The sequence below is a fragment of the Streptomyces sp. NPDC050988 genome (assembly GCF_044456225.1).
Lineage (GTDB): Bacteria > Actinomycetota > Actinomycetes > Streptomycetales > Streptomycetaceae > Streptomyces.
The window spans coordinates 1-57671 of sequence record NZ_JBITFQ010000002.1; the positions used below are offsets into that span (position 1 = coordinate 1).

The window sequence follows — 57671 nt, forward strand, 5'->3', positions numbered from 1 at the left end:
GACTAATGGTCAGCTCCGAATGCGCCCTGCTCCCCCAACTGAGCAATCCACAGGTCAGCGCTCAAGGATCTGCTCACCAAAAGAGGACCGGGACAGTTGGTGACGCTCATGGGCACGTTCGCCGGAGCCGACGACCCTGCGACGGCGGTCGGTACAGCGTTCGACAACGCCGTCTCCGAGTTCGCCACGAAACTGCGGCGATTCGACGCGATCCGGCTCATCGAAGTAGCTCGTCAGCGGTTCCTGCCGATGGCGCCTGAGGGAGAAGTGCCCGTCGCCGCTGAGGCCGGCGCCGCGTACCTCGAACTGCTGGCACTGGTTGCTCTCGCTGTCCAGGGGACGGCAACGGATGGCGCCCCCGTGGCCGAGGATCAGGAAATGAGCCACTTCGTCTCCGAGGCGAAGGGTGAACTCGACGGGATTCTCCATCTTGCACAGCTGCGGTCCTTTGCCGCCGTTGACCCGACCGACAAGCTCGCTCTGGTGTCCATCCTCATCCGGGGAGCCGAGGTGTGGATCCGCAACCCGTCCTACCCGGAGATGGTCAAGAGCACCAACCTGGCACTCCTCGACGGCAATCCGAAAGTCCGCGCGGCCCTGAACACCCAGCTCGGCTTCGACGCGACCGATGCCCTGACTGTTCTCGACGCATGCCACCACCTGCAAGAGGCCAGCCTGAACGACCGCATCCACGCGATGGGGGGCGCGGTGTTGGATGCGATGGAGTCGGCAGAAGGAGGCCAGGGCGACGACGGGCTGGCGGAGCTCGCCAGGTCCAGCTTCATGTCGATGTTCGAGCCCGACGCCGCCGAGGCCACGGTCGCGATCGACGACATCATCGCGCACACAGGGATTGCCGAGGAACGCGTCAGAGCCGTTGTCGAACGGTTCCGCCTCGACCTCGAGACGGACACTCCGGCAGACGTCATCGACGCGTTCACCTCCGGCAAGAACCCGATGCGCATCCGGCCGCTCATCGTCGGCAACAACGGGCGCGCCATGCTGGCGCACCCGGCGCTGAACGTGTTTGCCGTCCGGGAGAACCTCGAAGAGCACCTGAAGACGTCGACGCCGGTATGGAGCGAGTACGCGAAGCACCGCGGCGGCCTTCTCGAGTCCCGCACTCGCGCCGCGCTCTGCCGCGTACTTCCGGGAGCCCACTTCCGGGACGTATTCGAGTACTACGTGCCCGCGAACGACGGCGAAGCGAAGGCCGCTGATCCGGCGAAGTACACCAAGCGCGTCGAGGGTGACCACTTCGTCGTCCTCGACGAGGTCGCGATCATCGTGGAGGACAAAGCCGTCGCCTTGAGCGCCCTGTCCCGCGGCGGGAAGACGACACGCATCCGTACTGATCTGACCGGCATCATCACGAAAGCGGCCGAGCAGGCAGGCCGCATCCGGGATGGAATCGAACGGGACGGAGGCCTGCGCATCAAAGGCGAAGGCTGGGTGGACCTCAGCCACATCCGAGAGATCCACACCATCGCCGTCAGCCTCGACGACCTCTCGACCGTCCTGACCGCCACCGCGGAACTGGTGCAGGCCGGACTGCTCGCCGCCGACAACATCCCCTGGACGGTGTCCCTGCACGACCTCGAGCTGATCACCGAACTCGTCGCACGCCCAGCCGAGTTCCTTCTCTACCTTCGCCGGCGTCGCGACCCTGACGTCACCGTCATGTTCCGCGCACCGGACGAACTGGACCTGTTCCTCTACTTCTTCGAGGCGGGCCTTTGGGTCGAGCCCGACCCGGCACAGGTACGCGCCGCGTTCCCGTTCCTTCCCGAACCGACCACAGCCCAGCTGAGCCGCTACCGCGCGCAGGAGCCGTCCTTCCTGACCAGCCGGACGGACCCGCTCGACCAGTGGTTTCACACCAAGGAACGCGCTGACGCGAGTCCCGGACCCGCACCCAAGCCAGCCATGGCGCACTCTCCAATAGCGCCCCTACTCGACGAACTTCAGTCACGGAACGTCACCGGATGGCTCAGTATCGGCGCGACGCTGCTGTCCCTGGCAACACCCGCCCAGCACAAGTTCGCGCGCCATGCTGACGAACTCCTGAACAATCCGCACCCCAATGGCCACGGCCGCAGCCTGACCGTGCCTATCACGCACAGCGTCGACCCGGCCGAAGGATGGCTGTTCGTCTGGGCCACCCGCCCAACGGGACAGGACCCTGCCAGCACCGAGAAGAACCTCCGCGACTATCTGCGAGCCAAGAAGCACCAGCTCGGCCTGCCGCGGGGCGTCGTCTTCCTGTACGACGAACCGACCCGCGATCTCGTCGGAGCCTTCTACGACGGACACATCGGGCCACTCGACAGCGCTCAGACAGCCACCCTGCGGTCCTTGCGGCCCGCATCGGACCTCCAGCGCTCGATCCATCCGAACGCCAAGCGACCATCGCGCGGCACGAGGAACACTCCGAAGCGAAAGCAAAAGCCGAGACGCTAGCAAGCATCTCCGCCGCACCACCGACTCTGAGGCGATGACAGCAGCCAGCAGTTCCGGGCAGAGCACGCACAACCCTCGAAAGCAGCGCCGCACTCGATGGCGTCAATGCCACCTGCCGGTCCGTCAGCGCCCGCTTCGGCCAGCTCCGCCCTGACCACGAGGGCGAGGGTCGCCCCTTCCCGGCGACAGTAGGCCAGCGGCCGGCCCGGTTCATTCGTCCGTCTCGGCCAGCAGGTCGGTGAGCTGATCCACCGCCCAGTCGAGGAAGGCCATGGCGGTGGGTACGCACTGCCCGTCACCGCGGCGGATCTCCTCGCCACAGACGGCCCTGACGGCCCAGCACAGCGTGTCGTCGTCCTGCGGACCGCAGGCCAACCCTCGACGTCGCACCCACCAACTAGACCCACCTGACCAGCAAAAACAGCCATCCCGCCATACCAGTCTGCACGAAATTGACCTAGACATTCGTCATTGGCGTCACCGTGAATCAGTAGAAACTGTCCGCTCATCAGACCTGCTCAGGCACAACATCCCACTGACATCGCGATGACGCGCAGACACTGACACTCGCATGCAGACCATCAACTTCTGCTCAACGGATTGCAGATTGACAACCCGTCACATCCTCCACCCCCGTTGCACCTGTGCACGGCGCCTGCAACCAGACGGGGGACGTGCGCTTCGTGTCTACCTGCTTCTGTCGGTAGTTGGTGACGTCAGTTGTTCGTGAAAGCTGACGGCACCAGGTGATGGCCCAGAAAGATGTTCGCGAATTCTGACGTCACCCTCGGGGTTGCGGTGTCAAGCTGGATGCGCTCAGTAAAGGAGCACCCCCGATGCTGCCTGGCCAGTCGAAGGTCGAGTTGTACGCCGCGCTGCGGCGCAACTCCCGCGATGGCATGTCGAACCGGGCGTTGCAATGCAAGTACGGCGTCACCTGGAGCACGGTCAACAAGGCCCTGACCTCGGCTTGGCCGCAGCCACGCACGACAACCGCTTCGGCGCGGCCGTCGAAGCTGGATCCGTTCACGCCGCTGATCGACGAGATCCTGCTCATTGATCTGGATGCGACCAGGAAACAGCGCCACACCGTCACCCCGGATCTACCGCCGTCTGAACGACGAGCACTCCTCGTCCGAGGCGTTGCGTTGACCACTTGAACCGGCACCGATGAGAGGGCGCAAGCGTCCTGCGAGCAACCGCGCGGTCCGGCCAGGGACTGAGAGTCCGGTGTTCATACCTTGCTCGCGACCACCATGTAGTTCTCGGCCTCAAGATCGAACGTGCTCAGTTCCGTCTGGAGTCCGACCCGGTGCAGCTCGACTGCGAGTTCCTCGTACCGGTAGGGCCAGCAGGACAGCAGTTCCGAGCGGACAAGAACCAACCCGGTCGCATCAACTTGTGCGATCGCAATCTCGATGTGGTGCTCCTCCTCCCAATGCGGCGCAATCTCCCAGCGGTAGACCACGACGGCATCGCGACCGTTCCGGCGGACGAGTCGGTCACTGATCTCCAGCCGGGAACCTCTGGCCCTCACGAGTTCCCAAGTGCGGGATGTGAGTACCAAGCGCCCGCCGGGGCGCAGAAGCCGTGACATCGACTCCAGAGCAGCACCCCTGCCTGTCGCGCCCGCGGCATGGTGAAGCGAGTTACCAACGCAGAACACCATGTCGAACGTGTTGTCCTGGAAATGGTCGGGCAACTCTTCCCAGTTCGCCCGTACGGCCCGGACGGATGCCCCGAACTCCTCAGACAACTCTGCAGTCCGACGAACCATCGCCTCGCTGGCGTCAGTTGCGACAACCTGCATGCCACGACCGGCGAGGCCAACCGCCAACTGTCCGGTTCCGCACGAACAGTCGAGGACGTGAGCGTTCGACGGCAGGAGATTGAGGACGTCGTCGAACGACTCAGCGAACTCGGCTGGAGGCAACTTTGCATCCGAGATGAGCCATTCGTACACCTCGGCAAGCACGTCATAACCTGTCACAACCACTACCTCCGTCACGCGGCAGACTCACGGTAGGACGTCAGTCCATCAGCGGAGCAAGCCGGGCACCAATGGTTTTCGCAAGGATGGCTCTGACGGAGTTGTGGATTGTCAGTTGTCCATCTGAGTGGATGTCACCGGCTGGTTAGCTGGGAAGTTGTTCGTGAGAAGTAGTGTCACTCGCGGCGTTGCGGTGGCAAGGTGAATGTGCTCATTGAGCTTCTTCAGCGTTGGCGCTCCAGAGTGAGGATGGCTTTGGCGAATGACGTCACGCGATTCGGGCCGCACCGGGATCTGCGGAAGATCCGCCAGGACTTCAGGCATGCGACGCCGCGCTCGACCGGTGTCCGTGCCGCGGGCCAGGGCCCGGATGAGGGTCTTCTCGGTGAGGGTGAGTTCCTGCAAGAGTTTGCGTTTGATGCCGGTACTCACCCAAGGGCCGCCGCCCTGGTAGGCGAGGTCGGCCAGAATGGGGACGCCCTCACGCTCACAGATACGGATGATCCGGTGGGTGCCGGCCGCGGTCAGGTCGTGCGTTCGGCCCGGCAGTGCGGGTGAGAGCCACAGCAGCCGGCCGCCTGGATCGGTGACCACCTGCACGTTGACCCCGTGCCGGCGGTGCTTGGCCGAATAGTCGGCCCGCTCGTCGCCGACCTGGTCGCACTCGGCGAGAGTGCCGTCCAGCAGCATCGGCTTCGCGCAGGACCTTCAGCAGACCCGGCGCGCGGTCGGCGAGTAGGTGGATGACGGCGCTGGTGTAGGCGTGGACGGTGGACTCGCTGATCCCGAACCCGGCAGCGGTCTTCGCCAGGGTGGTGTGTTCGCGTAGGTACACCAGTGCCACCATCGCACGCTGGAACGGGCGGAGCTTGCATCGCCGGTCACCCTCGCGGGTGACGACGAGCATGGTCACCCATTCCACGAGCGCATGGGGCAGGTCGAGTGCGGCAGGATAGACGACCAACGAGGCCCCCGAGCAGCGTGGTTGAGACGTCAGACATCTCGATCAACAGCCCGGGGGCCTCGCTCGTTGCGGTTCGTAGGCCGTCACCTGATCGGTGGCCAGCCCGAAGAAGCTCACCGGTCCCCAGTGAATCGTGGGGTACACGGCCGCGAGCCGGGTCAACATCTGCACCTCGCCGGCAACGGTGACGGCCTCGTCGACTCCATCAGGCAACGGCTGGTGGACTTCGGCGTCGATGCCGGCCGAGGCGATGCCCAGTGAGCTCGTGACCGCCGCGGCGCGATTCCCGTCGCAAATGCATGAGACTGCCCACCACTCGGTCGGGCCAGACGGGTTCGCGGTTCTTCCCCGCCAGGATCGGCACGGACGGATGTTCGAGCCGGAACAACACCTGCCGTGCGCAACAGCGAACCGTCGTGAATTCCGCGCGTGGTGTTGGTACGGCGCGCGCGATCATCGCGCATTCCTGCGGCATCAGCGTATCGAGGGGTATGTCGCTGGTCCCCTCGTCGACCTCGATGTCTTCGGGTAGCAGCGCCGCGATCCCGGTTCCGCCGGTCACGTGATTGACCGACACTGTGCGCGTCCCCTGGCGGACCGGATTCAGCACCGCTGATCATGGAAATGTTAGGATAGCCTACCCTCATCCGGGCTGGGAGGCAGCTCCTCGAAGGGAAACCAATTGAGCATCGAACCGCTGGCCCTTGACGGGGTCGTTCCGTTTCCGTCGGAGACGGCAGCCAAGTACGTCGCCGAGGGATACTGGCGCGATCAGACGCTGCCGGAGCTGCTGTTCGCCACCGCGGAGCGCTCTCCCGACAAACTCGCCGTCATCGACCGCAAAGCCGAGTTGAGCTATGCACAGCTCACGGACGAGGTCCTACGCCTCGCTGCCGGCTTGCAGGATCTGGGGCTGAGCCGTGGCGACCGGGTGGTGGTACACCTGCCCAACATCTATGAGTACATTGCCCTCGTCTTCGCCTTGTGGGAGCTCGGGGCGGTTCCCGTCGTCGCTCCCATCGCGCACCGCCGTGCCGAGATCGAGCACTTCATCGAGATCGCCGAGGCGCGTGCCTACATCACAGTCGCCTCGGACAGCGGCACCGATCTCGCTGCGATGGCTGCCGACCTGAAGCAGCGTTGGCTCCATCTGGAGCACACCGTAGTACTCGAACGTGATGGCGGCGGCGCTGAGTACAAGGCGTTGCAGTCGAAGGGATCGCTCGAGCACGCGCGACGGTGCAGCCCGCAGGACGTCGCTCTGTTGCAGATGTCAGGCGGCACGACGGGTGTTCCGAAGCTGATGCCGCATACTCACCAGACGTACGGCTACGCACTACGGCGAAGCGTTGGGGAACGCGGCATCACCGAGCGCACTGTGCATCTGCTGGTCATCCCAATCTGCCACAGCATGTCGACGCGTTCGCCTGGATTCCTCGGCGCGTTCAGCGTGGGCGCCACCATCGTGATCGCGCTGAACGGCAGCCCCGACACGGCGTTCCCGCTGATCGAGAAGCACGGGGTGACCCGCGCTTCGCTGGTGCCCCCGATCCTGCTGGCCTGGCTGAACTCCTCGCTCCGCAAGCGCTACGACCTCTCCAGCCTGAAGACGCTCATGTGCGGCGGCGCGAAGCTGACCGAATCTGTGGCGAGCCGGGTCGAACCGGAGTTCGGCGTGCAGCTGTCGCAGAGCTTCGGGATGGGCGAGGGCCTCGTCGTCAGCAATCCCGCCGACGTCGATCGGGCCACCAGCGTGCGCTACCAGGGCCGGCCGGCCTCGGCGGCCGACGAGTGCATCGTCATCGACGACGAGGGCAACGACGTGCCACCCGGTGCACCCGGCCACTTGCTGACGCGAGGACCGTCGGTGATCCGCGGGTACTACCGCAACCCCGAGCAGAACGCGCTGGCGTTCACCAGCGATGGTTTCTACCGCACCGGTGACATCGTCGAGCGGGACGAGCGCGGCTTCATCAGGGTCGTGGGAAGGTCGAAGGACCAGATCAACCGGGGCGGCGAGAAGATCGCGCCAGAGGAGCTGGAGAACGCGCTGCTCACTCATACCGGCGTCCACAACGTCTCCGTCGTCGGTGTCGACGACGAGGTTCTCGGCGAACGCATCAAGGCGTACCTGATTCCCCGGACGCCGGAAAGCGCGGCCGAACTCACCTTGGGCAAGCTGCGCCAGTTCCTGCGCGAGAAGGGTCTCGCCACGTTCAAGCTCCCCGATGTCGTGGAGGTCGTCGACGAGTTCCCGTACACCGCGGTCGGCAAGGTCAGCAAGCGCCTTCAGCGCGAGCTGAGCTAGACGCATGTCGAACGAGACCACACGTGTCCTCGTCGTGGGCGCGGGCCCTGTCGGAATGGTCTGCGCGCTGGCGTTGAATCGGCGCGGTATCCCGGTGACCGTTCTCGAGTCCGAGCCGGCGCCGGTGCAGGATCAGCGCGCGGCGACCATCCATCCGAGCACACTGGAGATGCTCGACGACCTGGGCATCACCGAGAAGATCCGGGCGCACAGTCTGCTCTCGAGCACCTATCGCTTCCACGACCGGCCTACCGGAGAGGTCGTCGCGGAGTTCGATCTCGGGCGGCTCAAGGACGAGGTCCGGTTCCCGTACGTACTGCAGTACGAGCAGTACAAGCTGACCGCTGCCATCGCCGAGGAATACGCGAACGAATCCGACTTCGACGTGCGGTTCTCCCACACGCTGACCGGTCTGACCGAAACCGCGAGCGGCATCGAGGTGGAGTACACCTCACCGGCCGGCACAGAACGCATGGCGGCGGCCTACGTCGTCGGCTGTGACGGTGGCCGATCGACGGTGCGCAAGTTCGCCGGCATCGAATTCGAAGGATTCACCTATCCGGAGCGGTTCATCAAGATCGCGACCAGCTTCGACCTCAAGACCGTCAAGCCGGATCTGGCGTTTCGCAACTACTTCTCCGACCCCAATGAGTGGGCCAACGTGTTCAAGGTGCGGGGAGAAACGCCCGACGGGCTCTGGCGAGTGATTCTGCCGATCGGCCACGACGAGGACGACGCCACCGCGTTGTCGCCGGCGCGCGTCGAGCAGCGGCTGCAGAAGTTCCTCCCGAAGACCGGCTCGTACGACGTCGAGTACCGCAACGTCTACCCGGTCAATCAGCGCGTGGCCGCGACCTTCCGTCAGGGGCGCATCCTGCTCGCCGGCGACAGCGCGCACGTCAACAACCCGATCGGCGGCATGGGCATGAACGGCGGCATCCATGACGCCATCAACCTGACGGAGAAGCTCGCGAAGGTGATCGCCGGCGAGGGCGGCGACGACCTGCTCGACCTTTACAGCCGCCAGCGCCGCCATGCCGCGGTGAACTACGTACAGGCCCAGACGATCGCCAACAAACGGCTGTTGGAAGAACGCGACCCCGAGGTGCGTCGACACAACTTCGACGAACTGCGCCGCACCGCCGAGAAGTTCGATACCGCCCGCGCCTACATGCGCCGCGCGGCCCTGTTCGACAGCCTGCAAGACGCTGCCGCCATCACCTGAGCCATCGGCTCCGAGTCTGGTGCAGTACGGCTCGGCTCGCCGTACTGCACCAGACAACGAAATCCACTCAGTCGACCAACAAGTTCGTCAGCAGTGGGCCCCATTTCAGTAGACCGGAATCGGGCTCCAGGATGGACTGGTGGTCTTCGTCTTCAGCGACGAAGAACGAATAGTTGGTCAAGTGGCTTTCCCATCCCAGCGCATCCTCGCGGCCCAGCTCCGCCACTCGGGGCGCGTGAGTCGCGGATGACGCGATCACTAGCGTCTCGATGTCGAGACTGCCCCGCGTCGGCGCAGACGTCAGGACGTCACAACGACGGCCGGCCGTCTCGACAGCCTTGAGTTGCTTCGCGTCGGCGAGCAACTCGTTGAACGCTTCCTCGCCGAAGGCTTTCAGCATTTCGTCACGCATCGACTCGGCAGATCCCGGTCGTACGAGGCGCTCCGTCGAGTTTTCTGAACCGGCGGGCATGGCATCCACGATCACCAGGGGGCCGACGCGTTCCCCTCGGGAGAGAAGCTGGCGCGCCACGGCATACATGATGTGTGCGCCGTACGACCACCCCAGCAGTTCGTACGGTCCGGTCGGCTGCAGCCCCTGGATGACGTCGGCATAGGTCGAGGCGAGGTCGTCGAGGTCATCGAACTCGATCTCCAGGCCGATGATCGCCGGATCATCGATCCCGACCAGCCCGACCCCGTCCGGGAGGTATCCCGCCAATTCCGAGTACATGGATGAGGCGCCGAACTTCGGGTGCGCGCAGAACAGAGTGCGGCCGTTCAGGGACTGAGTGAATCGGGTCGCGATCGCGGTGATGTCGACCTCGGCATCGGCGTCCGGCTGCATCTTCTTGTCGACCACCGCACTCAGTTCGCCGATCGTTGAAGCGGAGATGACGTCCCGCATCGCTATGTTCACGGGGAACGCGCGATTCATCTGCGACGCAAGCCGCATTGCCGCGAGCGAATGCCCGCCCAACCGGAAGAAGTCGCTTGCGGCGCCCAGGACCAGTCCCTCGTCGAGGTCGAGCACAGCACGGAAGACCGCGGCCACCGCCAGTTCCGTCTCCGACTCGAGTGCCCGGCCCACGCCGGCTCCGGACGCGGCCACGTCAGCCGCAGGCAACGCTCGGCGATCCAGCTTCCCGGTCGGGGTGAGGGGGAAGGACTCCACCGGGACGAGGGCTGCCGGGACCATGTAGTCAGGCAGGTACCTGGCCAGATGGCCGCGCAACGACTCACTGATGTCGAGGTCCGCGGTCGTGCTGTAGTAGGCGGCCAGTTGTAGCCCCGTGGCATGCTCGAAGGCGACCACTTCGGCGCGCGTCACGTCGGGGAACTTTTGCACCACGTCCCGGATCTCGTCCGGTTCGATGCGATAACCGCGAATCTTGATCTGCTCGTCGGCGCGACCGAGGTAGTCGATCATCCCGGCTTCGTTCCACCGGGCGAGATCTCCGGTGCGATACATGCGTTCCGCGGGTTCCCACGGGCAGGCGACGAAACGATCGGCGGTCAGCGCGGACTGGCCCCAGTATCCGCGCGCGGTTCCTTCGCCGGCCAGGTAGAGCTCGCCGGCGACACCGGGAAGGGCAGGTTGCAGGTTCTCGTCGAGGATGTAGGCCCGGGTGTTGAAGATCGGCGTCCCGACACTTGAGTTGGTGCTGTCGGCCAGGTCGGCGCCGAGGGCGTTGATGGTGTACTCGGTAGGTCCGTAGAGGTTGTACGACTCGACTCCGGGGGCGCCGCGCAGCTGTTGCCAGAGCCGGTCGGGGACGGCCTCGCCACCAAGGGAGACGAAGACGACACCGGGCGCATCGGAGGACACGGACCGGCCGGCCGGCCGGTCTCGCTCGAGCAGCCCTTCTTCGACCAGCAGTTGCCCGTAGGACGGGGTCACATCGAACCCGTCCATGCAGACCTCGTCGTAGTGCGCCAGCAGCCGCTGATGGTCGCGTCGCATCTCCTCGTCGATGACGTGCACCTCGTGGCCGTTCAGCAGCCAGAACAGCTGCTCCCACGAGGCGTCGAAGGAGAAGGACGTCGTGTGCGCGATCTTCATCCGGCGCCCGCGCTGGTGGTCCACCACCCGATCGAAGATCTTCTCGACGTGGTTGACGTACATATTTGTCAGTCCGCGGTAGCCGACGGCAACTCCCTTGGGCCGTCCGGTGGTTCCCGAGGTGAAGATGATGTACGCGAGGTTGTCGAGCGAGACCTGCCCGCCTCGTTCCGCTGCCGTGACCGGAGTTGCAGCAATCTGCGCGAGGCGATCCACCGTCGTTGCGGAATCCAGGTTGATCACCTTGCCGACGGTGCCGGCGAGCCGATCCACGTCGCGGTCGGTCACCAGAGTGACGGTCGGTTCGGCGACCTCGAGCATGTAGCCGATCCGTTCGTCCGGCAATTCGCTGTCCACCGGGACGTAGGCGGCTCCAATGGCGAACACGGCGAACATCGCGATGACCGTGCGCTCGTCGCGCGGCAGCAGCAATGCGACCCGATGCTCTGGGCACACTCCCTCTTCAAGGAGCAGGCGGGCGTAGCGGTTCACCTCAGCGAAGAACTCCGTAAAGGTGAACCGACGATCGCCGGCGACAAGCGCCGTCTCCGATCCGGACAGCCGCACCTGCCGGTGCAGCAACTCGGCGACCGTGACCGGTTCGATGTCGCGGATGAGATCAGCGGCGATCCCCGTATGCGGGGCAGTCTCGTCCGGCAACAGGGCGGACAACATACCAACGGGCTCGTCAAGCCGGCGAGTAAGGGAAACGAGCACCTGGACGTAGCGCTTGAGCAACAGCTCCGCGGCCGGGGCATCGAAAACGTCCCGGCGGTAGGACAGGCGCACGTGCACGGTCGCCGCTCCGTCGCGTTCTTCTGGGTCGACCGCGAACGTCACTGGGTAGTGTGTCGCGTCATCGACCTTCGCGTCGACGACCTGCAACCCGGCTGTGTCTTGCCCCGCAGCATTGCCGAGCGGCACGTTCTGCACCACGAACAGCGTGTCGAACAGAACTGGAACGCCTGCATTGGTCTGGATCTGTGTCAGAGCGGCTTGCGGATAGTCGATGACGAGCAGTTGCTCGGACTGGACCTGGGCGAGCAGCTGCCGATTCGTTTTGAACGGGGGCAGACTCACCCGCATCGGGACCGTGTTGAACAGCAGCCCGATGATTCGGTCGGCGTCGGGCAACGACGGCGGCCGACCGGAAACCGTGTTGCCGAATACAACGTCGTTGCTGCCGGTGAGCCGGCTGAGCGCGATCCCCCAGGCGGTCTGCAGCAAGGTACCCACCGTGACCTTGGCGTCTCGTGCGGCACCGAACACCATCGCGGCCTCTGCCGGGCTGAGATCGAGGTGAAGTTCACCGGTCTCGCTCTGTGCATCACCGAGGTCGACGAAGTCAGGGCACAGCAACGTCGGGCCGGCCAGTTCCGCGAGGTAGCCGTCCCAGGCGCGATAGGCGGCAGCGGGATCCTGGTCGTCGACCCAGTCCAGGTAGGAGCGGAAAGACGCCGGTCGCACGCGATCGACGTATCCGTCATCGGCGTAGATGCTGAGGATTTCGGCGAGCAGCGCGTTGATGGACCAGCCATCCAGCAGGATGTGTTCAAAACTCATGACCAACGTCCACGCTTGGTGGCCGTGTTCGAGCAGGGTGAACCGGATCAGAGGCGGGACCTCGAAGTCGAACGGCTCACCTCGCTCGGCCGCCAGGAACTGCTCCACATCGACCCCGCGGCCACCCCACTCTTCCAATCGGATGACCCGCACCGGGACTTCGACACCGGCCGGGATCACCTGTACGTCCCCGGGAGGGACGAACGCCGCCTGGAGGTTGGGGTACCTCTCCATCGCACTGGCGATGGAGGTCGTCATCCGCTCGGGGTCGAGATCTCCCGCGATCTGTCGGGTGATCTGCGAGACGTAGGTGTTGTGGTCGTCGGATTCCTGGGACCGCAGCAGGTGATAGAACAATCCGCGCTGCAAGGGGGCAAGCGGAAGGATCTGGGCGTCGTGCCCGTAGCGGGCTCGGATGGATTCCTCTTCGCCGGGCGTCAACGTGACCCGGTCGGCGCGACGCAGAGTGAATGCCTCTCGACGCTCGCGGCCGGGGGCAGGGACGCCGGCTCCGGCAATCTCTTCGGTGATGGCGGCGGCCAGTGCCTCGGTGTCGACATCAACGGTGTCCGCCGACTCCACCCGGACGCGGACGACGCAATCGTCGGGCCCACGACCCGCGATGAGGACATGGATGTCGAGTCCATCCTCTGGTACGCCGACACCCGCAGCAGGCTCGGTGATCAGCTCCGCGTGGCTGCGGAACACACCTACGCGGATCCGTGGGATCGGAAGATCATCGAAGAAGCGGCTGAACCGGGGGTGTCCGGCCAGCGAGGCATATTCGGCCGCTCGCTCCGGGCTCAGCCCGATGACATCGCCATCGTCGAGCAGCACGGGGAATCTACGCGTCATCAGGGGACCGTCGGACTCATGGAGTTCCACGAGCAGATCACCTTCAGCGATCTCGGCCAAGGCCTTGGCCACGGCCGCCAGGACAACGGACCGCAGAGAGGTTTCGTCTGCGGCGGGAGCCGCTCGTCCGGCCGTGACACTTGATGCTTCCGAGGCCACCGAGTCGCCTCGCTGCGGCAGCACAGTGGCGGTCGCATCAGCGAGCTGATCTACCCAGTCCTCCCAGAACGGATCGTCAAGGACAGCCGCCAGTTCGTCGTCCTTGTATCCAGACGCGGCCCGAGCGGACGTGGCGACGACCATCGGAATTTTTGCCTGATACGCAGTGACCAGCTCGGTGAGCTTCTCCCTGACCGCATCCAGCATCTCAGGATTGCCGGTCTCGGCGACCAGTTCACCGGCGCCGCTGTCGCGGATCGCCAAGCGCAAGGCGAGGCTTGTTCCCGACAGGGCGTGACTGACGTGGTCGATCGCCGCCCGCCAGAGCGGAGCCGCGCTGATGTCGAAATCTTCAAGCGGCAGATGGAAGCGGCGAATGTCACCGACGTTGTTGTCAGCTTTGGTCCGGGCCTCGTCGCCGGCACGAACGATCTGGGCGAGTTGCTTGACCGTCAGATCCGGGTGCTGGGATCCAAGCACAAGGAAGCGCGCTGTTTTCCGCAACAATCGTGACGTGGTTTCCGCCGAGAACAATTCGCGGGCCGCGTTCAGATTCATTCCGAATGCGCCGCTGTCGAGTCTTTCGATACTCGACACGAGATCGAACAGCGCGGGCTGAGCTGCCAGCGGGCCATCCGCAGTGTTCGAGGCGTAGTTGGTGAGCGTCGACGCCGCACCCGAATCTCCACCGCGATCCACGTAGGCGGCCATCACCTGGAAAAGCGGACTGATCCCGACCTGCCGAGGCGGGTTCACCGCCTCGACGACGTGCTCGAACGGAACGAGCTTGTGGTCAGCGGCTTCGAGCATGCGATCGCGGCAACGGAGCAGCGTCTGCGCGAACCCGGTTGCAGCGTCGACGTCGGCGCGCACCACGACGGTGTTCACGAAGTACCCGATGAGGTCCTGCAATTCGGGCTGGTCGCGCAAACTGGCCGGGGTGCCGATAGGTACCGTATCTCCGGCACCTTCATCCCAGAGCGCCAACGAAAATGCCGCGATCAACGCCTGCAGCGGTGTTGCCTTGTGCTCGACCAGGAATTCGTCGACCGTTGCTGTCTCATTGCTGGTGAGGGACGTGGTGGCAGGTCGTATGGTTCGTTCTTCGGATCCGTCGCGTGGCTGGTCGAGGGGTAGGACGGTTTCCGTCGGGAGATCTGACAGCGTGTCCTGCCAGTACCGCAGGTCCGATTGATAGCGAGACTCCGGATCTCTCCGGCTGCCCAGCACATGTCGCTGCCAGACCGTGAAGTCGGCATACTGGATCGACAAGGGCGCGGCCTCGGTGGAATTACCGGAAGCCGCTTCGAGATAGAACCTGTTCAGCTCGTGAACAAGGATCCCGAAGGAATCCGCATCGGTGACTATGTGATGCCCGTAAGCTACCAGCACATCGCCATCGGAATGGCGCAACAAATGAAACTTCAGCCCGAACTCGGAGGTGAAGTCAAGTGGCAGTGCGGCAACCTGAGCGATCTTGTCGCTGAGCGACTCAGGACCGACGTGTTCGACCTCCAGGACCGTGGTGTCGTCGTCGGGTTCCGCGCAGATGACCTGGCGGAGCGATGAGGTCTCCTCGTCCGGCACGAGGATCGTACGCAAGATCTCGTGACGAGCGACTACCCGGCGTACCGCCGTTGCCAAAGCATCCAGATCGAGCCGCACGCCTGCTTGCAGCACGATTTCAGTCCGATAGATCGGACGCCCTGCGATCTGCTCTGTGAACCAGAGTGCCTGCTGTCCGTATGAGACGGGTAGTGGGGTTGGGCGTGGTAGTTCGCCGATTCGTGTGCTGGATGTCTCGGTGGTAGCGGTGGTGGTGTCGGCGATGCGGGCGAGTTCGCTGATGCGGGGGTGGTCGAAGACATCGCGCAACGTGAGTGCGGCGCCGAGCAGCGCGTTGGCGCGTGCGACGACTCGTGCGGCCAGCAGCGAGTGCCCGCCCAAGCGGAAGAAGTCGCTGTCCACGCCGAGATCGGTGTTGTCGTCGAGGTGCAGTACGTCGCGGAAGATGCCGGCGAGGGCGATCTCGGTGGCGGTCTGCGGGTGCCGGCCATCGGCTGCACCCGCGGTCAGGTCTGGTTGCGGCAACGCGTGGCGATCCAGCTTCCCGTTGGCGGTGACGGGGAATCGGTCCAGGCGTGTGAACGTTGCGGGGACCATGTAGTCCGGCAGCGATCGTGCCAGGTGCTCACGGAGTACGTCGAACGGCACCGCATCCACGGTGCTGGCCGTGGTGCTGGCCGTGGTGCTGGCCGTGGTGCTGGTCGTGGTGATGTATGCGGCGAGGTACTTTCCGCCGGCGGGATGGTCCAAGGCCGTGACGGCCGCACCCGACACTGCTGGGTGCTGTTCGAGGACGGCACGGATTTCACCGGGCTCGATCCGGTACCCGCGTATCTTCACCTGGTCATCACTGCGGCCGAGGTACTCCAACTGTCCCTGGGAGTTCCATCGCACGACATCGCCGGTGCGATACAGCCGCGCGCCGTCGTCACTGAACGGATCAGCCACGAATCGGTCAGCGGTCAGGCCCGGGCGTGCGACGTATCCGTCCGCGAGTTGCACTCCACCCAGGTACAGCTCTCCCGCGACACCGGCCGGTACGGGACGCAGCCACGCGTCAAGAACGTGCGCTTTCGTGTTCGCGACCGGTGCACCGATCGGGGTGTTCTCGGTGTCGGTGAAGATGGCCGCTGTGCCGTCGCCGGTGACCTCGGTTGAACCGTAGAAGTTGTGCACTATTGCTTGTGGTGCGGTCGTTCGCATGAGGGCCGCAGTGCCCGGGGTGAGCGCTTCACCGGAGGAAACCCAAGACCGGACCGTGGTCAGCGCTGCGCGTGCGCCGTCGTGACGGACGAGGACATCGGCCAGACTGGGCACGGTCAGCAAATGTGTGACGCGGTGTCGGACGATGGTGCCGAGCAGGCCGGCGGGATCCTGCGCCGTTTCCGCGGGCACGACCACGATTCGGGCACCGGCGATCATCGGCCCGAACAACTCGGTCACAGCATCGACAAATCCCTCACCGCTCTTCGAGAGCGCCACATCATCTGAGTTGTAGTCCAGCACTCGCTGACCCCATACGAGGCGGTTCACCAGACCACGGTGCGAAACGGCAACGCCTTTCGGGTTGCCTGTCGTCCCTGATGTGAAGATCACGACAGCTGCGTCGAGGTCATTCAGCGGCCGCGTCAGAGCAGGGGCGGTTTTCTGGCCGGTGGCCAGATGCTCCTGTATGTCGCGGTCATCGATGCGGAGTAGTGGTGCGGGATGTTCGCCCAGTGCGTTTTTGTGTGCTTCGGCGGTGTGTTGGTCGGTGATCACGACGCTGGGTGCGGCGTCGTCGAGGATGTGCCTGACGCGTTCCGCGGGGTATCCCGAATCGATCGGCACGTAGGCCGCTCCCGCGCGGATCACTCCGGTAAGCGCCACGACCAGGTCGACCGAGCGCGACATGGCGATCGCGACGCGGTCCCCAACCCGCACGCCCTCATCCATCAGAAGGTGAGCGAAAGCGTTGACCCGTGCATCGAACTGGCTGTAAGTGAGTTCGATGCCGTCGTCGGCGACGACCGCAACCGCGTCCGGATCAGCCACGCCCCGGCGACGCACCAGCGCGTCCACCGTCCCCGACGCGTCCACCGTAGCCGGCGCGATATCAAGCGTCTCGCCTTGCGCCCACGACGGATCCAGACCATCAACACCGGGTGTGAATCCGGTACTCAGTTCGTGCAGGGTCTGGGCCGGAGACCCGTCGAGGACGCCGTTGAGGAAACGGCTGAATTGTTCGGCGTGCAAGAGCGGATCGCTCGTGGCCGATCCCGTGGACAGCTCCAGCCGGATTCCGGAGTCCGGGTTGCGGTAGATCGCGAGGTCGAGTGATCCGACCGGGCCGGTGCTGATCGTTTCGGAGACCGCGGCAATGTCACCCAGGCCCGGCGTTGAATCGAAGAGTCTGATGTTGATCGTCGGGAGCGTGAGGTACGAGGCTTGGCCGCTTGGCCATAGACGGGCGATCTGGTGATCTTCGACAGTCGTGTGACGCCGGGAAGTCTTCAGTTGGTTTGCGACGATCTCAAGGACGTTTTCGAAGGTGTGGTACGGGCTGATCTCGGTGACGACCGGGATTGCCCTTGAGATCGCGCTTGGTGTTCTCAGTGATTCGCGATCGTCGCGCAACATCAAGGGAACCCGGACCGCTACACAGTCACGACCGTCGACCAGAGCGGTGTAGACGCCCCACAGCGCGATCAGGGAATCGGTCCAGGAGACCCGTGCCGTGCGGGCGAACTGCTGAACCTTCGAGTAGGTGTCGTCGGGTATCGGGACGACAACTGGTTGGCTCGAGGATACGAAGACCTCGGACAGGTCTTCCACGTTCTCGTGGCCAGCGAACTCGATTCCGAGGATGCTACTCCAATACGCGGCACCTTCTTCGATCTTGGAATCGCCGGAATTCTTGGCGCCTATGACGCTCTTCATGCTGCCGAACCAGCGGCCCGGGACCAGATCGCCGGCTTGCATCGCGGAGTAGACCTCGAAGACGCGGCGGATGAACAGAGAAATGCTGTAGCCATCAACGAGCAGGATGTTGGTGATCAGGATCCATGCCCAGGTGCCGTTATCACGACGGACAAGGGTCGACTTCGTCGTCGGTTCCCCGGCGGCAGTGGCTGGTGCTGCGGCGAGTTGCCCGCGGGCCAGAACCCGGATCTCGTCGTCGCCGTGGCCCGCATCCACGATCTCTGTCGAGAGTGCCATGGCGGCGTCGACGTACTGAAAAGGGACACCGTCCTCGTCGCCGAAACGTACCCGCAACGCGTCGGTCTCTGCGAAAACAACACTGACCGAGGACGCGAACAGGGCCGGATCCACCGGGCCGTTCAGCCAGATCAGCTGACCCGCACAGAACACCGAGGACTCAGGGGCAAGCCTCCGAGCCACCCAGTTGCCACGCTGACTCGCAGTCAACTCCACACGATCAAAAGCCGTCAACGGAAGCACACCCACTTCTCTTGAGACCAGATCGAGCCGACCGAGGCAACGATCACTACAACCTCAATGAAGGGTAGGCTAACCTTGCCCCGTGCCACCACCCATCCCCCCACCCGACCGAGGAGAAGCCTCCATCAGGTACGACAACCGCCCCGCGACGACGGCCTGTTGGTGTTCGATCCCGGACAGGTCGTTCCAGGAAGACGGACTCTCCCGAGCCCGGCAGCAGCGAGTGTGGGTGGCTGCGGCGCTCACTCAGCACACCGACATCCTGCTGCTGGGCACGGACCGGGGGCGGCCATGAGGAACGCCTCGCACTCCGACCCGTTGGGGCTGGGGCGGGGACCTTTGACCCGTCGGTTGCCCGTGCTTTGGCAGGCGCCCACCGATCCGCCCGAGGTCCAGCCGTTCGAGGCCGGCTCGGGGACAACGGCCGGTCGATTCCTGTTGCGCGTGATCCTCTCGGTGCGGCGGGTCTCCGTTCCCGCGGCGCTGGCCGCGATCGTGTGGCAGGTGGGCGAGGCTGCGGTCCCAGTGGTGATGGGCCTTGCGATCGACCGGGCGTTGGCAACCGGGAACGCGGGGCAGTTGGTGCTGTGGCTCGGCGTACTGGTGGCCTTGTACATCGGGTTGACGGTGGCGGCGAAGTTCGCTGTCCAACTGACCGCGTATGCGATCCAGTTGCTGCAGCACCGCCTCCGGAGCACCCTCTCGACCGGCGTACTTCATCCGGTCGGCGGCAGCGTCCACGCGCCGGGCGGCGGCGTCGTCTCGCTGATGACCAACGACGTCGCCCGCCTGGCGAACGGGGTTCAGCTCGTGATCATGCCGATCGCGAGGATCACGACCATCGGATTCATCGCCGTATCGCTGTTGACGACGCACTGGCTACTCGGGCTTGCGGTGCTGGTGGGGGCGCCGGTGGCCGTGTGGTTGATGGGCATCCTCAGCGAGCGGCTGTCCCGGGACACCCGCGAGTACCAGGGGCTGCTGGCCACCACAGTCGGACTGGCCACGGATGTCGTGGCCGGCTATCGGGTGGTCAAGGGGATACGCGCCGAGGCCGAGGCGACCAGAAGGTACCGGCAGGCAAGCCAGGAGACGCTGGTCGGCGCCAAGCGCAATGCGGGACTGCTGGGTGGGTTTCTGATGGGCTCCGGTGTGGTCACCGGCACCTTCGTTGCAGCGGTGATGGGGCTGGCGGGCTGGTTCGCCGTGGACGGGCAGCTGAGCATCGGCGAGCTGATCGCCGCCGTCGGTCTTGCTCAGGCGCTGCTGCCGCAGATCCAGTCGATCGCGAACGATTCCATACCCAACCTCGCCGGAGCCCGCGCCTCGTCCGCGCGCATCCTCGACGTGCTGAAGACCGACGTCGCCGTGACGCCCGAGCCTGACGACGCGGCGCGGCCGGTGGTTCAGCAGCTGCCGGTGCTGGAGGTGTCCACGCCCAGCGCGATGATCCGGGTGGAGCCCGGCGAACTCGTGGGAGTGCGCACCGACGACCTGACCGCTGCCCGCGTCGCCGAGGCGCTGCTGGATCCGCGCGGGCCTGGCAGCGAGGTGACGGTGCGCCTGGACGGGATCGCCGCGCGGGAGTTGACTGCGCAGGAGTACCGCTCCTGGGTCACGTTCACGCCGCACCGGGTCACGCTGTTCAGCGGAACGATCCGTGACAATCTCACCGCCACCGGGGCCGCACCCGAGCTGGTGACAGCTGCGGTGCGAGCTGCGGCTTGCGGTGATTTCGCCACCGATCTCGACCTCCCGGTCGGCGAGGACGGCAATCGCTTCTCCGGCGGCCAGCTCCAGCGACTCGCGCTCGCCCGCGCTCTGGCGAGCGACGCGCCGGTGCTCGTGCTGCACGACCCGACCACGGCGGTCGACTCGGTCACCGAGCACACGATCGCGAAGCGGCTGCGGGACGTCCGCGTGGGCCGCTCGACCCTGCTGATCACCTCCTCCCCCGCGTTGCTGGGCAGTTGCGACCGCGTCGTCGACCTGCTCGAGGACGCACCGGTACACGCAAGGACAACGTCATGAGCGGGACATCCGCGGCAACCGGGCACGCGCTGCCGGTCGCGGGCAGCAGGGAGACAGCCAGGGAGGTGTGGCGGCTCAGCCGCGGGCACCGGCTCCGGCTCGCCGCTGTCGGAGTGCTGGGGATAGCCAGCACCGGCGTCAACGTGATCCCGCCCGTGATCATCGGGTTCCTCGTCGACCGGGTGCAGGCTGGTACCGCCGACCTCGGCACCGTGCTGACGGTCACGGCCGTCATGGCGCTCTCGGCAGTTCTCGGCGCGGTCGGCACCGCGGTGACGATCGTGCTCGCCACCCGCATGTACCACACCATCCTCGCCGCGCTGCGCGAACAGCTCGTGGGCCGCGCCATGACACTCCCTCAGCACATCGTCGAACGCGCCGGGACCGGGGACCTGATCTCCCGGACCAGCGACGACGTCACCGCCATAGCCGATGCCGCACCCGCCGTGATCCCCGCGCTCACCGTCAGCGCGTTCACCATCGTCGCGTCGCTGGGCGGGCTTGCGGCACTGGAATGGCCGTACGCCGTCGCGTTCGCCGTCGTACTGCCCGTCTACGTACTCGTCATGCGCTGGTATCTCCGCATCGGCCCGCGGGTATACGGCGCCGAACGCGCAGCGATGAGCGCGCGGGCACAACAGATCCTCGAGTCCCAGCGCGGCTACGCCACCGTGCTCGGGCTCGGGCTCACCGAGCAGCGGCACCACACCGTGATGGCCGCGTCCTGGGTCGTCGCGGTGCGCACACTCCGCGCGCGCACCGTGATGGCCATGCTCAGCCTCCGCCTGAACCTCGGCGAATGTCTGAGCCTGGCCACCGTCCTCGTCGTCGGCTTCGTCCTGATCGAGGCGGACGCATCCACCGTCGGCGGCGCCACCGCCGCGACGCTGATCGTCCTGCGCCTGCTCGGGCCGATCAACGAGCTGCTGTACGTCGTCGACGACATCCAGTCGGCCCTCGCATCGCTCAGCCGCATCATCGGGGTCGCCACCATCCCGGAGGAAGCGGGCGAGCCGACAGCGACAGCGGACACGGGCATCGCCGTGCGGCTTCACGAGGTCGCATTCAGCTACGGCGACGGCCCCCGCGTGTTCGACAACCTCACCCTCGACGTCCCCACCGGTCAGCGCATCGCTGTGGTCGGCGCCTCCGGGGCCGGCAAGACGACGCTTGCCGCCGTCATCGCCGGCATCCATCTACCCGACGCCGGGACGGTGGCCCAGCCCGGCCGAACCACGTTGATCACCCAAGAGACGCACGTGTTCGCCGGCACCCTGCGGGACAATCTCACGCTCGGCGCCCCCAAAGCCACCGACCACGACATCCACACAGCGCTGGACGCCACCGGGGCAGCCGGTCTGCTCGACCTGCTGCCGGACGATCTCAACACGATGATTGGGACCGGCGGGCATCCGCTCACCGACGCACAGGCTCAACAGCTCGCCCTCGCCCGGCTGCTGCTCGCCGACCCGGAACTGGCGATCCTCGACGAGGCGACCGCCGAGGCCGGCTCCACCCATGCGGGGTTGTTGGACCGTGCCGCCGAGGCGGCTCTGCGTGGTCGCACCGGGTTGGTGATCGCGCATCGCCTCTCCCAAGCCGCGACCTGTGACCGGATCGTCGTCATGGAACACGGCCGGATCATAGAGACCGGAACACATGACGAGCTGGTCGCCGCTGGTGGCGTGTACGGCGGGCTGTGGAGCGCGTGGGAGGCCGGACGGAGCATGAACAACAAGTCGGGAAGGACTGACTCATGACGGGAAATGCTGTCGGCACGCCGGACAACACAGCGGTACGGACCGCGTTGTGGCGCGCCTTGCACACACAGGTGGACGAGCCGCCGCACGTCCTTGAGGACGTGCTGGGTGCCCGGCTGGCGCAGGACGACGACGGATGGCGCGAGCGCGGAGACATGGTCCCCGACGACTCGCGAGGAAAGCGCGCCACGGTCGTCGGGCGGGCGCGGCTGACCGAGGACCTGGTGGCGCAGGCCGCGAGCCGCGGCGTGGATCAGTACGTGATCCTCGGCGCAGGCTTGGACACCTACGCTCAGCGTCATTCCGATGCGGGCTCGACCATGACCGTCTTCGAGATCGACCAGCCGGAGACGCAGAGATGGAAGCGGAGCCGGTTGATCGAACTCGGATATGACATCCCGGATTGGTTGCGCCTGGTTCCGGTCGATTTCGAAGCGAATGACGACTGGTGGGATCGGCTGCAGGCGGCGGGATTCGATGCCTCACGTCCCGCGGTGGTGTCCTGGCTGGGGGTCACCATGTATCTGACCGAACAGGCCACGACGGCGACCCTCAAGCGGGTGGCGAGTCTGCCGTCCGGCTCCTCGCTGATCCTCACGTTCTTCCGCCATCTCGAAGATCTCGCGCCCGAGGACGTACAGATTCGGCGAGCCTCCAGGGAGGGTGCGCGGCGGGCCGGTACGCCGTTCATCGGCTTCTACACTCCCGGCCAGATCATCGAACTGGCACGGAAAGCAGGTTTCGCCCACGCCGAACACGTCTCGGCAACCGACCTGGCCGATCGCTACTTCGCGGGCCGGACCGACGGCCTGCGACCGTACAGCGGCGAGGAAGCGCTGATCGCCACCGTGTGACACAGCCGGCTGGAACTGTCAGAAGAGGTTGGGCAAGCAATGAACGAGGAGTCCTGATGAGCCTGAGCACCGAGCAGTTGATCGCCGATGTCGCCGACGTGTTGTACCTCGAACCCGCGGAGATCGACTACGAGTTGAGCCTCCGCGACCAGGGGATGGACTCGGTGCGCCTCATGGATCTGGTGGAGCGGTGGCGCACCGCGGGAGTGGACCGGATCGACTTCATCACCCTGGCCGAGGACTCCCGACTGGGTCACTGGATCGAGGTCATGGAGAAGCTCCAGGCTGGTGACGAAGTGGCTTCATGACCCTGCGGTAGGGGCGGTCGCCGGGCTCGTCGTGGACGACCCGGCCGGACTGCTCGGCGGGCCCACCACCTCAGGTCACGTCGCCAGCACTCGCAACGTGTTACCCCATCCGACGAGCGACGTCGCGATCACTTTGAGTCCGGCGCCGGCGATGACCGCCTCAAGTTCGTCCCCGGTGCGGTATCCGGACCCGTGGAGCGTCAGCCGCAGAATGTCGAGTTCTGCGTCATGTTCGTCCAACTCGTCGAGATCGAGAGTGTCCTCCACCAACAGCACCCGGCCACCGGGGCTCAGGCTCTCAGCGGCCCGCTGAAGAATGAGCTTCGCCTCCGCGTCACGATACTGCCCGAGCGTGTCGAGGATCAGTACGGCGTCCGCGGGTTCGGTCTTTTCGAACACCGACTGCTCGACAATCCGTATCCGGTCGCGTCGCGTCGCATCCGCAATGCTGATCGGAATGTCCCTCCGGAACCAATCCGCCGCGGTGGGGAGCGCCACGATGGTCACCGTCGCCTCCGGATGCCCCGCAGTGAGGTAGTCGGCGTGGACCACCGCACCAGCCGCGTGGACAACCACCTTGCCGACGCCCCCGAGCACGGGTGACTTCGCGAGGGGCTCGGCGAGTACCTGCGCGAACCGGGACTTGTTCTCCAAACGCTTGTGCTCAAAGGTCGCATCGCTGCGGAGGGCGTCCCAATCTTTGCCGGTCACCGACTCCAGCACCGGATGATCGTGGCGGACCGCCGCTTCAAGACCGTGGAAGGCCTGCGTCATGCGGAACTCGACCCCGCCGGAAACCAGGTGATCGAGCACGGACTCGTTGGTCAGAAACTCGCCGGTCTCACTGAGCTTGTATTCATCGCCTTCTTGTTCCAGGAGTTGGATCGCCTGCAAGTACCGCAAGAACTTCGCCAGGGAGCGTTCGTTCGCGCCGATGTGCTGCGCGAGCGCGGGTACGGTGCGCACTCCGCGGCTGATGCAGTCGGCGATGCCTAGATTCGCGGCCGCCCGAATCGCCAACGGCGGAAGCAACTCGGACATCTCGTGGAACTTCTCGAAGGCCTCGTCGTTGCGCTCGGGGTCCGGCATGGAGGGGTCTTCGTCCAACGCCACAACCTCTGCGCGCCGCCAGTAGCCGGTGAAGTCGATGTCGGACTTGTCGACACCGCGCTCCTCGACGAGGTACCGCCGCAGATCACGTACGACGGACTGTTCCCCGGCGAGCCAGGCGAACATCGAGCCCTCTCGCCGGCCGCCGGCCTCGCTTACTGCCCGCAGCAGCAATGGCTCGGATCCCGCTGCCAGTCCGTTCCGCACGACCCAGGTCACCTCGACACCGGGGCGTTCCGGGAAGTCGATCCGGTGCGACTCCTCGGCCACCTCGATGTAGACCTCGGCCTGTGCTTCGTCGGGCAGTTCCCCGAGCAGTCGGTCGATCGCCGGAATGGCCGTGTCGTCGCCGACAACGAGGTACCAGTCGTAGCCTTCGGGCCGCTTGGTGGAGACCGAAGGTCCCCCGACGTGGAGGCGATCGCCGGGGTTCGCCCGGTACGCCCACGTCGTCGCGACGCCCACACCATGTTTCACGAAGTCGATGTCGAGCTCGCGAGCCTGCGCGTCGTAACGTCGTACCGTGTAGACCCGCCACAGCGCCGGCGGGTCGGCCGGCCACCTGTACTTGCCGTCCTTGTAGACCGGGACTACCGGCTCGCTTTCGCCGGGGTACGGGAAGATCAACCGGACGTTGTCGTCGAAGCCCTCGCTGGCGAACTCGGGGAAGACTGTACCGTCGCTTCCGGTAAACGATCCCAGCTGATCACCGGTCAGGGTCACACGGCGCATCCCGGGAGTGACATCGACAACCCGCGCCACCTCCAACTCCCGCAGGACAATGGTGTGTACGACGGTGGGGCGGGCACGACGCGGCACGGCGACTCCTCATCGAGCAGGTCAGAATCAAAACCTTAGCATTGCCTAACCTAACCAATTTCCGCTGCCAGAGCTGCTCGGAGATCGGTGACCACCTTCTCCGCGAAGCCGAGGAAAGTGATCGTTGTCGTGTCCGGGGCGATGTGATAGCGGACAACCGCGCGATACAACTGCTCGGTGCCCTCTGGGGTTGGTGACCCGCTGTCCGGCCCATAGACCCGCGTGAGGATCACCGCGGGAGAGGGGGCACGCCGCAATGCTCGGCGTCCGGCCTTGTTGTGGTAGCGCAGCAGTGCCAGCTCGGCGGTCCTGGTCGGCTCGGCCTCGTCGAGAGCGATGGTGGCGGCCGCGGTGAACGGACCGACTGACATCGTGTTGTCATCGGGAGTCAGCGGGACATCTTCGTCGACCACGCCGCCGATCAGCGGTGCGATTCCTGTTGAGTGGAGCGCGTTGCGGATGGCTTTGCTGACGACGCCTTCGGTGAGGGAGCTGTCCCAGCGGAAGGTGGAGACGGTGGCATGAGCAAAGGTGGGTACGTCGTCGATCGTCTGGGCTCGGGCGAGAAGGCCCTTCCAGCGATCGAGGCCGTCCGTGGCGACCGCGTCGCCGGCTGCTTCGATGGCTTCGAGCGCAGGGACGAGCGCTGGTGGGCGGAACACTTCTCCTACGCCGGACACTGCCTGCTGAAGTGCCTCCGCCAGACGGTGCAGTGAGGCTCGGTCGACGGTTGCCGCGTGGACGGCGAGCACCGCAACCGTCTGTTCGGGGTTGTGTGTGAATGCGAGGGCAGCCGGGTGACCGGTCGAGATGTCGACGAGATCAATGGCGGCCGACCTGATTGCGTCCACGTCGACGTTCGCGTCGGCGGTCAGCTCCACGGTCCGGGGCTGGACTGTTTCTGGAGGTAGGAGGTAGGTGAACCAGAGCCGCCGGCCGGTGGCGTCGACTGACAGGCGAAGCGCGTCCGTGTTGGCGACGAGTGAGCGGAACGACGAGGCGACCGATTCGCTCGTCGACCGCGCGGGCAAGTTGATGAGCTCGGTGAAGACGTACTCATCGGGCGCGGCGCCAGCCTCGCGCAAGCGCTCCAGGGCAGCAGAAGTCGGCACGAGATCCGGCTCGGCCGAAATGGCGCTGTGCGTCGACGGCGCGAGCAGCGCGGCGAGGGCGCCGATAGTCCGTCGCACGAACACCTCGGACAGTTTGAACGTCAGATCGTGCTCACGAGCGCAGGCAACGAGTCGTGCCGCGGAAATGCTGTCGCCACCCAGGCGGAAGAAGTCGTTGTCCACGCCGAGTTCGACGTCGTCGCTGAGGTGCAGTACGTCGCGGAAGACGCCGGCGAGGGCGATCTCGGTGTCGGTTTCCGGCGGCCGGCCGTCGGCTGTGCCGGCAGCCAGGCTCGGTTGCGGCAACGCGCGGCGATCCAGTTTCCCGTTCGCCGTGACCGGGAATCGGTCCAGGCGCAGGAACGTCGTGGGCACCATGTAGTCCGGCAGCGACTGTGCGAGATGCTCACGCAGTGCGTCGAACAGCACCGCGTCCTCGGTCGTCGTGGCACTGGCCGTGGTCACGTAGGCCGCGAGGTACTTTCCGCCGGCCGGGTGATCGAAGGTCGCGATCGCCGCACCCGACACTCCTGGATGCTGTTCGAGGACGGCACTGATTTCGCCGAGTTCGATCCGGTACCCGCGTATTTTCGCCTGATCATCGCTGCGACCGAGGTATTCCAACTGCCCCTGGGAGTTCCACCGCACCACATCGCCCGTGCGATACAACCGTGCGCCCTCGTCACTGAACGGATCAGCCACGAACCGGCCGGCGGTCAGGCCCGCGCGAGCCACATATCCGTCCGCGAGTTGTACCCCGCCCAGGTAGAGCTCACCTGCCACACCGACCGGCACCGGACGCAACCACGCGTCAAGAACACGCGCCGTCGTATGCGCCACCGGAACACCGATCGGCACCCCCACCGCATCGACGAGTTCGGCCTGGACCACCGGGTGAGCGGTCACATCCACGGCCGCCTCCGTCGGCCCGTAGAGGTTGTGCAACTCCGCGTTCTCGAACAGCGCGACGGCACCGGCGGCGGGAGACACGGGCAATGCCTCGCCGGAGCAGAACACTCGGCGTACCGAATCCACCGACGTCCGGTCCGGGTCCGAGGTGAGGAAGGCCTGCAGCATCGACGGCACAAAATGAGTGATCGTCACCGCGCGACGATCAATCACTTCGAGCAGATATTGCGGGTCCTTGTGTCCGCCCTCCTGCGCCACGATCACCACTGCGCCAGTGACCAGCGGTAGGAAGAACTCCCACACCGACACGTCGAACGTGAACGGGGTCTTCAACAACACCCGGTCCGGCGCACCGATCCGGTAGAGATCACGCATCCACCACAGTCGGTTGACTATTGCTCGGTGAGTGATCTGAACGCCTTTGGGGCGTCCGGTGGTGCCGGAAGTGAAGATCACGTACGCGGCATCCGCCGGGAGCAGCGGACGCGAGACCCGCGGTGGGCCGATCATGCCGGCATCGAGGTGTTGCCGCACCAATTCGTCGTCGATGAAGTCGATGAACAGGATGCGCACAGGATGATCGGTGAGCACGTGATGATGAACAGCGGCGGTGTGCCGGTCTGTGATCACCGCACGTGGTTCGGCGTCCGCAAGAATGTGCTTGACGCGTTCGGCGGGGTAGTCGGGGTCGATCGGCACATACGCCGCCCCGGCACGGATCACCCCGGCCAGAGCGACCACCAGATCGGCCGAGCGCGGCAGTGCGACCGCGACCCGATCCCCGACCCGCACGCCCTTCTCAACGAGGAGGTGGGCGAGAGCGTTGACCCGCGCATCAAGGTCGCCATAGGTGAGTTCAGTGCCGTCATCAGCGATGACCGCGACCACGTCCGGGCTCGCCGCGACCTGCCGGCGCACCAACTCGTCGAGAGTCGCCCCGGGAACATCGAGCGTCTCACCACACGACCACGCATCGAGTTGTCGCGACTCCGGTGCGGGCAACAGGTCGATGTCACCGACCCGCGCCTCTGGACCGGCAGCGATCGTCTCCAGCACCGACTTGAAGACGGCGACAAACCGCTCAGCGGTAGCACCCTCGAACAGATCGGTCGCGTAAGAGAGTTTCCCCTTCAGATCGTTGAGCGAATCGAAGATGTCAAGGTCGAGATCGGTCTTGACCGCGCCTACCGCCGCGGGACTCGGTGTCGTCGTGACATTCCCGATGCGCAGGCCGTTCGCGCGGCGGCTGTCAGCGACGCGGTGGGTGAGCATGATCTGGAAGAGGGGGTTACGGCCAACGGATCGCTCGGTGCCCAGCGCACGCGTGATTTCTTCGAAGGGTGCGGCCTGGTGCTCGAACCCGCCGAGTACCGTTCGTCTGGTGTTCTGCAGAACGTCGGTGACCGAATCACCGGCGTGGAACCGATGTCGGATCGGCAGTGTGTTCACGAAGTATCCGACCAGGTCTTCCAGGCCGTCCTCGGTGCGTCCACCGACCGGTGATCCGATCACCACATCCGCACCGGCGCCCAGCGCCGAAACGGTCAACGCGGTCGCGGACTGGAGCGCCATGAACATGCTCACGCCCTGCTCGGCCGCGACCCGACGCAAGTCGGTCACGACCTGTGGATCGATGGTGAACCGCAGATCCGCACCGCGGTGGGTCGGTGCCACCGGTCGGGCCCGGTCCAGCGTGATCGTGGACTCCTCGGGCGCATCCGCGAGTTCGTCACGCCAATAGGCAAGATGCCTGGAAAGCAGTGAACGCGAATCCGACGCCTCACCCAGGACGTCGCGTTGCCAGATCGCGTAGTCCGCGTACTGGGCCCGCAACGGCGTCCATCCCGGCTCCTGCCCTGCGGCCCGCGCCTGATAAGCGGTCGACAGGTCGCTCAGCAGCGACGGGAACGACCATTCATCCACGGCGTGGTGATGTACCGCGGCAACGAACACCCAGTCGTCAGCGCCGGCGCGTAGCAGCGCGACACGGATCGGGATGTCGACCGCGAGATCAAACCCGGCCTGCACCACCGCGCCCACCCGCGCATCCACCCCGGCAGCATCCACACCCGTGACATCCTCAACGAGCAGAGAGAGCCTGTCGGCCGCTTCGTTCGCTGGAATGACGACCTGACATAGCGTGCCGTCTTGCTCCACCAAGAGCGTGCGCAGCGCCTCGTGACGAGACACCACATCCCGTACCGCCGTGATCAGAACATCAGGATCCAGACCGCTGCCCAAACGCAGCACCACCGGCACCACATACCGCCCACCCGGCCCACCCAACTGATCAATCAGCCAGAGTGCTTGCTGTCCGTATGAGACTGGTAGGACGGCTGGGCGGGGTAGTTCGCCGATTCGTGTGCTGGATGTCTCGGTGGTAGCGGTGGTGGTGTCGGCGATTCGGGCGAGTTCGCTGATGCGGGGGTGGTCGAAGACATCGCGCAGTGTGAGTGCGGCGCCGAGCAGTGCGTTGGCGCGTGCGACGACTCGTGCGGCGAGCAGCGAGTGCCCGCCGAGGCGGAAGAAGTCGCTGTCCACGCCGAGGTTGGTGTTGTCGTTGAGGTGCAGTACGTCGTGGAAGATGCCGGCGAGGGCGATCTCGGTGGCGGTCTGCGGGGGCCGGCCATCGGCTGCACCCGCGGTCAGGTCTGGTTGCGGCAACGCGTGGCGATCGAGCTTCCCGTTGGCGGTGACGGGGAATCGGTCCAGGCGCATCAAGGTTGTGGGCATCATGTAGTCCGGCAGCGACCGTGAGAGATGCTCGCGCAGGGTGTCGAACAGCGCTGCATCCTCAGCGTCCGTGGTGCTGGTCGTGGTGATGTACGCGGCGAGGTATTTTCCGCCGGCGGGATGGTCCAAGGCGGTGACGGCCGCACCCGATACTGCGGGGTGTTGTTCGAGGACGGCACGGATTTCACTGGGCTCGATCCGGTACCCGCGTATCTTCACCTGATCGTCACTGCGGCCGAGGTACTCCAACTGCCCCTGGGAATTCCACCGCACGACATCGCCGGTGCGATACAGCCGCGCGCCGTCGTCACTGAACGGATCAGCCACGAATCGGTCAGCGGTCAGGCCCGGGCGTGCGACGTATCCGTCCGCGAGTTGCACTCCACCCAGGTACAGCTCTCCCGCGACACCGGCCGGTACGGGACGCAGCCACGCGTCAAGAACGTGCGCTTTCGTGTTCGCGACCGGTGCACCGATCGGGGTGTTCTCGGTGTCGGTGAAGATGGCCGCTGTGCCGTCGCCGGTGACCTCGGTTGAACCGTAGAAGTTGTGCACTATTGCTTGTGGTGCGGTCGTTCGCATGAGGGCCGCAGTGCCCGGGGTGAGCGCTTCACCGGAGGAAACCCAAGACCGGACCGTGGTCAGCGCTGCGCGTGCGCCGTCGTGACGGACGAGGACATCGGCCAGACTGGGCACGGTCAGCAAATGTGTGACGCGGTGTCGGACGATGGTGCCGAGCAGGCCGGCGGGATCCTGCGCCGTTTCCGCGGGCACGACCACGATTCGGGCACCGGCGATCATCGGCCCGAACAACTCGGTCACAGCATCGACAAAACCCACACCGCTCTTCGAGAGCGCCACATCATCTGACTTGTAGTCCAGCACTCGCTGACCCCATACGAGGCGGTTCACCAGACCACGGTGCGAAACGGCAACGCCTTTCGGGTTGCCTGTCGTCCCTGATGTGAAGATCACGACAGCTGCGTCGAGGTCATTCAGCGGCCGCGTCAGAGCAGGGGCGGTTTTCTGGCCGGTGGCCAGATGCTCCTGTATGTCGCGGTCATCGATGCGGAGTAGTGGTGCGGGATGTTCGCCCAGTGCGTTTTTGTGTGCTTCGGCGGTGTGTTGGTCGGTGATCACGACGCTGGGTGCGGCGTCGTCGAGGATGTGCCTGACGCGTTCCGCGGGGTATCCCGAATCGATCGGCACGTAGGCCGCTCCCGCGCGGATCACTCCGGTAAGCGCCACGACCAGGTCGACCGAGCGCGACATGGCGATCGCGACGCGGTCCCCAACCCGCACGCCCTCATCCATCAGAAGGTGAGCGAAAGCGTTGACCCGTGCATCGAACTGGCTGTAAGTGAGTTCAATGCCGTCGTCGGCGACGACCGCAACCGCGTCCGGATCAGCCGCAACCCGACGGCGCACCAGCGCGTCCACCGTCACTGACACGTCCACCGACACCGGCGCGATATAAAGCGTCTCGCCTTGCGCCCACGACGGATCCGGACCATCAGCATCGGGTGTGAATCCGGTACTCAGTTCGTGCAGGGTCTGGGCCGGGGACCCGTCGAGGACGGCGTTGAGGAAACCGCTGAATTGTTCGGCGTGCAAGAGCGGATCGCTCGTGGCGGATCCTGTGGACAGCTCCAGCCGGATTCCGGTATCGGGGTGGCGGTAGATCGCGAGGTCGAGTGATCCGACCGGGCCGGTGCTGATCGTTTCAGGGATCGCGTCGATGTCGCCCAGGCGCGGCGTTGAATCGAAGAGTCTGATGTTGATTGTCGGGAGTGCGAGATAGGACGCTTGACCATTCGGCCACAAACGGGCAATTTGGTGATCTTCGGCAGTTGCGTGACGGCGGGAAGTCTTCAACTGGCCCGCGACGACCTCAAGAACATCGGCAAACATGTGATACGGGCTGATCGTGGTGACAACCGGGATTGCCCTTGATATCGCGCTCGGTGTTTTCAGCGATTCGCGATCGTCGCGCAACATCAGAGGAACCCGGACCGCTACACAGTCACGACCGTCGACCAGAGCGGTGTAGACGCCCCACAGCGCGATCAGGGAATCGGTCCAGAAGACCCGTGCCGTACGGGCGAACTGCTGAACCTTCGAGTAGGTGTCGTCGGGTATCGGGACGACAACTGGTTGACTCGAGGATACGAAGACTTCCGACAAGTCCTCCACCTGGCTGGTGTTCTCGACCCCGAGGACACTGCTCCAGTACGTGACGTCTACTTCGGCTACTTCTGCGCTGGAATCGTTGCGCTTGTCGGTGTTCGTGATGTTTTTCAGGGTGCCGAACCAGCGGTCCGGGACCGAATCGCCGGCTTGCGTCGCGGAGTAGACCTCGAAGACGCGGCGGATGAACAGAGAAATGCTGTAGCCGTCAACGAGCAGGATGTTGGTGATCAGGATCCATGCCCAGGTGCCGTTCTCGCGACGGACAAGGGCCGAGTTCGTCGTCGGTTCCCCGGCTGCGGTGGCTGGTGCTGCGGTGAGTTGTTCGCGGGCCAGCACCCGGATCTGGTCGTCGCCGTGGCCGGCGTCGACGATCTCTGTCGTGAGTGTCGTGGCGGTGTCGACGAATTGGAAAGGGACACCGTCGTCGTCGCCGAAACGTACCCGCAACGCGTCGGTCTCTGCGAAAACAACACTGACCGAGGACGCGAACAGGGCCGGATCGACCGGGCCGTTCAGCCAGATCAGCTGACCCGCGCAAAATACCGAGGACTCGGGAGCAAGCCTCCGAGCCACCCAGTTGCCTCGCTGACTCGCAGTCAATTCCACACGATCGAAAGTCGTCAACGGAAGCCACACCCACTTCTCTTGAGACCAGGTCGAGCCGACCGAGGCAAGGGATCACTGCAACTCTAATGAAGGTTAGGCTAACCTTACAATGTCGTTTCGGTTGTGGGTGCCGCTGGTGGGCGTTCACGGCCCAAGGGCACGACTGACGGGGTACCGGCGACCGGATCGGGGACGACGAGGCAGCGGAGTCCGAAGACCTCGTGCACGAGGTCGGCGGTCACGATTTCAGTCGGCGGGCCTTCGGCGACGACATGGCCGTCTTTCATGGCGATCAGGTGGGTGGCATAGCGGGCGGCATGGTTCAGGTCGTGCAGCACGGCGACCAGGGTGTGGCCGACGTGGTGCAGGTCGGTGAACAGTTCCATCAGCTCGATCTGATGGGTGATGTCGAGGAACGTGGTCGGCTCGTCGAGCAGCATGATGCTCGTGTGCTGCGTGAGCGCCATGGCCACCCACACCCGCTGGCGCTGACCACCCGACAACTCGTCCACCAGGCGGCCGGACAGGTCGGTGACCGCGGTTTGGTCCATCGCCCGCAGTACGGCCTGTTCGTCGGCCTCGGTCCACTGCCGGGTGAACCCCTGATGCGGATACCGGCCCCTGGCCACCAGATCGGCCACGGTGATGCCGTCGGGGGCTATGGAGGTCTGCGGCAGCAGTCCGACCCGCCGCGCCACCTCCTTGGTCTTGAAGGAGTTGATGTCGGCGCCGTCGAGAACGACCTGCCCGGCCGACGGTTTCAACAGCCGGGACAGGCCGCGTAGCAGGGTGGACTTGCCGCACGCGTTCGGACCCACGATCACGGTGAACGACTGGTCGGGGATCGCCACCGACAGCTCTCGGGAGATGACGCGTTTGTCGTAGCCGATCGTCGCCGACTCCACGTGGAGTCGTGAGCCGCTCGGGTGCGGAGTGGACGCGGATGCGTCTCCCGCTGCCGCAAGACCGTTGACGGCGCTGGCGTGGGTGCTCAAAGGTGTCTCCTGGCCTCGGTGATGAGCAGCCAGCCGAGGTACCCACCGCCGAGCATGACGGTGATGATGCCGACCGGCAACGGGGTTGGGGCGACGTGCTGGGCAAGGTAGTCCGCCGTCAGACAGAGCAGCGCGCCGACCAGGGCGGCGGGAGCGAGGGTGATCCCCGCGCTGCGGGTCAACCGGCGTGCGATCTGTGGTGCGACCAGCGAGATGAACGCGATCGGGCCCGACGCGGCCGTGACCGTCGCCGTCAACGCCACGCCCAGCACGATCAGCCCGAGACGAGCTGCCGAGACCCGCACTCCCTGGGCCGCGGCCGCATCGTCACCCAGCTCCAGTTGCCGCATCGACCGGCCCGACATCGCCGCCAGCAGCAGGAGTACGGCGATGCAGGTGCCGCCGAAGACGACCTGGACCGAGGAGACGCCGTTGAGCGATCCGGCCCGCCATGCCGCGGCGGCCATCGCCCGGTCCAACTCGGCGTTGAGGATCAGCCAGACGTTGAGCGAGCCGAGCATCGCCGAGATGCCGATGCCCACGATGATCAGGCGGAACCCCTGCACGCCTCGCCGGTAGGCGAGCAGGTACACGGCGAGGGCCGTCGCGATTCCGCCGATCAGGGCTCCGCCGACCAACTGCCAGTAGGTTCCGTTGATGAGGAGGATCACGATCAGCGCCCCCGTGTAGGAGCCGTCGGCCAACCCGATGATGCCGGGGTCGGCGAGCGGATTGCGCAGCGTCGACTGGAAGACCGCGCCGCTCACCCCCAGCGCGGCGCCGAACACCACCGCCGCGGCGACGCGGGGCAGCCGCCACTCGACCACGATGTCGTGGACGAGCCCGGTCGTCCCACCGGTCAGCGCGGAGATCACCTCGCCTGGAGTGAGCTGGTACGAGCCGGTCATCAGCGCGAGCACAGCCATGCAGGCGACCGCCAGCGCGAGGACCGCGCAGACGACGACCGAGCGCCGCTCGAACCGCACCGCGACCCTCCGATGCCGCAGCACCAGCACCCGCCGCCCGAAGTCCACGCGGCGCGTCCCCGGCGACCAGGCCGTCCGGGAGGAACCAGCGTGCGGATCGAATCCGCTGCGCGCGCTCACAGCCCGCTCGCTTTCTTCTGCCGCACCAACGCGATGAGCACGGGGGCGCCGACGAAGGCGGTGACGATGCCCACGGGGATCTCGCCGGGCCGCATCACGACCCGTCCGAGAATGTCGGAGGCCAGTAGCAGGATCGGGGCCAGCAGCACGCTGTAGGCGAAGATCCAGCGCTGGTCGGGGCCGACGATCCAGCGCGCGACGTGCGGGACCATCAGTCCGACGAAGCCGATCGGCCCGGCGATCGCGGTGGCGCCGCCGGCGAGCAGGGTCAGCGCGATGATCGCGAGGATCCGGGTGCGTACCAGCCGGACTCCTTGGGCGGCGGCCAGTTCGTCGCCGAGGGCCATGGCGTTGAGCGGGCCTGACACCACGAAGGCCAGGAGCAGCGCGATCGCGAAGAACGGCAGGATCGGCCACAGCAGGTCGAGCGGGCGGCTCACGATCGAACCGGCGTTCCAGGATCGCATCGCGTCGAAGGCGTCCGGGTTGGTCAGCTCGAGTGCCTGACCAGCACCAGTGAGCACCAGGCCGACGCAGACCCCGGCAAGAACCGTCATCACCGGCGATTGGCCGCGTCGGGTCGACCCCAGGGCGAGCACCACGAGTGTGACGATCAGCGCTCCGGCAAAGGCGAACCACATGTAGCTCTGGATGTCGCGGACTCCGAACAGCCCCACGGCGACCGTCACCGCGAAGGAGGCGCCCGCGTTCACTCCGAGGATGCCCGGATCGGCCAGCGGATTGCGGGTCAGCGCCTGGATCAACGCACCGGCGACCCCCAGCGCCGTACCCACGACCAGTCCGACGATGGTGCGCGGCAGCCGGAAGTCCCGGATCGCGAACTGATCGATGTCCTTCGACGGGTGGAACAGGGCATCCCACACCACGGTGGGCGGGATGGCCGTCGAACCGATCATCATGCTCGCCACCACCAACCCCAGGAGCACCACGAGCGCGACGATCAGGCCGATCAGACGACGACGCGGTCCGGACACCGTCCTGGTGCCCGGACCGGCAGGTCGTCGCAGCGCGAGATCCGTCACTTCTTGGCGGGGAGGGTCGCCAGCGCGGTGTCGAGCGATTCCAAGTACCGCAGGACGGCGCCGTAGGAGTTGTTGCCGGGGCAGAAGACGCCGAGCGCGTTCCCGGACTTCACGTTGGGCAGCGCCTTCCAGGTGTTGGTCTGGACCACCGGCGCGAAGACCTCTGTCGGCTGCCCCTTGTCGTCGGCGGGGTAGGTGATCACGTCGTACTTGGACAGCTCTGCGATCTTCTCGAAGGGCAAGTTCGTGTAGGCCAAGGGGTCGGAGCCGGCGGCCGCCTTGGGGAAGTTCAGGCCGACGTCATCCTGGGCGATTTCGACGCACCCGATGTCCCCGATGACGAACGTCCCGGGATCGGAGCTCGCGTAGCGGTCGAGATTGACGAACTTGGTGTTCTTGATGACGTCCGCGTACGTCTGCTTCATCTTGGCGACGCGTCCCTCGAAGTCCGCCTTCTGCCGACCGAGCGCGTCCTTCACATTGCCGGCCTCCGCGATCGCATCGGCGAGTGCCTTCCACTCGGTGTCGAGCCCCCAGAAGGCCGTCGGGGCGATCGCCCCGAGTTGCTTCTCGATCTTCTTGAACTCGGCATCGGGAATCTGGACCAGGATGAGGTCCGGCTTGAGGCTGGCGACCTTTTCGAGGTCCACCTCTTCACCGAGGTTCGTGGCTTTCTCGAACGTTGCGCGCTGCCCCTTCGGCAACAAGCTGAGTTCGGACTCGGCCACCCCGGTGACGCCCACCGGCTTGCCGCCCATGTCGATGAACGGCAGGTCCGTGTTGCCGATCGTGACGACCCGCTGCGGGGCGGCGGGGACCTTGATGGCGCCGTTGCCGGCCTTGACGGTGCGGGTCGCGTCAGTCTTGCCGGCGTTGTCGCCACTGTCGTCGGAGCCGCCGCAGGCCGTGAGGAGGAGCGCGGCGCTCAGGATCGCGGCGGTCAGGGCCGCGCCGCGCCGTCTCAGGGGTGTCGTGGTCATGGTTGCGCTCTTCCTTTTCTTCTTCATTTAGGCACTGAAGGTCAGTGGGTGTCGGCGGGTACGAGTTCGTGGACGGTGGTGCCCCATCCGACGGTGTGTGTGGTTGTGCGGACCAGTCCGGCGCGAGTGATCACCGAGTCGAGTTCGGCCGCGGTGCGCAGGCCGGAGCCGTGCACGGTGAGGCCGAGCAGGTCCGCTTCGCCGTCGTGCTCGTCCAGGGCGCCGGTGTCGAAGAGTTCCTCGATCAGCAGCACGCGGCCGCCGGGGAGTAGGTTCTCGGCTGCTCGGCGCAGTGCGTGGGCGGCGTCCGGGTCGGGCAAGGCTTTGAGGGCGCGGCTGATGAACACGGCGTCGGAGGCCGGGCCGGGCTCGAAGACGGATTGCTCAACCACGCTGACCCGCGCGCGCTGCTGCTCGTCGGGGATGGTGGCGGGCAGGTCGCGGCACAGCCAGTCGGCCTGGGCGGGCAGCGCGCAGATCGTCACGCGCAGGTCTTCGTGGACGGCGACGAACTCGCGCGCCTGGGCGCCCGCACCGCCGGAGTGGATCACCAGATGCCGGACCCCGGCGAGCAGTTCGGACTTGGCGATCGACACGGCCAGCGCGGACTGGAACTTCGCCAGGCGTTCCAGGTAGCGGTCCTCGTAGCCCTGTTCGGCTCGCACGTCGGCGAAGGTCTGCCCGGTCACAGACGCGTAGGAGGGACGGCCGGTGCGGATGGACTCGGTGAGTCCATGGACGCCGAGCATCTCCCGGCCCACCACCCCGGCAGGGTGCAGGGTGTCGGCCATGAAGTCGTTGGTCAGAACCTCGCCCACCGCCGTCAGGCCGTAGTGGCCCGGTTCGGTCTCGGTCAGGATGCCCACAGCATGCAGGTAGCGCAGCAGCTTGCCCAGCGCTCGCTCATCGCTTTCGGTCCTGCCTGCCAGGTCCGCGACACCGGTGACGCCGCGTGAGATCAGCTCGGGTACGCCCAGTTCGACGGCGGTGCGGATCGCGATCGGCCGGATCAGCTCGGTCAGCTCATGGAGCCTCTCGAAGGGCGTGATCGACTTCTCGGGGTCGGGTATCGCCTCGTCAGTCCCCAGGACGACGACCTCGCCGCGGCGCCAGTATCCGGTGAACTCGATGTCCTCCTTCGGCATGGCCCGGTCCTCGACCAGATGGCGGCGCAGATCCCGTACGGCCGTGTGCTCCCCGGCGATCCAGGCGAACGGGCGGCCCTCCCACCAGTTGGTGTTCCCGACCGCGTCCCGCAGGAGGCTGGTCGTACCCGCCTCAGCGCCGTCGCGTACCAACCAGGTCACCTCGACGTGCGGCAGCGCCCGCAGTTCCAGCCGGTGAGCATCCTCGGCGACCTCGACGAACACCTGTGCCCGCGCGTTGTCAGGTAGTTCGTCGAGCAGGCGGGCGATCGCGGGTATCGCAGTGTCGTCACCGGAGACAAGGAGCCAGTCCGTGTCGTGCGGGAGTGCACGAGACGCGCTCGGGCCGTAGAAGTGGACGCGGTCACCGACCTGGGCGCGGTACGCCCAGGTGGTACCCACGCCGACGCCGTGCCTGACGAAGTCCACGTCCAGCTCGCCTGTCTCGGGGTCCCAGCGACGCACCGTGTAGACCTTCGACAGGGGCCGCGGGTTCCTCGGCAGGTCCACACCCTTCTCCTGCTGCACCGGCAGCACCGGCTTGGCACGGCCGGGGTGACGGAACACCAGACGGATGTCGTCATCGAATCCAGAGGAGTCGAAGGCCGGCTGCGGGAAGCCGTTCGCCGAGGTGAACTCGCGGAGCTGCTCGCCGCTCAGCGTGATCCGTCGCATCCCCGGCGTCAGGTCCACCACCCGCACGACTTCGACCTCCCGCAGGGTCAGGGGGTGCACCGTGAGACGGCGTGAGGTCTTCGGCATGCTGAGAGCGGGCCTTTCGGATCTTCTTCCGGGCTGATGAGACCGCGCTCCATCGACGCAAGCCTCGGATCATATTAGGTAACCCTTACCTAAAAAGCCAGCTATGAACACCGGCGGCCCGCCGCCGACTTCGGGAGCACGGTCGACAGCGACAGGCCCTTCTGCACTCATTCAAGGTTGGCCAGTGAGTGCACGACGGCGGGGTCGATGTTGGGGTTGGCGGCCCTCGAAGAAGACTTCCTGGATCGCGGCGTAGAGATCGACCTTCAGAACCGGCGGCATGCCCGCGAAACCACACTGGTCGCGTCGGGTGCCGGTGGCCGGCTCAACTTCAGTGGGCCACTGCAGTTGCCGGTGGAGAACCATGCCGCCCACAAGCACCCGTTCGCGATATCACCGGCTTGGTGCCGAAGGCTCACCTCACGCGAGAAGAAACCTGATCGTCCGCCCCTGGGACCGGCTCGGCGAGGTCGTTGCCCAAGGCGATGATGCGGTTGTTGGCGTCGACGTGTACGACCTTGGGCTGGTAGCCGGCCAGTTCGGACTCCTCGGCCAGCACGAAAGACATGATGATCACCAGGTCGCCGGGGTGGACGAGATGTGCCGCCGCCCCGTTGATGCAGATTTCGCCACTTCCAGCGGGCCCGATGATGATGTAGGTCTCGAGACGGGCCCCGTTGGTGATGTCGACGACTTGAACTTTCTCACCTTCGGTCAGGCCCGCGGCCCGCGCGAGGTCTTCATCGAGTGTCAGCGAACCCACGTAGTGCAAGTCGGCCTGGGTGACGGTGGCGCGGTGGATTTTTCCGCCCAGGACTTCGCGAAGCATGTCCGGCTCCTCTTCCTCTATGAGTTGTGCGGGGTGGGTTCTGCGAATCGGTCGATGATGTTCGGGCGGTCTTGCTACGCAAGGGCGGCATCGGAGGTGCCGGCGGCCTTGTCGGTGTTGTGTGTCTCGTACCGGGAAATGTGATCGCGCAACGACTTCGGGCGGATGTCGGTCCAGTGCTCGTCGATCCAGTCGAGTACTTCCTGGCGCGGTCTGCCGCCGGGTTCGCCGTACGCGATGCTCCAACCGGCCGGCACCGGCTTGAACGTCGGCCACAACGAGTGTTGCTCCTCGCGGTTGATCAGCGCGTAGAAGGAACCGTTGTCGTCGTCGAACGGGTTTTGGGCCATGAGTGTTGCTCCTCGTTGTTCCTATCGGGGGTCGGTCCGGATCGCAGCGGGCAATCGTTGCTGGGTGGCGGGGTGATCGGGCTGCTCGCCGGTGATCGCACGCAGAATGTCGGCGGCGCGGATCGCGACGTTGGACAGCAGGGACGAGGTCAACCCGTGACTGTGCAGGACCCCGCCGTTGAGGAAGATCCGTTCGGGAACGCCGCGCAGACGCAGCCGGTAGTCACGCTCGACGATCGGGAGATCTCCCTCGAACGAGGACGACCCGTCAATGCTCGGCCCAAGCATGCTGCGGGTGTCCGCGGGACGGAACCCGGTGGCGAAGACGGCAGCGTCGACCTCGAGCGTGGTGCTGCCCCGGTTTCCCAGGTCACGGATCGTCACTGTGACTCCGTCGGAGCCCTCGCTCAGCCGCTCGATCCCGGTGACCCGGTGCACGATCAACCGACGCACACCACGCGTGCTTTCGTCGTACTCACGCTGGTAGAGATCCTTGATGAGGTCGGCATCGACGGCGGAGTAGTTGGTCTGCCAGTGATAGTCCAGCAGTTGCTGCTTGAGCTCCGGCGGTGCCGTGTAGAACTCGTCGACCGCCTCCGGATCGAAGATGCGGTTGGCGTAGGGCGTGTCATCGGACGGGGTATAGCCGTACCGGCGGAAGGACGCGTGTACTTCGGCATCGGGATACGAATCGTGCAGGTACGCAGCGACCTCCGCCGCACTTTGCCCGGACCCTACGACAAGGAAACGGCCGTGCGGCCGCGAGGGCAACTCGGCGAGCCTGTTCAGCAACTGATGGTTGTGGAACACCCTGGCTCCCGGCACGATCCCCTCCGGCAGCACCGGCCGGCTACCGGAGCCGATCACCACATGACGTGCCGCGACCCTCGTCACCTCCGAGCCGTCGACCACGGACTCGAGCGTGACCTCGAACCTCCCGCCACTCCAGTCGATACAGGTCGCCCTCGTACCGTAGGAGACCGGAAGGTCGATCCGGCTCGCGGCCCAGCTCAGGTACCCGTGGAACTCACGTCTCGTCGGGAAGAACGTCTTGAGATTGATGAAGTCGGACACCCGCCCCTGCTCGTGCAGATAGTTCAGGAACGTGAACGGACTGGTCGGGGTCCGCAGCGAGACCAGATCTTTCAGGAAACTGATCTGCATGGTCGCGCCCGGCAACAACATCCCGTCATGCCACCCGAATTGCCGCCGGACATCGACAAACCTCGCCGTCAGCCGCCGGCCCGCACGACGACGATCATTGAGTTCCTCAATCGCGATCGCCAGGCTCAGATTTGACGGCCCGAAACCGATACCAAGTATGTCGACCTCGCCGTCGCCACGATCTCCCGATCCGAGACGACGGTCACCGCCCTTGACCAACTCATCCTTCGTCATCCGGCAATGGCCCCTTTTGCCACAGGTCGCGAACGAACGGCGCAAGGAACGGCCATCCCTCATCGAAGGCCAACCGTAGCACCAATAACTTAGGTAAACCTAACTTCGGCCGGTGTACGCCGCAAGCCACCGCGACACCTGTCCTGGGCAGCGGCTCAGGCGAGCGAGCCGGCACGTCGCCCGATCACCATTCCCGCGGTCAGGCCAGCGCCTGTCGGGTAGTTGGCGCTGAAGAGCCCGCCGAGCGTTTCACCGCACGCGAAGAGTCCGGGGATGGGCTCACCCGACCGATCAAGCACCCGGCCATCAACGTCACCGCGAAGGCCACCGAAGGTGAAACTGATTCCACAAGTCACCGGATACGCGTAGTACGGCGGCGCCTCGACCGCCGATGCCCAATTGCTCTTGACGGGCTCCACCGCCGCGCTGCGGCCATCCTTGATCGTCGGATCGAGCGGACGGCTGGTGTCGATCGATGAGTTGAACTCCCGAACCGTCTGCACGAATCCGTCGACATCGACATCCATGGCCGCGGCAAGCTCTTCGACGCTGTTGGCGACAACCGGAACGATCCCGGGCATCTCGTACTCGTACGCTGCCAACATCGGGCGCGACTTCGCATCGAATACCTGAAACGCTACAGAACCCGGCTGTTCGAGGATCACCTTGCCGTACTTCGCGTACGTGTAGTTACGAAAGTCCGCGCCTTCGTCGAAGAACCGTTGACCCCGGCGATTGACAACGATCCCGAGCGGATAGCCGTACCGGCTGAGCCGGTTCGTCAAGGCACGATTGCTCTCGTTCTCGGGAAATGACGCGTCCCACGGAACACTGTGGCACGTCGACCAGTCGCCTCCACGATCTGCACCTATCTCCAGCGCCGCGCCGATCAGGTCACCGGTGTTGTACGGCGTGCCACGCACCTTCGCGTGCTGCCAGCCGTCTCCCAGGTAGCGCTGACGCCATTGCGCATTCGCCTCGAAACCGCCGCTGGCGATCACCACCGACTCCGCCGGAAGCTCCTGATCGCCTATCCGAACGCCGACGACCGAACCACCATCAGTCATCAGCCCCGTGACCGAGCAGCCGTAGTGCACCTCAACTCCGAGTCGTGATGCGACGCGCTCATGGGCCGACATCAGCCCAGGCCCGCCGTCGACGTTGCACACGTGCGATCCACCCCAGAACACGAAGGTCCCGTCGGGACGCTCGTGAGCTTGCCGCTCGTACATCAGCTGGAATCGCAGCCCCAATGCATGCAGCCAGCGGACAGCGTCACGCGAGCCTTCGACGACAGCCTCGGCAAGTTCCTTGTCGCCCCGCCCTCCGGTGACCCGCTCCAGATCAGCCAGGAACTCCGCCGCCGGGTACGGCGGGACCTCAGTACGCGCGTGACGCTCATCAGGCTCGAGGACCTCGAGCAGGTCGCCGAGCCCGTCGTGCACCATCCGGGTCGAACCCAGGGTGTAGTAGCTGTTCCCACCGGCATGCGCCCGCGGCGCCTTCTCCAGCAGCACTACGCGTCGCCCACGCTCGGCCGCCGCGTGAGCCGCGCAGTAGCCGGCGTTGCCTCCGCCCACCACAACAACCTCCGGATCGCGCATGTCCGCCTCCCCACCGACAGCCACATTCCTTCGGCAACCAAGCTGCCTCGTCAACCCAGATGAATCGCCACCGATGACCCGACCGGCCGGCATCGACCATGGCCAGGCCAAGCCCGCGGCACTATCCGAGTGAGCCGCGGCCGGCCCTTGGTCCGCCGCTCAGCCTGCAGCAACGTAGCTTAGCCTTACCTAAATTGAATGTTCGTGTGTTCTGGACCACTGCCACTGAGGTGACGAGTCGGGCGAGGGAGCGTGCGCGCGGTAGCCCGACGGCCGGGTTGAAGGTGATCAACCGCGCCTCCCCGTACATCGCGTCGTTGAGTGCCTTGCGCGCCGTGGCCACGATCCACGCAGGGCGGTGAGGCGGCCTGTTGATGCGGCCAACCAGCTGTCCAGGGAGGGCAGGTTCGCGGTGTCGCCGACGGCCGCCGCTTGAATTTCGGCGGCAACATCCGTGAGACCGGCACCGAGTCCTACCGACTCGCTCACAGCCGCCGCACCTGACACCTTCGACCACCGCGATCGAACCCCGCGGAACCGGGCCCTACCCGGGGCTGCTGGAAGGGGTGCTGACCCGGCCCAGCGCGAGGCCGTTCGGTGGTGCCGAAACCGACCACCAGACGATGTCAGAGCTCACATCCGCAGCCAACCAGTGCGCCCGCTCAGCCCGTTGGCTTGACAGCGCTCGCGCCGCTGAAGCAGCTTCCGGCACCCAGATCCGCCCCGCTCGCAGATCCCGTCCGTGAGATTCAGGCACTGGAGCCGGGCGGTCAACATAGGTTAGGCTAACCATATGACTCGAGTTGCTGTGTTGGGGGCCCGCGGGCGGATGGGCGTGGCGTCGGTCCGCGCAATTGAGGCCAGCTCCGACTTGACCGTGGTTGCCGAGGTCGACGTTGATGACGACGTGCAAGACATCGTCGACCACAACGCTGATGTCGTGCTCGTGTTCTCGCCACCGGACGTTGCCCACGAGCAAGTCCAGTGGTGCATCAAGCAAGGGCTTCATGTGGTGGTGGGGACATCCGGCTTCGACGAGCGTGCTGTGGAGCAGATCCGCGCCGCGCTGGTCGACCATGGTGACGTCAACGTGTTCGTCGTTCCGAACTTCTCGGTCGGTGCGGTGCTGATGACCCAGTTCGCCACAAAGGCCGCCCCGTTCTTCGAGTCTGTCGAGATCATCGAGATGCATCATCCTGGCAAGGTGGACGCGCCATCGGGAACGGCGCTCCACACGGCCGAACTGATCGGTCGCGCTCGCGCCAAAGCGGGTTGCGCCCCGTCACCCGATGCCACCTACCTCGACCCACATGGCGTGCGCGGCGGGCGGATCGAGGGAGTCTCCGTACACTCGGTCCGAGTCCGTGGGTTCATGTCATCGCAAGAGGTGCTGTTCGGCGTGGACGGCGAAATTCTGAGGCTGCGATACGACTCCGTAACACGCGAGTCCCTCATGCCCGGAGTGCTCACCGCGCTACGCGCCGTCCCAAATCTCACCGGAGTGACGGTCGGACTCGACGCCGTACTGGGCCTGGACTGAAACGAAGCAACGACAGGGCAACGTATGGACCTTGCACCAGGTCCTGGCGCTGGTCGGCTCCGGAGACCGGGTGGCGACCTTCGATGCCCGCGGGATCAGCCCGATGCCTCGGCAGGCAGATTCCGACTTTCTCCGCATGCCGATCAACGACCTGGCCGATGATGTCGCGAAACTGATAGCGCACCTCGGTGGACCCGCGCACATGGTCGGAACGTCACTGGGCGCGCGCGTCGTTGCAAGAGCCGGCGCCGAGTCGCCCGGAACTCGTGCGGCGAGGAGTGGCGATGGGGGCGGACGGGCGCCTCGACGAGGTGAACGGGCGCCTGGCCGCCGGCGAGCGACAACTGTTCGATACGTCCGTGGCGTTGCCGGCTGAGTACAAGGCCGCAATCGACGCGATCTTGAACCTGTTCCCCGCGACATTGAGCGATGCCGCCAAGGCACGGGACTGGCTCGACGTACTGGGCTACTCGGCGGGGCCGATGGAATCCGGTGAGCGCGGTCAGCTCGAGGTGTCCGCCCAGCTCAACAACCGGCTCCCAGGCCGGTAGACGATGAGCGATGGCGTGTGCCGGTTCCGCTCGGGCGCCCAGGATCGGATCTCGTCACAGAGGTAGTCGGTCAGCTCGTCGACGGACGGGCGTGACCGATCGCGCCCAACTCCCATCGCACCTCGTCGCCGGATTCCAGCCGACGGGCGGTGAGGTGGACCAGCGTGTCGCCGTCGACCAGCGCCAGGCGCCACCACCCTGCCACCGGACCGCACACCTCGGGTGGGACGTCGGCGTGGACCTTGATCCGGCACACGCGCGGGTCGGTCACGGTCAGGCGGAGCCAGAGCGCGTCATACGACTCGTTCCTGCCGATCGTGGTCCCCGACCACGCGGTGACACGCGGCTGGTCGAGCACCCCGCGCAGCGATTCGGGGTCCACGGCCTGGTCGCGTTCCCGGTGGAGCGTGACCAGTTCATCGGCGGTGATCGAGCCGCTGCGTTCGCCCTCGCCGTCACGACCAGGTATACGAAGCCACACAGGTGGAGCGAATCGGACACCAGGCAGCCATCGGTGTAGGTGAAGGCGACGCTGCGTCCCTGGCCACGCCAGCGCAGCGGGGCGACCAGCCGTCCTCCAGGCGCGAGCCGGGCCCGGCTCACCGGGGCCGCGCCGACTACGGCTCGCAGGTGATCCGCTTCGCCGCAGCCGGGCAGGAGGTCGACTTCGACCCGGCTGCCGCACCGCTGCTGCAGTGTCAACTCGAAGGCGGATGGTGGACTCTGGCCGATCTGGCGAGGGAGCCGGCCTCTCCGTGAGCGATGCGGCCAGCGTCGCAGGCGAGCTGGTGGGCGGTCAGATTGTCTGTGTCCGGGCAGGTCACGGGTGACCGCCGCGCTGGCGCTCGGCACGTACCGGCTTCGGGACGTGGCCGCCGCGGCCCGGTACGCCGCCGCCTCCGGCACCAGCTGGTTGGACACCGCGCCCAACTACCGCACGGCCGCGCCCAACTTCTCCTTGCCCCAGTCCTCTCCGAGACACCCGCGCCTGCAGGTCGCGGCGAAGGTCGGATTCGTCACCCCGCAGACCAGAAAAGCCGTCTCGGCAGCTGGCATCCTGCCACCCAGAACACACCACAGCCTGCATCCTCGCTACGTCCGGTGGCAGATGGAACGCAACCGGCACGAACTCGGCCGGGACCGCATCGACACCCTCTTGCTCCACAACCCCGACAACGGGCGCGGACCCATCGCCGACGCCACCGCCCGGGGATGGGACGTACACGCTTCCGCGCCCCTTCACGGCGGAGGGCTGCCGCACCTGGCCACCGCCGAGCTCGCGGACCTGCTCCACCCCCGGCTGAGCATCGCCCAAGCCTTCCTCCTGGCCGTCGCGTCCTGCCCGGCGTCTCAAAAGTGCTGCTGTCGGCCTCGACTCCGGCACACTGGGACGCCGCTCGCACCGCCCTCGACGAACCGCCCCTGCCCGCCGAGACCCTGCGGAAGGCCCTCATATACTCGCCCCCCACCACCCGGACTGACGAACAGCGCACCCTGACCGCCCAGTCGGCCGCCGCCCACGCCCTCGGCATCAGGTTCACCGGCCCCCGCCAGTGGGGCTACCAGGGACGCCCCCTCGGCCAGCAGGCCCGCCACCCTGCCCACGGAGCCTGCGGGCTGCGCCTCATCTCCGCCCCCGCCGATCAGGCGAACGGAAAACTCTGGGACGGCACCGTAGAGGCCGCCGCCGCGTTCCCCACCGTGCACAAACCCGCCCTGCACGCCCTCCACAACCTGGAGCACGACGGCTTCGCCTTCCGCGCAGAGCTGTCGGAGTTCATCGCCAGTGGGACGTGTTCACCCGAGCCCGTCCTGCGCACCGAACGCAACCTGGCCCCGGCATGGTGGACACGCCTGCGGTCCGACCTCGACACAATCGCCGCCACCCACACCACCCGCGTCGCCGTGCGGCAGCAGTGGATCGCACGGGCCCTCCCCCAGCACGCCGGGGCCCCCACCGGGCATCACCTGCTGGGCCACGGCCCACGGCGACTTCCACTTCGCCAACATCACCGAGGACCCATCATCTTGGACTGGGAGGGCTTCGGCACCGCCCCCCTCGGCTACGACGCCGCCATGCTGTACGCCTACTCCCTGCTCGCACCCGCCACCGCCGCCACCATCCGCCAGGAACTGCCCGTCCTGAACACCCCAGTCGGCGCCACGGCCCTCCTCGTCGTCGCCGCCGCCCTTCTCCAGTCCTGCTCCCGCGGCGACCACCCCGAACTCGCCGACCCCCTGCGCTCCCTCGTCGCCTCCCTGTCTTTGGTGTTGGCGAGGGCTCTCGAAATGGCCGTGCCCGCAGCGTCTCAGCAGAGCCAGTGGGCGGCAGCTGCCGTCACTCTCCAGATGAAACTTTGTCGTGAGACCACCCCGAGACCGGCCGAGCGCCTCAACAAGGCGATACTCGGCCGGACGGCGCCGGCGCCCCAGCACCCGGGGCGCACGGTGATGAGCACCGGCCGCATGCTGATGGGCGCGGCAGACCGTCGAATCTACGCCCACCACACTCCAGTCGAGCCGCCCCTCGCCGTCAGCGTCACCCAGGACCGTCCACGGGACAGGCTCCCACGTGCCATCTGCGGACCACCTGCGATGGCGCTCATACACCGTCTTCCAATTCCCGAAGCGAGTCGGAAGATCGCGCCACGGCAGGCGGGTGCGCTGCCGGAAGAGAATCCCGTTGATCACGCGCCGATGGCACAGCCAACGTCCGCCTCGCCCAACATTCTTGGGCAGACTCGGTTCGAGTCGAGCCCACTCGTCATCAGAGAGATCACCCCGCCCCACACTGGACAGAACGACCGCCCGACCGGCGGATTACCTGACCCATCGGACAGGCCCTAGTTGTATTGACCCGCAGGGTTGTTCACACGGGTGATCGGTGGCTTGCCTCCGAGTGCGGTGTGGCAGCGGTGGTGGTTGTAGGTGTGGAGGAAGTCTGTCAGGGCGTCGGTGCGTTCGGTGTTGCTGGTGTAGGGCCGTAGGTAGGCCCATTCGTCGAGCAGGGTGCGGTTGAAGCGTTCGACCTTGCCGTTGGTCTGCGGCCGGTAGATGCGGGTGAGCTTGCGGTGCGCTCCGAGGTCCGTCAGCGCCTGCTGCCAGGCGAAGCTCTTGCGGTAGGGCCAGGCGTTGTCGGTCAGGACCCGCTCGATGCGGTCGATGCCGCAGGTCGTGAAGAAGGCTGCGGCCCGGCGCAGGAAGTCTGCGCAGGTGGCGGCTTTCTCGTCCGGGTGGATCTCGCTGTAGGCCAGGCGGCTGTGGTCGTCGACGGCGGAGTGGATGTAGTCGAAGCCATGCTGCTGCGTCGGGCGCGGCCGGCCTGGCGGCCCAGGACCTTGTGGCCGCCGCCGTCGGGGATGCGGCCGAGTTTCTTGACGTCCACGTGGATCAGCTCGCCGGGCCGGCCGCGTTCGTAGCGGCGGATGACCTGGCCGGTGGGCCGGTCCAGGAAGGCCAGACGGTTCAGGCCGTACCGGGTGAGGATGCGGTGCACGGTCGAGGCGGGCAGACCGAGGACCGGGCCGATGCGGGCGGGTCCGAGCTTGCGGTCTTTACGCAGCCGGCAGACGCGGGCCTCGGTTGCGGCGCTGGTTCGGTGTGGTGTCGTGCGTGGGTGGCTGGAGCGGTCGTGGAGTCCGCTTTCGCCCTCGGACCGCCAGCGCCGGATCCACTTGTGGGCCGTGGGGCGGGAGATGCCCATCTCCGCGGCGACGTGCGCGACGGGACGGCCGGTGCGGACGCGGTCGATGAGCAGTCGCCTGCCGTGAACGGTCAGCCGGGCATTACGGTGGGACACGAAGGCCTCCGTGCGGTGAAGATTCGACACCTCCACCACACACGGAGGCCTTCGCCATGATCAAGCCCGGCCAGCGTTAACAACGCTCGTGATCAATACACCTAGTCGCCCTGTTCGAGCACTCGACGAGCGCATTCCAGCTCCGCAGAACCCTGCCCCTGCGCTAGTCGCCACTGGCCGTTCCCATCCTCCCCAAGGGCCGAGGTGGCCCCGGGTTCCGGTCACTCCTGGCCCCACGAACCTGTTCTGCGGGCGCTTCCCCGACCATTGAGTGCTCCGCTTGGCGAGACGGGGCGTTGACGGGCATCCGCCGGGAACGCCGAGCTCCTTCTTCTTGCTGTCCACACTGGTCACCGGGTCACCGCTGTCCATGTGGTCTCATGCCCGCTCGTTGAGGTAGCGGAACTGGGCGTCCCGATCGAGGTGCTGGGCACCTTCGATGGTCTTTGCATTGGCCTGCAGACTGAAGCCTTCCTCCCGCAGCAGGCCGGCGACCGTGTCGGCGGAGACCCGGTGGCCCTGGCGGGTCAGCTCCGCTGCCAGCTTCCGGGTCGACGTCGTCGTCCACCGCAGCAGCGACATCGGATCACCCCGCTCGTCGGGCTCGACCAACGCAAGTAGCGCCGACCGCAGCCCCGGATCAAGGTCCACGGCCTTCCTTCGGCCTCCACCAGGACGACGGACCCGTCTCAACAGAGCCTGACCACAATCCAGTTCAGCTGCACCGCGCGAGACCGCGCCCTTCCGAACCCCGGCCGCGGCGGCGGCGAGTCTGATCCCACCATGCCCCAGCGACAGCGCTTACGCCCCTATGGCCAGCCGACGCTGCCGCTCGTCCAGGTGCGGCAACGACACCTGGAACTTCGCAGCCAGGACAGCCTCGGTCCCCTCCAGTCTCCCCATACCAGAACAACGAGTCCCACAGCTCAAAGCCGCGACTTGTTTCCCGGCAAGCCCTAAGGCCGGCGGGAGGTTTTCGGTTGCAGGTCGTCTCGCATGACCTTCTGCAAAGTTTCCAAGTCCTGGAAGAACGGTTGTCTTACTTCTTCATATTCTGCCGATTCCGGTCGAAGAGGCTGCGCGGCGAGGAGTTCGCGAATGACGCGGAGCTGTCGATAGACCGGCAGAGCGGCTTGATAAACGTGATCCGGAGAAGCAATAGCCAACTCCCGCAATAGAGATTTTGCGTCACTATGTTGAGGGTCGTTATGGAAGGCATCGTGAACCCCGTCCCGCCGGACATCATCCGACTGCTCACGGAATGCAGCGACTATCATGCGGCTATGCGCCTGCGCCAGAGACGTTAAGAAGCGCGCATATACAACGCGCTTCGTCTCATTCCAGTACCGATCCTGCTCTCTGCGCGACCGCACGAGGTCGGTGACGAGCGTCGTCCCGACACCGAAGACCGCTCCGACGACTGCAACCGCGAGAGTCCCCAATCCCATGTACGCAGTGTACGTTTCCCGCTAGTTGGGAACCAGATTGCGTCTCCAGCCGCACCAACAAGACAGTCTTGCCCGAGCCCGGCGGGCCGAGGACCAACAACCGCTGGGTAGGCACCTTTCCGGCGAACAGACAAGTGAACTCTGCCCCTGCTCCACCCAGCTCCGCAGGACTCTTAGCCCACCCGCAGGGTCGCTTCCCGGCCCTCCCGGCCAGTCAGCGGCGTTTGCCCGCAACAGCTGCCACGGCTCGGCCAGATTCTCCGGAGCCGCTTTCCAGGTCACCGCGAGCGGATTGAGGTCATTGAGTCGACGTACCCGCGTCTCGGCTTCTCACTGGCTCTGGACATCTCGCGCCAACTGCTCGGCGGCCTCTTCAAATGCTGCTCGGCTGCCCGCTGAGCACTTCCCCTGAACGTCATCCAGGACAGGAACAAGCCGTTCGACATTGCGCGTTAGTTGTCGATCTTGCCCGAGGCGCCAGTGTACTGTCGGCCTCCGGCTGAGGTGATGCCCTTCTTGATGAACCCGGTGTCGTCGATAATCAATACCCCGCCCAGTCCGAGACGATCACTGATGCAATCACGGACGCCGTCACGCAGAGCCTCCACATCCCTGTGCGGCCTTGCTCCGAAACGTGTTGCGCAAGTCCGGGTACGGGCGCCAACGCACGGGCACGGCAATGTCGGCGAGTGGTGCCTTGAGGCTGGTAGAAGCTCCAAGGGGAGGAACCTGGAGAGAGGATGGACAGGCAGGGAGTGCAGGGTCGGAGACGCCAATCAGTTGTCACTCGTAGCCGAGATCTGCTTCGGAGTGCAGGCGCCACCCGTCGTACCGCTTGACCAGGACGAACGCGGTGCGCTCAAAAACGTCGTAGTACCCGGAATCCGGGTCGTGGCCATATGCGAACCAGAGCGCCTCGACCCGCGCCGTGTCCGACGTCTCGCTGACGACGGCCACATTTTCCAGTGTGGACACACCTCCGAACTCATCGGTTTTGTCGCGGTCATGAGCTTTGGCGTACTCGGCACAAAAGTCAGCAGGGCTCTGGTAGAGCATCTGAACCTCTTGGGTGCGGGTTGCGACCGGTTCGTATGAGCATGATGGCATTGTCGACGCTCACGGAAGCCATAGCTGCTCGGCTCGAACCGCGCTTCCCGCTCGGGTACCAGGGCGTTGAGGACCACAGCGCGCAAGGCTCTGTTCCTCATCGCCCGCCTTCAGGGTCTTCTGCGAGCGCCTGGCGATCCACTGCCCGATCGCGTATACCGACGTACCGTCGGCCAGCGCCACCCCACCGCCGTCGGCAACCGAAGCCGGCCAGACTTGCGGAACCTTCCGGCCTGGTCCCACCAAGGAAGCAACCTCGTATCAGGAGTCACCAGGCTCCGGCTGGGTCGGTTCGGGTACACCGGCACGCAGCGCCAGGGCGGCCCGCTCGCAGGCCCGGGCGACCTGTTCACGGAAGGGGGAGATCCGCGGGTGGGTCACCTCGAGGCGCAGGGCCGCCAGTGCCTCCACCCACTCCCCCGCACCCTCGGGCAGGTGTAGGGCTGGCCGCTCAGCCGCTGTGCCGGGCGAGGCGCCGGCGGGGCCTGGGCAGCCTCCTGGAGGACCACGGTGCACTGAACGACCTCCCCGCACCGTTGCCCGGTCCCTGCCCCCGTCGTCCACGGAACGCTCCAGGCAGCTCGGTCACGGCTTGGTGAAAAGGTTCAGCCGTTCGGCAACGCCGCAGGAGGTCGTGGCCGGGGCGGTGCAGCTGCCGCCGGACGCCACCGCCCTGGACGGCGTTATGTGACCTGTGAGGGGGTCTCAGTCCCAAGGTGTATCAGGCCGCGCAGCTCCCATGGACGAGACGTGACAGGCGTCGCGCGCACGTGCCGCAGCGGCCGCTCAGAGGTGGCCGTCCAGGAACTTCCGTACCTCGGTGATGGTCATAGGCCCCGTGCCGTGTGCCACCGCCTCTCCCTCCTTCAGCAGGACGTAGGACGGGGCTCCGGTGATCCCGTATCGCCCGGTTGCGGCCGGACAACGCGTAATGTCAGTGCGGACGACCGTCAGGCGGCCCGTGTAGTCGTCGGCGATGCCACCCACGACGAGGTCCATCACCCGGCAGGGCTCGATTGCCTTGGGCCATGTCCCGGTGAAGTAGGCGAGGACCGGAACTCCACTCATCCTGAGGATAAAATTGAACTCCTCGTCCTCACGGGGTTGGTGAACCCGCTTCGCCATGGAAGCTCCTGACCTCGCGTTCCGTCATTCCCTCCCCATCATCCCTTGCGCGGTGTGCCAGGCCGGCCCGGTCGGTGAGTGTGTCGGTCGTTTGACCCACTAGGAACGGCCGCCGCGGGCCCTCGATGAGGTGTTGGGAGAGATGGCCGTCGCAGGCCTGCGACGCTGAACGGAGCAGCCGTCGCTGCGGGCGGATCCACCCGCAGCGGCCAGCCCCTGAACTGCATCAACAGACCACCCGACTTGTCATGCAAGGACCTGACACAGGCACCCAACGCGGAGCCCGCGTCGTGCTCACCAGCAAGACCCCCGACGGCGTCCTGCAGCAGATCTGGGCACACCTGCTGGTCCACCACGCGCTGCGTGAGTTGATGGTGAGAACCGCCGCCACCCGGGGCCTGAATGCCAACCGAATCTCCTTCACCGAAACACTGCGCTCCGCCCGGCGCAGTGTGACCCTCACGCCAGGCAGCTTTTCCCCCTGACCTGCTGGTCAGAACACTCGTCCTGCTCCAGCACGACCTGCTGGAACGCCTCCTCCCCGCAAGACACCTGCGCAGCCAGCCCCGCGTCGTCAAACGCAAGAAGTCCAACTATCGGCTCAAACGGGCCGAACACCACGCCTGGCCCCAACCCACCCACACCGGCACCCGAGCAGTCCGCATCCAACCGCCCCAACCAGCAACTGTCTAACGCAACGGCATTGCGTCTAGACCGTGACGCTCTACAAGAACGGCCGCTGCAGCATGCTCCGCATGTGGAACAACGAGATCTGATCCGCGAGCCGTTCGATGGCCGGTCAGCCGCCTGCTTCAGGTAGGTGCGGCCCCGGCTCGCCGGCTGGGGCAGGCGGAGCTGGAGGCCGCACTGCGGGTTCGCCATGCCGCTGCGGCCGACGGCCGTATTGATCGACGAGTGCCTGTGCCGCATACATCACGACGTTCTCGTGCTCAGCGGATGCTCAGGTCTGTCGGCGAGCACGCGGCGGAGTTGCAGGGCCAGTTGGGTTTCCAGGGCGCGCTGCGGGGTGCTCCATTCCTCGCCGAGAACGTGTCCGACGCGTTCAAGGCGTTGCGTGACGGTGTTGACATGGACGTGCATGGCCGCGCTGGTGCGAGCCAGGCTCTGGCCGTGTTCGAAGTACGACTCGACCGTGTGCAGCAGGCTCGTTCCCCGCCGTTTGTCGTAGGTGATCAGAGGGCCGAGGACACGGTTGACGAATCCACAGGTGTCGGCGTGCCGGCCGAGGACGAGGCCCAGGAAGCCGAGATCGGTCATGGCGGCGGCCGACCCGGAGCGTCCGAGGGCCTGCAGCGCGCTGAGGCACCCGAGCGCCTCCGCGTACGCCTCCGGTGCGTCCGTGCCGGAGAGCGGGCCGCCTGCGCCGACGGTCACCGGCCGTGCGAGTGCGGTGCGCAGTTCGGCCGCGACCTCGTGGGCAACCGCGGAGGGGTCGTCACCCGGGACGAGGAGAACCGTACGTCCCTCGTGCCGGCCGGCCAGACCACCACGGGCACTTGCCCACGCGCCAGCGGCGCTCGCGATCCGCGCCGCGGGAATCGCAGCGCAGACTGCCACGGCGACCACGTGCAGTTCGTCGAGATCGGTGCCGAGCCGGCGGGCCCGTTCCCGCACGGCGAAGGAGTCGCCCTGCCGTTGAGTGAGCAGATCGGCTAGCAGTTCACCGCGCACCCGCTCCTCGGCCTGAGCGAGCGAGGAGCGAAACAGCAGAAGGAGCGCGGTCACCAGAACGCCGCGTTCGAGGATCATCCGGTCCGTGGCGTCGAGTGCGCCCGCACCGGATATCAGCAGAGCACCCAGCGGTTGCTGATCGGCCGCCACCGCGGCGACCGTGCAGGCACCGCAGGTCACACTGCGTCCCTCGGCATGTGAGCGGGCCACCGCGTCGGCCAGAGTCCGCTCGTCGGGAAAGTCGTCGGCCAAAGGCGTCGCGCCGATCCGGCTCAGCGGACGCGCGTCGGGACCCAACACCACCACGGAACCGCCGAGGACAGCGGCGATCGCGTGCGCGATGTCGTCGACACCGCCACCGCGTACTGCGAGATCGGTGAAGCGTTCGTAGGCGGCCGCGGCGCGCTCGACGGACGCACTGCGAGCCTCGACCCTCCGGTTGGCCGTGTTGAGTTCTTCCAGGGCGGTTTGCGTCTCCTGGAGCAGGCGCGCGTTGTCCAGGGCTACGGCCGCGTGGGCGGCGAGGGAACTGAGCAGGTTGACCTCGTCGCGGGCGAAGCGGCGCTCGCTGCGGTCGGCCGCGTAGAGCACGCCGATGACGGTCCCGCGCAGACGCAGCGGCACGCAGAGGATGGCGACCAGGCCCTCCTCGGTCACCGCCTCGTCGATCTCGCGCGTATGCCGGAACCGGGCGTCACCCAGGTAATTGCTGCTGAAGTAGGGCGAGGCGGTCTGGACGACGAGGCCGCCGAGTCCCGCTCCCAGGGGCATGAGCAGCTGCTGGAACTTCGCCGACACCGAACCGTTCGTCTCTCGCATGTACGCGTGGCCGCGCTCCGGGTCGTACAGGGCGAGGTAGGCGGTGTCGGTGTCAAGCAGTTTGCGTGCCCGGCGCACGATCGCCTCAAGGACGGCGTCGACGTCACGCAGGGCCACCAGGTCGCCCACCGTCTCGTACAGGGCAGAGAGTTCGGCTTCCCTGCGGCGGCTCCTGTCCAATGCCGCCCGCACCCGCAGCGCCAGGAGTTTCGACCGCTCAAGGTCGGCGACGGTCTCGGCGCTCGCCCCCAACGCCCGGGCAGCGATGAGCGGTTCCTCGAACTCGGCCGAAGGCGCGTCGCGCGCGAGGAACTCCAGGAACGTCCGGTCACTCTCCTCCAAGGTCACGTCGCAGAACGTACCGCCCACGCATGCGGCGCGGGAAGGCGATACCCCACATGAAGCAGCTGGGTGCCGTGTAGATCATCCACATTGCCTTTCGGCCAGGCGGAATTGACGATCGTCGGCATCGCATAGCTGGGTGACCAGCCCTGAACGCCCATACGCCTGTACACCGATACGAGGAGACGTGATGGCAACGGCGCCCCCGCAGGATGAGGACCGGACGGCGAGCCGGGAGAACTGGCTGGCGCGCATGGCGCTGCGTTTCACCGCCTTCACGGAGAAATGGCTGCCCGATGCGCTGGGCTTCGTCCTCGTGGGCACGTTCGCGGTCTTTGCACTCGGCCTCGCGACCGGCGAGAAGCTGCTCGGCGCCCCGTCCGATCCGGCGGCTACGACCGGGTACGGCCTGGTCGACGCGTGGGGTCAGGGATTCTGGTCGCTGATCACCTTCACGCTACAGATGGCAATGATCATTATTGCCGGGTACGCGGTAGCCGTGTCCCCGCCGGTCGGCCGGCTGATCGCCAGGGTCGCGCGAGTGCCGCGTACGCCGCGCGGCGCCATCGCGTTCACCGCGGCCGTCGCCATGGTGAGTTCGTATCTGAACTGGGCGTTCAGCCTCATCTTCACCGCCATCCTCGCCAAGGAGATTGCGCGCAGGGTCACCGGCGTGGACTACCGGGCGCTCGGCGCGATGGCCTTCCTCGGCCTCGGAACCGTATGGGCCCAGGGCCTGTCCGGGTCGGCGGCACTCCAGGTCGCCAGCGCCGCGTCAAGTCCGCCCGCAGTCCAGGCGGTCATCTCGGAGGAACGCGGCAGCGGTCTCATCCCCCTGACCGACACCATCTTCCTGTGGCAGGGCATGGCGGCCACGGCGATCATCTTCGTCATCGCCGTCACAACGGCCTGGCTCCTGTCGCCCTCACCGGAGCGCGCCAAAACCGCCGAACAACTGGGCATCGAACTGGGCCCCAGCGTCGGCGAAGAACGCTCGCAGCTGCGCCGCAGCCGGCCCGGAGAGTGGATCGAGTACAGCCCCGTCTTCGCGATCCTGCTGTTCGCGCTCGGCGCGTGGTACCTGGCCCGGCACTTCGCCCGCGCGGAGGGCAACGCCCTCAACGCCCTCGATCTCAACACGATCAACCTCATCCTCATCCTGCTCGCGCTCATCCTGCACTGGCGGCCCGTACGCCTCGCGCAGGCCGTCAAGGAGGGGACGCCCGCGGCCTCCGGTGTCCTGCTGCAATTCCCGCTGTACGGCGGCATCTTCGGGATGATCGCCTTCACCGGGCTGAGCAAGACGATCGCCGGCTGGCTGGTCTCGGTGTCCAACGAGTTCTTCTATCCGGCGTTCATCGCCATCTACAGCTGCGTCCTCGGCGTCTTCGTCCCCAGTGGCGGCAGCAAGTGGGTCATCGAGGCGCCCTACGTCCTGGATGCCGGCAACCAACTCGAGGTGAACCAGGGCTGGATGGTCGTCGTCTACGACCTCGGAGAGGCGAGCGCCAACCTGCTGCAGCCCTTCTGGATGCTGCCCACACTGACCATCCTTGGCCTCAAGGCCCGCGACATCATGGGCTACACCTTCGCCATGTTCCTGGTCTGCTTCCCCGCCGTGCTGATCCTGGTCACCCTCTTCGCACAGACCCTCTCCTTCCCCTGAGGATCAGGTCAACCGCCGGAGAAGGATGTACTGAGGCCGCGGACAATGATGTCGGCCACCATCTCGGCACGCCGGTGCACATGAGGGGCCGCCAATGGGCGCGGCTTCGACCGGGCCGGCGTAAGGGGGCGCCGCCGCCCTGGACGATCAGGTAGTGGCGCGGGACAGGGCGGATGCGGCCTTCGGCGATAGGCCGGTTCATGCGGTGTTCGAGCAGTGGGCGCAGTGGCTTGATGAGGTGCTCGTAGACGTAGCGGGTACGAGGGCTGTCGCTGGCCCCTTCGTGGGTCACGATATGCACGACCTGGGGGGTGCGCGCGTTCCTGGAGAAGGTCGAGGAGTGGG

Annotated in this window: 36 protein-coding genes and 5 pseudogenes (1 of these 41 running past the window's edge); 15 read left to right on the forward strand and 26 right to left on the reverse strand. The window is 66.0% G+C overall.

Annotation, left to right across the window (positions count from 1 at the left end; all coding sequences use genetic code 11):
- Window positions 1–108: 108 nt before the first annotated feature.
- The gene (locus tag ACIBEI_RS04780) at window positions 109–2460 is read left to right on the forward strand and encodes a preprotein translocase subunit SecA (protein WP_398885138.1); all 2352 of its coding nucleotides are present in this window, start codon (window positions 109–111) and stop codon (window positions 2458–2460) included.
- 210 nt (window positions 2461–2670) lie between these two features.
- Here the strand turns inward: ACIBEI_RS04780 and ACIBEI_RS04785 are convergent, their stop codons facing one another.
- Entirely contained in the window at window positions 2671–2850 is a 180-nt protein-coding gene (locus ACIBEI_RS04785) for a hypothetical protein (RefSeq protein ID WP_398885140.1), read from the reverse strand.
- Between the two features lie 446 nt (window positions 2851–3296).
- Here ACIBEI_RS04785 and ACIBEI_RS04790 point away from each other — a divergent pair, with 446 nt between their 5' ends.
- A complete protein-coding gene (locus tag ACIBEI_RS04790) occupies window positions 3297–3620 on the forward strand; it encodes a hypothetical protein (RefSeq protein WP_398885142.1) in 324 nt (107 codons plus the stop codon).
- Window positions 3621–3694: 74 nt separating this feature from the next.
- Here the strand turns inward: ACIBEI_RS04790 and ACIBEI_RS04795 are convergent, their stop codons facing one another.
- From ACIBEI_RS04795 to ACIBEI_RS04805, 3 genes and pseudogenes are all read right to left on the reverse strand, one after another.
- Window positions 3695–4450, reverse strand: coding sequence for a class I SAM-dependent methyltransferase (locus tag ACIBEI_RS04795; RefSeq protein ID WP_398886277.1), 756 nt, complete (start codon window positions 4448–4450; stop codon window positions 3695–3697).
- Window positions 4451–4674: 224 nt separating this feature from the next.
- Window positions 4675–5414, reverse strand: a pseudogene (locus ACIBEI_RS04800) (transposase family protein).
- A 205-nt stretch (window positions 5415–5619) separates the two neighbouring features.
- Window positions 5620–6024: a hypothetical protein gene (locus tag ACIBEI_RS04805; protein ID WP_398885144.1), complete on the reverse strand. Its 405-nt coding sequence runs from the start codon at window positions 6022–6024 to the stop codon at window positions 5620–5622.
- 72 nt (window positions 6025–6096) lie between these two features.
- On the opposite strand from ACIBEI_RS04805, the gene ACIBEI_RS04810 reads away from it, so the two are divergent.
- Together ACIBEI_RS04810 and ACIBEI_RS04815 are read left to right on the forward strand one after the other, a co-directional pair.
- Window positions 6097–7722 (forward strand): (2,3-dihydroxybenzoyl)adenylate synthase, encoded by a 1626-nt coding sequence (locus tag ACIBEI_RS04810; protein ID WP_398885146.1) that lies wholly within the window; start codon window positions 6097–6099, stop codon window positions 7720–7722.
- A 4-nt stretch (window positions 7723–7726) separates the two neighbouring features.
- Window positions 7727–8947, forward strand: a complete 1221-nt coding sequence (locus ACIBEI_RS04815) for an FAD-dependent oxidoreductase (protein ID WP_398885148.1) — start codon at window positions 7727–7729, stop codon at window positions 8945–8947.
- A gap of 67 nt (window positions 8948–9014) precedes the next feature.
- On the opposite strand, the gene ACIBEI_RS04820 is transcribed toward ACIBEI_RS04815, so the two are convergent.
- Window positions 9015–18593, reverse strand: a complete 9579-nt coding sequence (locus ACIBEI_RS04820; protein ID WP_398885150.1) for an amino acid adenylation domain-containing protein — start codon at window positions 18591–18593, stop codon at window positions 9015–9017.
- Window positions 18594–18950: 357 nt separating this feature from the next.
- On the opposite strand from ACIBEI_RS04820, the gene ACIBEI_RS04825 reads away from it, so the two are divergent.
- Genes ACIBEI_RS04825 through ACIBEI_RS04840 form a run of 4 tightly spaced genes read left to right on the forward strand, consistent with a single transcriptional unit; the run spans window position 18951 to window position 23546 of the window.
- Window positions 18951–20624 (forward strand): ABC transporter ATP-binding protein, encoded by a 1674-nt coding sequence (locus ACIBEI_RS04825; protein WP_398885153.1) that lies wholly within the window; start codon window positions 18951–18953, stop codon window positions 20622–20624.
- Complete coding sequence (locus tag ACIBEI_RS04830; protein WP_398885155.1) at window positions 20621–22384, forward strand: ABC transporter ATP-binding protein; 1764 nt, start codon at window positions 20621–20623, stop codon at window positions 22382–22384. Before ACIBEI_RS04825 ends, ACIBEI_RS04830 begins: the two co-directional genes overlap by 4 nt.
- Window positions 22381–23238, forward strand: a complete 858-nt coding sequence (locus tag ACIBEI_RS04835; RefSeq protein WP_398885157.1) for a class I SAM-dependent methyltransferase — start codon at window positions 22381–22383, stop codon at window positions 23236–23238. The genes ACIBEI_RS04830 and ACIBEI_RS04835 overlap by 4 nt, the downstream gene beginning before the upstream one ends.
- 56 nt (window positions 23239–23294) lie before the next feature.
- Entirely contained in the window at window positions 23295–23546 is a 252-nt protein-coding gene (locus ACIBEI_RS04840; RefSeq protein ID WP_210587078.1) for a phosphopantetheine-binding protein, read from the forward strand.
- Between the two features lie 75 nt (window positions 23547–23621).
- Here the strand turns inward: ACIBEI_RS04840 and ACIBEI_RS04845 are convergent, their stop codons facing one another.
- The 11 genes from ACIBEI_RS04845 to tcuA all read right to left on the reverse strand — a co-directional run bounded on the left by ACIBEI_RS04845 (window position 23622) and on the right by tcuA (window position 43237).
- Window positions 23622–25475 carry an SIP domain-containing protein gene (locus tag ACIBEI_RS04845; RefSeq protein ID WP_398885159.1) on the reverse strand — a complete coding sequence of 618 codons (1854 nt, stop codon included), beginning with the start codon at window positions 25473–25475 and terminating at the stop codon, window positions 23622–23624.
- A gap of 50 nt (window positions 25476–25525) precedes the next feature.
- Window positions 25526–33043: an amino acid adenylation domain-containing protein gene (locus tag ACIBEI_RS04850; RefSeq protein ID WP_398885161.1), complete on the reverse strand. Its 7518-nt coding sequence runs from the start codon at window positions 33041–33043 to the stop codon at window positions 25526–25528.
- Between the two features lie 86 nt (window positions 33044–33129).
- Window positions 33130–34020, reverse strand: coding sequence for an ABC transporter ATP-binding protein (locus ACIBEI_RS04855; protein WP_398885163.1), 891 nt, complete (start codon window positions 34018–34020; stop codon window positions 33130–33132).
- The gene (locus ACIBEI_RS04860) at window positions 34017–35054 is read right to left on the reverse strand and encodes a FecCD family ABC transporter permease (RefSeq protein WP_398886279.1); all 1038 of its coding nucleotides are present in this window, start codon (window positions 35052–35054) and stop codon (window positions 34017–34019) included. Before ACIBEI_RS04860 ends, ACIBEI_RS04855 begins: the two co-directional genes overlap by 4 nt.
- A gap of 68 nt (window positions 35055–35122) precedes the next feature.
- Window positions 35123–36121, reverse strand: a complete 999-nt coding sequence (locus ACIBEI_RS04865) for a FecCD family ABC transporter permease (RefSeq protein ID WP_398885165.1) — start codon at window positions 36119–36121, stop codon at window positions 35123–35125.
- 44 nt (window positions 36122–36165) lie between these two features.
- Entirely contained in the window at window positions 36166–37149 is a 984-nt protein-coding gene (locus ACIBEI_RS04870) for an ABC transporter substrate-binding protein (RefSeq protein ID WP_398885168.1), read from the reverse strand.
- A gap of 41 nt (window positions 37150–37190) precedes the next feature.
- A complete protein-coding gene (locus ACIBEI_RS04875) occupies window positions 37191–39056 on the reverse strand; it encodes an SIP domain-containing protein (RefSeq protein ID WP_398885170.1) in 1866 nt (621 codons plus the stop codon).
- Window positions 39057–39471: 415 nt separating this feature from the next.
- Window positions 39472–39885: an aspartate 1-decarboxylase gene (gene panD, locus ACIBEI_RS04880; protein WP_398885172.1), complete on the reverse strand. Its 414-nt coding sequence runs from the start codon at window positions 39883–39885 to the stop codon at window positions 39472–39474.
- Window positions 39886–39959: 74 nt separating this feature from the next.
- The gene (locus ACIBEI_RS04885) at window positions 39960–40235 is read right to left on the reverse strand and encodes an MbtH family NRPS accessory protein (protein WP_152173485.1); all 276 of its coding nucleotides are present in this window, start codon (window positions 40233–40235) and stop codon (window positions 39960–39962) included.
- 21 nt (window positions 40236–40256) lie between these two features.
- Window positions 40257–41633: a lysine N(6)-hydroxylase/L-ornithine N(5)-oxygenase family protein gene (locus ACIBEI_RS04890; RefSeq protein ID WP_398885175.1), complete on the reverse strand. Its 1377-nt coding sequence runs from the start codon at window positions 41631–41633 to the stop codon at window positions 40257–40259.
- A 155-nt stretch (window positions 41634–41788) separates the two neighbouring features.
- Window positions 41789–43237, reverse strand: coding sequence for an FAD-dependent tricarballylate dehydrogenase TcuA (gene tcuA, locus ACIBEI_RS04895; RefSeq protein WP_398885177.1), 1449 nt, complete (start codon window positions 43235–43237; stop codon window positions 41789–41791).
- Between the two features lie 793 nt (window positions 43238–44030).
- Here tcuA and dapB point away from each other — a divergent pair.
- Together dapB and ACIBEI_RS04905 are read left to right on the forward strand one after the other, a co-directional pair.
- Entirely contained in the window at window positions 44031–44777 is a 747-nt protein-coding gene (gene dapB / locus ACIBEI_RS04900; RefSeq protein WP_398885179.1) for a 4-hydroxy-tetrahydrodipicolinate reductase, read from the forward strand.
- A 284-nt stretch (window positions 44778–45061) separates the two neighbouring features.
- Complete coding sequence (locus ACIBEI_RS04905; RefSeq protein WP_398885181.1) at window positions 45062–45328, forward strand: hypothetical protein; 267 nt, start codon at window positions 45062–45064, stop codon at window positions 45326–45328.
- Window positions 45329–45398: 70 nt separating this feature from the next.
- On the opposite strand, the gene ACIBEI_RS04910 is transcribed toward ACIBEI_RS04905, so the two are convergent.
- A complete protein-coding gene (locus ACIBEI_RS04910) occupies window positions 45399–45809 on the reverse strand; it encodes a hypothetical protein (RefSeq protein ID WP_398885183.1) in 411 nt (136 codons plus the stop codon).
- Window positions 45810–45811: 2 nt separating this feature from the next.
- Between ACIBEI_RS04910 and ACIBEI_RS04915 the strand changes: the two genes are divergently transcribed.
- Together ACIBEI_RS04915 and ACIBEI_RS04920 are read left to right on the forward strand one after the other, a co-directional pair.
- Entirely contained in the window at window positions 45812–46087 is a 276-nt protein-coding gene (locus ACIBEI_RS04915; RefSeq protein WP_398885185.1) for a hypothetical protein, read from the forward strand.
- A gap of 109 nt (window positions 46088–46196) precedes the next feature.
- Entirely contained in the window at window positions 46197–46826 is a 630-nt protein-coding gene (locus ACIBEI_RS04920) for a hypothetical protein (RefSeq protein WP_398886281.1), read from the forward strand.
- 812 nt (window positions 46827–47638) lie between these two features.
- On the opposite strand, the pseudogene ACIBEI_RS04925 reads toward ACIBEI_RS04920, so the two are convergent.
- The 8 genes and pseudogenes from ACIBEI_RS04925 to ACIBEI_RS04960 all read right to left on the reverse strand — a co-directional run.
- Window positions 47639–48118, reverse strand: a pseudogene (locus ACIBEI_RS04925) (IS5 family transposase); the annotation flags it as partial.
- Between the two features lie 53 nt (window positions 48119–48171).
- Window positions 48172–49127: pseudogene (locus tag ACIBEI_RS04930) on the reverse strand (IS481 family transposase).
- A 381-nt stretch (window positions 49128–49508) separates the two neighbouring features.
- Window positions 49509–49925, reverse strand: a pseudogene (locus ACIBEI_RS04935) (ISAzo13 family transposase); the annotation flags it as partial.
- A 158-nt stretch (window positions 49926–50083) separates the two neighbouring features.
- On the reverse strand, window positions 50084–50575 hold the full coding sequence (locus tag ACIBEI_RS04940; RefSeq protein ID WP_398885187.1) for a hypothetical protein: 492 nt from the start codon (window positions 50573–50575) through the stop codon (window positions 50084–50086).
- A 452-nt stretch (window positions 50576–51027) separates the two neighbouring features.
- Window positions 51028–51351 carry a transposase gene (locus tag ACIBEI_RS04945; RefSeq protein ID WP_398885189.1) on the reverse strand — a complete coding sequence of 108 codons (324 nt, stop codon included), beginning with the start codon at window positions 51349–51351 and terminating at the stop codon, window positions 51028–51030.
- Window positions 51352–51358: 7 nt separating this feature from the next.
- Window positions 51359–51550, reverse strand: coding sequence for a hypothetical protein (locus tag ACIBEI_RS04950; RefSeq protein WP_398885191.1), 192 nt, complete (start codon window positions 51548–51550; stop codon window positions 51359–51361).
- Between the two features lie 393 nt (window positions 51551–51943).
- The gene (locus tag ACIBEI_RS04955; RefSeq protein ID WP_398885193.1) at window positions 51944–52093 is read right to left on the reverse strand and encodes a hypothetical protein; all 150 of its coding nucleotides are present in this window, start codon (window positions 52091–52093) and stop codon (window positions 51944–51946) included.
- A 375-nt stretch (window positions 52094–52468) separates the two neighbouring features.
- The gene (locus ACIBEI_RS04960; protein WP_398885195.1) at window positions 52469–52807 is read right to left on the reverse strand and encodes a thioredoxin family protein; all 339 of its coding nucleotides are present in this window, start codon (window positions 52805–52807) and stop codon (window positions 52469–52471) included.
- Between the two features lie 290 nt (window positions 52808–53097).
- On the opposite strand from ACIBEI_RS04960, the gene ACIBEI_RS04965 reads away from it, so the two are divergent.
- Entirely contained in the window at window positions 53098–53292 is a 195-nt protein-coding gene (locus ACIBEI_RS04965; RefSeq protein ID WP_398885197.1) for a hypothetical protein, read from the forward strand.
- Window positions 53293–53740: 448 nt separating this feature from the next.
- Here the strand turns inward: ACIBEI_RS04965 and ACIBEI_RS04970 are convergent, their stop codons facing one another.
- Entirely contained in the window at window positions 53741–55666 is a 1926-nt protein-coding gene (locus tag ACIBEI_RS04970; RefSeq protein ID WP_398885199.1) for a helix-turn-helix domain-containing protein, read from the reverse strand.
- Between the two features lie 184 nt (window positions 55667–55850).
- Between ACIBEI_RS04970 and ACIBEI_RS04975 the strand changes: the two genes are divergently transcribed.
- A complete protein-coding gene (locus ACIBEI_RS04975) occupies window positions 55851–57326 on the forward strand; it encodes a short-chain fatty acid transporter (RefSeq protein WP_398885202.1) in 1476 nt (491 codons plus the stop codon).
- A 320-nt stretch (window positions 57327–57646) separates the two neighbouring features.
- A pseudogene (locus ACIBEI_RS04980) lies at window positions 57647–57671 on the forward strand (IS21 family transposase) (its annotated part continues 197 nt past the right edge of the window); the annotation flags it as partial.

Excerpts from the sequence above, each read along its gene's own strand:
- ACIBEI_RS04780 (WP_398885138.1), top strand. The coding sequence starts at position 109 with ATGGGCACGTTCGCCGGAGCCGACGACCCTGCGACGGCGGTCGGTACA.
- ACIBEI_RS04875 (WP_398885170.1), bottom strand. The coding sequence starts at position 39,056 with ATGCCGAAGACCTCACGCCGTCTCACGGTGCACCCCCTGACCCTGCGG.
- ACIBEI_RS04940 (WP_398885187.1), bottom strand. The coding sequence starts at position 50,575 with ATGGGATTGGGGACTCTCGCGGTTGCAGTCGTCGGAGCGGTCTTCGGT.
- tcuA (WP_398885177.1), bottom strand. The coding sequence starts at position 43,237 with ATGCGCGATCCGGAGGTTGTTGTGGTGGGCGGAGGCAACGCCGGCTAC.
- ACIBEI_RS04830 (WP_398885155.1), top strand. The coding sequence starts at position 20,621 with ATGAGCGGGACATCCGCGGCAACCGGGCACGCGCTGCCGGTCGCGGGC.
- ACIBEI_RS04870 (WP_398885168.1), bottom strand. The coding sequence starts at position 37,149 with ATGACCACGACACCCCTGAGACGGCGCGGCGCGGCCCTGACCGCCGCG.
- ACIBEI_RS04815 (WP_398885148.1), top strand. The coding sequence starts at position 7,727 with ATGTCGAACGAGACCACACGTGTCCTCGTCGTGGGCGCGGGCCCTGTC.
- ACIBEI_RS04840 (WP_210587078.1), top strand. The coding sequence starts at position 23,295 with ATGAGCCTGAGCACCGAGCAGTTGATCGCCGATGTCGCCGACGTGTTG.
- dapB (WP_398885179.1), top strand. The coding sequence starts at position 44,031 with ATGACTCGAGTTGCTGTGTTGGGGGCCCGCGGGCGGATGGGCGTGGCG.
- ACIBEI_RS04835 (WP_398885157.1), top strand. The coding sequence starts at position 22,381 with ATGACGGGAAATGCTGTCGGCACGCCGGACAACACAGCGGTACGGACC.
- ACIBEI_RS04885 (WP_152173485.1), bottom strand. The coding sequence starts at position 40,235 with ATGGCCCAAAACCCGTTCGACGACGACAACGGTTCCTTCTACGCGCTG.
- ACIBEI_RS04960 (WP_398885195.1), bottom strand. The coding sequence starts at position 52,807 with ATGGCGAAGCGGGTTCACCAACCCCGTGAGGACGAGGAGTTCAATTTT.
- ACIBEI_RS04905 (WP_398885181.1), top strand. The coding sequence starts at position 45,062 with ATGGGGGCGGACGGGCGCCTCGACGAGGTGAACGGGCGCCTGGCCGCC.
- ACIBEI_RS04890 (WP_398885175.1), bottom strand. The coding sequence starts at position 41,633 with ATGACGAAGGATGAGTTGGTCAAGGGCGGTGACCGTCGTCTCGGATCG.
- panD (WP_398885172.1), bottom strand. The coding sequence starts at position 39,885 with ATGCTTCGCGAAGTCCTGGGCGGAAAAATCCACCGCGCCACCGTCACC.
- ACIBEI_RS04975 (WP_398885202.1), top strand. The coding sequence starts at position 55,851 with ATGGCAACGGCGCCCCCGCAGGATGAGGACCGGACGGCGAGCCGGGAG.
- ACIBEI_RS04790 (WP_398885142.1), top strand. The coding sequence starts at position 3,297 with ATGCTGCCTGGCCAGTCGAAGGTCGAGTTGTACGCCGCGCTGCGGCGC.